The sequence below is a fragment of the Herpetosiphon llansteffanensis genome (genome assembly GCF_003205875.1).
GTDB lineage: Bacteria > Chloroflexota > Chloroflexia > Chloroflexales > Herpetosiphonaceae > Herpetosiphon > Herpetosiphon llansteffanensis.
This window is the reverse complement of record NZ_PUBZ01000085.1, coordinates 1-57,671: the sequence shown is the minus strand read 5'-3', so window position 1 is coordinate 57,671 and position 57,671 is coordinate 1. Positions and strand designations below refer to the sequence as shown.

Below are 57,671 nucleotides of genomic sequence, written 5' to 3'. Positions count from 1 at the left end.
CGTTGGCTGAACTTTTATTGCATGTTTCGCATCAAGCTGCTGGTGATCACAGCACAAGCATTAGCAACGTGGCCTATGATTCACGCAAGGTTACGCCAGGCGCGCTGTTTGTGGCAATCAACGGCGTACACGTCGATGGCCATCGTTATATTGCGGCGGCCTTGGAGCAAGGCGCGGTGGCGGTGGTCTATGATGATCCCAATCAAGCGCCACCAGCCAGCATTCCCTCGGCCTTGGTTGCCGATGCCAAAGTTGCGCTCTCGCCGATTGCCGCCGCATTCTACGATTACCCCGCCAATCAATTAGAAGTAATTGGCATTACTGGCTCGAAGGGCAAGACCACGACGACCTTTTTAACTGCGGCAGCCTTGGAAGCCAGCGGCGAGTTGGTTGGCTTTATGAGCACCGTCGATTTTAAAATTGGCCCACGCCAATGGGCCAACAAAACCCGCCAATCAACCCCCGAAGCTTTGGAAATTCAGGCTATGCTACGCGAAATGGTCACTGCTGGCTGTCGCTATGCAGTGGTGGAAAGCACCTCGCATGGCTTATCACAGCGTTGGAATCGACTTGGCGATTGTGCCTATGATGTGGCATTAATTACCAACGTAACCCACGAACACCTCGATTACCATGGCACGGTCGAGCAATATCGCGCCGATAAAGCCCAATTATTTCATTTGCTGAGCACCAGCCCCAGCCAAAAATCAATTCTTGGCCAAAACACAACCGTCGAAAAAGTGGCAATCGTCAATGCAGATGATCCGCATGCTGAGCAATATCAGCTGGCAGCAGGCAGCCAAGTGCGCCAACTGAGCTATGCGATTCATGCTGAGGCCGATTTACGCGCAACCGAAATTGTCTCAACCAGCAAGGGCCTGCGCTTCACGGCGCTAACGCCCCAAGGCACGTTCGAGCTGAATTTGCAATTAGTTGGCACGTTTTATGTCTACAATGTACTAGCGGCGCTGAGCGTGTGTGTGGCTCGCGGAGTCGATTTAGCGGCAGCAATTCAGCGGCTCGAAGCGATTGCTGGCATCAACGGGCGCATGGAGCAAGTTGAGCTTGGCCAGCCATTTAGCGTGCTGGTCGATTATGCCCACAATCCCGATTCATTTGAGCAAGTGATGAGCATGCTGCGCCCATTGACCCAAGGCAATTTGATTGCGGTCTTTGGTTCAGCAGGCGAGCGTGATCGCGCCAAGCGTCCGATTCAAGGCCAAATTGCCGCCAAATGGTGCGATTTGCTCTACCTGACCGATGAAGATCCGCGCGCCGAGGATTCGATGCAGATTTTGCAGGAAATTGCGGCGGGAGCACAAGCTGAGGGCAAAATTATCGATCATAATTGCTGGCTAATTCCTGATCGCCGCACAGCGATTGAGCAAGCGCTGGCCACGGCCAAAGCTGGCGATGTGGTGCTTTTGCTCGGTAAAGGCCACGAAGGCAATATCATTTACGCCAGCGGCGACATCGATTGGAACGAGCATCACGAGGCTGAACGGGCCTTGCAAGGCTTGGGCTATACCAAACGATAAATCCGTTTAAGCCGATCAAGCTCGGTATGGGTCACTTGGGTCAGGAAGGGCTTGAGATCATGAACTGGCAGGAGTGCCTGATAGCCACGGCGCAAAAAGCGATGCAATTCGCCCATGCCCATCAGTTTGGCAAAAGTTTTGGTATTGTTGAGCGCCGTGCCAAGCAGGCTAATCCGCGATAAGCGATGGACACGCCGCAGCGATTCGTTGATCAACTCGATTTGGCGTACCCGTGGCTCAAAGCTATTCACCCGATAATAGGCCTCTTCGTATTGAGCTTCGGTAAATGGCAAGGCTACGCCGTTGTGCTCAAGCCAATCGGCAACCTGCTGATCGAGCCGAACCGTGAGATTGAGCAAATCGAGCGTTACCTCAATATCTTCAATACTCAAGCCCGGAGCCAAGTGAATAAATTGGTGTAAACGCCGGGCTTGGGTATCGCGGGCATGAAAATCATACGGCCCATACATATCTTCAAGAAAAAACTGGGCTAAACCATGGTATTGCTGCTCGGCGAGGAGATGTTTGTAATCGCGTTCTAAGCGTTTGGCCTGAAAAATTTGGAGATAGTTGTAATACTTGGCTGATGGCATAAGGCGAAGCACCGTTGCTTGAATTCTGTCATAGCAACCATTGTAGCACGCTGTGTCATCGCATAGAAATGGATTTAACGCAGAGGGCGGATGGCTTTTGGCTAGCTGTAATGGTACATCAGGTTAACCACCACGTGATCCCCTCACCCCAATCCCTCTCCCGTGGCGCGGGTGAGGGGCTTTAATCCCGTGGTTTTGCCACAATGTGCCGGTGAACAATGGGTGCTCCCCTCGCCCGCGTTCAGTGGGAGAGGGGCTGGGGGTGAGGGCATGTTCTTGGTTGTCAATCCCATAGCCAATAGCCAAAAGTCACTAGCCTTTTCCCTTCTGCCTTTATTGACTGCGCCGCCAGCCAATTAATGCGCCAACCCCAGCCAAGACTGCGATGCCAACCAAAACCCAAGGCAAAACGCTTGCTTGCTCGGTTGCTTGAGGCTGATCAACCTGGAGCACAGGCTCTGGGGTTGCGGTTGGCATGCTCGGTGGTGCTTTTGGCTCGGCAGTTTGATCGACTGGCAACACAGTGACCGTAGGGCCGCCTGCCAAACTATAATTCGTCAGGGTGCTGATCAAATCAGCCAGTGGTTGGCGGATTTCTTGGTTTTGCTCGAAGTAGCGTACCTGATCCTCATCAACATCGAGTGAGCCAGCATTGCCAAAACTAATTGGTTGCCAAACCGCAGGGCCATCGAATTGATTTGGGCCAAGAAACAAAACCCATGTGCTGCCTTCTGCAAAGCGATTGCCAAGCCCTAAAATAGGCTTACACATTGCGTCATAATCGATTGTATGATCGAGGACGCTGAATGGCTCGCTGGCAATATTGCCTTTGATCAATGTATCGACCATGAATAAGGCATGATTACCTTCGCTTTGCGTGACCGTCGCCACCACAATCAGATCGGCTTGTTGGGCTAGACCATCAAGGGTTGGCACGGCCAGCGAGCAGGCAGCAACTGGAGTTGCAGACCACAAAACGACGACCAAACCAAGCAAACATCCCCATATCCAACGCATCCTAGCCTCCTTACAATCAACGACTCCCACAAAAAGCGCTTATTGTTGCGCTTTGCGGCTGCGTTGCCAGCCAATCAAGGCTCCGATTGCAGCAACGACGGCAACACCAACCAGCAGCCATGGCAACCAACTTGGGGCGCTACTGGGATTGGTTGCAGCTGGAGCAGCAGCAACAGGCGCAGCAGGGTTGGCATTGGTATTTGGCAATGGTTCGACCAAGGCTGGGTCTGGGGTTGGCATAATTGCTGGCTCGACCGCAGGATTGCCAATCATCGGCTCACCCAACTGATTAGGATTAAGCCCGCTGAAGTTGGTCAAGGTTGCGACCATATCAGGCAATGCCATTTGCTGGGGAGCGCCTTGCTCGGTATAGCTTACTTGATCTTGTTCAACTTTCAATGCACCATAATCGCCAAAGCTGGCGGTTTGCCAAGTAATATCGGGGTCGAGCGTGGTTGGCACAAGGAACAAAACCCAGCGGCTGCCTTCAATAAACCGATTGCCATCGCCTAAGTTTGGCTGACAATCAGGGCCGTTGTGAATCTGATGGTTGAGCACATCGAGATCATTTTGCGGCATGCTGCCTTTGATTGGCGTTTCAACGCTAAACGTTGCTTGGCTGCCTTCAACCTTAGTAACAGTTGCGACAACCACCAGCTCAGCTTGTTGGGTCACGCTATCAATCGTTGGTTCCATCATTTTACAGGCGGCAACTGGCGAAACGTGCCAAAGCGCGACACAAACTGCCACAAGGCCTAAAATTCGGCGCATTACGAAACTCCATCTTGCTACAATAGAAGTAAGGATTAGATTAAAGGCATAACGTTTGCTGGCCCTGAGAAGTTCCCAGCCTGCGCTCAACGCTAGGCGAGATCGAGGCAAATGCCACTGTGGATAGTTGGTCGCAAGCGTTGCGGCATGTGGTATCATTGATTACAGACGAATCAGCGCAGTGCTACTTTTGGAGGCAACCCGTGGCGGCGTTTCATGGCTTCTCAACTGAGAATCTCGTGCCGCTACCGGCAGAATTCTTTAGCGATGTTCTACCTTCGATCAGCAATTTGGCTGAGCTTAAAGTAACCCTGCACATCTTTTGGTTGGTAAGCCAGCAGCGCGGGCGGGCCAAACGGGTTTCATGGGATGCGTTATGCAGTGATCCTGTGTTGGCCCAAGCGTTACGCAGTGTTTCGCAATTGCGCCCAACCAGCGATGTTTTAGAAGAAGCCTTGGGCTTGGCAGTTGAACGCAGCACACTGCTGCACTTAATCAGCACAGAGCCTGGCCGCGTGGTTAGTTGGTATTTGGTCAACACCCAAGCCAACCGCCATTGGGTCGAGCGCCAAGCAGGTCAACGGGTGCTGGCCCCAGAAGCCAGCCCTGCCGCTCAACCAACCATTTTTGGCCTATACGAAAAAAATATTGGCCTGCTCACGCCATTGCTAATTGAGCAATTGCACGAGGCCAGCGCCAAATATCCCGCTGAATGGCTCGCAGAAGCCATCGCCAAAGCGGTTGAAGCCAATGTGCGCAATTGGCGCTACATTCGGCGCATACTAGAACGGTGGGAAACCGATGGAAAAGAATCTACGTCGCATCGATCCGAGCAGCTTTTCGATCTCAGCAAATATACCACGGGCAAATATGCCGCCCTCTTCGGAAGAAGCGGCGACTCCGATGGAGGAGACTTGTCCGATTTGTAAGGGTGCTGGCTATTTCTGCATGGATGTGCCGATTAGCGACCCAAACTTTGGACTATTAAACACGTGCCAATGTAAACAAGCAGAAAAAGAAGTTCGCCAACGTGATAAACTATGGCAACAAAGTAATTTGCAGGCCTTTGAAAGCAAAACCTTTGAGACCTTTAACGCGCATATCGTTGGGGTTAACGAATCCTTTGCACGAGCCAAGGCCTTTGCTCAAGCACCGAAAGGTTGGTTGCTTTTAGTTGGAGGGTATGGCTGTGGCAAAACCCATCTTGCAGCCGCCATCGCCAACGAAGCAGTGCGCCGCGAGTATCATACGATCTTTATGGTCGTGCCCGATTTGCTCGATTACCTGCGCTCGACCTTTGGTCCAAGCTCTGAAGTGGCTTATGACGAGCGTTTTGAGAAAATTCGCAATATTAAGCTTTTGGTCCTTGATGATTTGGGTGCAGAAAGTTCAACTGCGTGGGCGCGCGAAAAATTGTTCCAAATTATCAATCACCGTTATAATAATCACTTACCAACGGTTTTTACAACGAATGTCGATTTAGATAAGCTTGATCCACGGATTGCCTCTCGTTTATTAGATGTGGAACTCTGTAGACAAACCGTAATCCAAGCGAAAGACTATCGACAAACAACACGTAACAATAACATTCGATACAAGTAAGATCGCCAACGGGCCGAGTGTGCAACGTTATTCCAGGCAACTGGCTGTAACGCCAACACTCATCCAACGAAGTTCTTCATCCTTGTGTCTGTGGGGGTTCGGATGGCAGGGAACCAAGCAATTTTTGACCGTGCGTTAGAACAATATCAGCTTGCATCACGTGCTGGCGATTGGAACAAGGCCTTAACTGAAGCCGCTCGCGCCATGACCGAATTTCCAACTCACGAGCAGGCACGGATTGCTGTCGCCACAGCCTTGTTTCATACCAATAAGTTGCCACAATCGTTGCAATTGTGGCAGGAATTGCTCAAACGCAATCCTGATAATCCAATTTTCACCGAATATATCGCCAAGATTTATCGCGCCCAAGGCGACACCGATCAAGCGATTGATCTGTTTATGCAGTTGGCCGAACGCTTGATCGACCAAAAATTGCCGCTCAAGGCCGTACGCGCCTACCGCGATATTTTGGATATTCACCCCAGCCACGAAGAGGCACGGGTGCGTTTGGCCATGGTGCTGGCTGAATCAGGCGATAAACCTGGCGCGATTCGCGAATATTTGAACTTGGGCCAGCAGTTTTACGATGCTGAGCAATACGATGCCGCCGATGAAGCTGCGGTCGAAGCACTCAACGTCGACCCTGCCAGCCTCTCTGCCCAAGAATTCAAGAAAAAAGTCGATCTGGCGCGCCAAGCATTAATTACCGCAGCAACCGGCGATCAATTGCCCGACCAAGGCCGCTTGCAAACCAAAGAGCAAATCGAACGCGCAGTCAACGAGGCGATTGAATACCAAAATAATGGCTTGTTGGAGCAAGCAGCCCAAATGTATGAACGGGTGGTCGAAGTGCTGCCCGAACGCGCCGACATGCAATATAGCTTGGGCTTGATCTACGATGAGCTTGAGCGCCACCAAGATGCCTTGCGCGTGCTCGACATTGCCAGCCACAACGATGAATATGCGCTCTCGGCCCACTTCGCGATTGGCACAATCTACCAAAAAATTGGCCAAATGGAACGCGCCGCCCAAGAGTTCGAGCAAGCGATTCGCTACGTCGATTTGCAATCAATTGGCAAAGAAGAAGCCACCGATTTGATCGATATGTACGAAGCGACCTCGGCTATTTATCTTGAGCTTGGCGACGTAGCACGGGCCGCCTCGTTGTATTCAACCTTGGCGGGCTTTTTGCAGGGCAAGCGTTGGGGCACAGAACAGGCAGCCCAATACAATACCAAAGCCAAAGAGCTAACCGACCGCAGCATGATGTCGAAATTGCGCATGCTTGGTACGGGCATTTTGAACGCGCCACCCCCAGAAGAGGCTGTGCCCGAGCCACAGACCGAAACTTGGGGCAAGATGCCGTCAATCACCGATTTTCTTAGCCCCAAAAGCCGCGTCGAAGCCAACCCGATGGATGATATGGCTAGCCTTGAGGCCTTGATTAACAGCAATACCAACCATCTAGCTCAGTCGCCGCAAACCTTGCTAACCGACATCGACCCGCTTGATGTCTTGGCCGCCAATTTGCCCCCAGTCAGCGAAGTGCATTTTGCGCCGCTTACCCCAATCGATACTGAAGGTCGCAGCGAGCGGATTCAGCGCTTGGTCGAGGCCAGCGAATCGTTTACCGAGCAAAATTTCTTGTATGCTGCGCTCGATGCCTGCCACGAAATTATTCGCTACGATCTTGAGTTTTATGCCATTCACCTGCGCATGGCCGAAATTCTCGAACGCTTCGGGCGCATGGATCAAGCCTTATCAAAGCTCAATTTGTTGATCGAAACCTACAAAGCACGCGGCGAAACGCACAAAGCAATTGGGGTTTATCACAAATTAATTGATCTTTCAGCCGATAGCACGATTATTCGAGCTGAATTGGCCGAAGTGTTGCGCAAGCAAGGCCGCAACGACGAAGCTGCCGAACAATTGGCCTACGTTGCCAACCAACAATTCCGCCAAGGCCAAACCGTCAAGGCGCTTGAGCAGTTCCGCAAGTTGCTCGAATGGGCACCTGATAGCGTCAATTTACGCGCTCAATACGGCCAAGTGCTGCTCAAACTTGAACGCTGGGAAGCAGCTTTGGAAGAGTTCCGGCGCGTCATCGTGCAAAAGCCCGATGATTTGGTGGTGATGGCGCAAGCAAATATTGCCTTGGCGATGATGGGCGAGTTTCCCGATGCAATTTGGGATTCAGTGGCGAGCTTGATGCAAAAGTTGGCCAGCCATCCGCAACAGCTAAACGATGTGCAAGCAGAATATCGCTCGGTCACCTTGATCACCGATCGGGCAATTATTCAGTTTCTCTTGGGCCTGATTCAACAATCGACCAAGCAACATCAATCGGCAATGCACTCGTTCAATCAGGCCTTGGAATTGCTGGAAATTGACGCAGATCCCTTGGTTCCGCCAGTGTTGGTCTATCAAGCGATTGCCGATAGCTATATCGCCGAAGGCAACGCTGCTGGCTCGATTGAGCAGTTGCGCAAAATTGAGGCGATTCTGATTACCGGCACGGTGCCAGCGCTCAGCACCAAGCATGCCTTTGCCCAGCCCTTCAACGAGGGCGAGTTGCAACGCCGCTTGGCCGAAGCCTACGCCGCCAATGAAAACTTCGAAGGCGCGATTCAAGCCTTGCAACGGGTCAAGCAATTGCTGCCCTACGATCGCCAAGCCTATACTAAACTTGCCGACATTTACTTCCGCCAAGGCCGCTTGCCCGAAGCTCTAACGCAGCTTGACGAGTTGGCAAGCTACTACGAAAGCCAAAGCCAGCTTGATCGGGCTTTGGAGATTTTGGCAACAGGCTTGCAGCTCGCACCCAAGAATATCCCAATCAAATCGCGCCATGCCCAAATGCTGATGCGAAGAGGGTATCTTGACGAGGGCTTGGTAGGCTTGAATGAACTGGCCGAATTGCAACGCAAGCAAGGCTTAGTCAAGGATGCTGTTGCCAGTATTCAACAAGTTGCTGATGTGTATTGGACCTTGGGCAAAGTTGATAAGGCTGCCGAAATGTACAATAGAATTGTGCAAATTGCGCCCAACGATACCGAAGCCCGCCAACACTTGGTCAGCTTTAACATTCTCTCGTTGCGCACCAAAGATGCGGTTGTGCAATTGCGCGAAATTGCGCGGCTCTCGATTCAGCAACGCAATTACGAAGAAGCAATTGCTTCATTTCACCAAGTGATTGCGCTTGACCAAAAAGATGCAGATGCCTACGAGCAGCTAGCCGATGTGCTGATGCGCGTGCAAGAGTATGGTCAAGCAGTGCGAACCTACAAACAACTGGCCAAATTGTTGCCCGATGACGAGCGGGTAGAAGCGTTGCAAAGCGCCGCCCAACGTATGCTCGATCAGCAACAGGTTGCCAAGGGCTAAAATTCCCTCACTCACTCCCCAACCACCTCGCCCAATGCACGCGGGCGAGGGGCCGTTTCTTCCTAAAAATTGCAGCAGAACCACCATAGAAAAGCCCCGCTCCTGTGGAGCGGGGTTGAGGTGAGGGGAGCTTACTTTATTGATTAAACCGATATAAGCGTTCGGCAAATTCGACGATCAGATCGTGGCTGACAATCGGTGTGCGCCATTCGGCGGGAATGCCAGCCTCGCCATAGTAGGCTCCGGCGATTTGGCCATAAATTGCGGCAGTGGTATCTGCATCGTGGCCAAGATTGGCTGCCATCAAACAGCCCGCGCGAAACGAATCGCTATGGGCAAAAGCCCACAAAGCAGCTTCAAGCGAACGCACCACATAGCCCGTGCCCTGAATTTCTGGTGGTTGGCGCTGCCAAAATGAGCCAGCGGCAATCTCGGCAATATCTGCTTGCAATGGTTGTTGCTGCCAATAATCGGCAATTGGGCTATAGTGCGGGGCCAGCAACGTAGCCTTATCAACCCCATTCAGTGCGCCAATTAACAAGCCTGCGAAATAGCGACATGCATCAAGCACTGCCAACGCACCATGGGTTGTGCGCGAGCTATCGACCGCCAGCTGCATCGCCTGCTCTGGTTGGCTGGCGTAGGCCAAAACCACCGGAGCCAACCGCATCAACGAGCCATTGCCAGCTGTCGCAGGGTCGGTCGAGCCACTATAGGGTTCGCCAGTACGTTGAAAGCTACTGAGGGCGTTGCCAACCGTAATTCCGCAATCAAAGCACGAGCCAGTGCTGCTCATATAGCCATAATCACGCCAACGGCAATAGCGCTGCATCTGATCAACTGCATCGAAACCTTGGCGTTCAATCAAGCTTGCTGCCAGACATAAAGCCATCGATGTATCGTCTGTCCATGCGCCCAACGGCAAATTAAACGGCCCACCGCCAACCATATCAGTCAAGTGCTTAAACGAGCCTGGTGGGCTAAATTCCACCGTCGTTCCAACTGCATCGCCAACCGCCAACCCCAACAAACAGCCACGATAACGCTCAAGCATAGCTACCTCATCAACGTTGATGGATTCAATTGTAGTGCTGCAACGGCTTCTGTCTATCAGTTCTCGGTTGCAATCTTAGCAGCATTCATGCCAGATTCAAGCGGCTGCAACCAGGCCAAAAGCTGCTGATAGGCCGCTTGATTGGCCAAAATAGCAAAATGATGAGTGCGATACACAATTGCCTGCCGCTCAGCAGGAATTTGTAAATCCAAATCTGGCTGCTGCGCGGCCTGGCCCAAAGCACTAGCAACCGCCACCAAGCCATCGCCACGTAGGCTTGAATACGCGGCTTTTTTGGCCGAGCGCGTCGCTGCCAAGGCATAACAGGCAACATGCGCTGGCAACGCTACCCGATCAGGACGTTGGCTCGGTTGCGCAAAGCGATCAACGGCTGGCTGCTCGTGATCAATAATTGTGCCATAGCGCAAATCGGTAATGCCTGCGCTGCGCAATCGCGCAATTTGGCCAAATAAGGCGCTATAGCGATTGCGCTCAAGCAGGTAGTGCAGCCAAGCGCCATAGCGTTCGACCGCAGAACCATGGTGCGGCGTGGCCAGAAAGATCAGTTTGCCCAGTTTCTGGTGCCAAGTATGCCCCAGCTGTTGGGCATAATAACAAGCACTGCGGGCAACCAAACCACCCATGCTATAGCCAATGATCACTATTTCTGCAACGGGCACAGGCCAATTTGCAACCAGTTGTTCAAGCAATTCGCTTAATTGCTGGCCATTATTGGCAATCGGCAAGCCAGTGTTATAACGCCCATGGATTGGGCTATAACCTAAAGCTGCGGCGGCTGCCAAGCCATGATCATGGCCGTGCTGCTTGAGTTGTTGATCGTGCATACACACGCCATGCAGGTAGAGCAAAATCCGCGCTTGGGGCTGCTCAATAGCTGTATGCATGTCATCAAACTCAAGCACTTTTCCTGCTATCCGCAGGCTCATGCTGGTTTGTAGCGGGTTGTTGCTGGCCACAAGGTAATCGCCCAAAACGCCATTTAACGCTGCAAGCAGGTCATCGCGTTGGCGTGATGAGTCGGTTTGCTTAGCCGCAGCGCCAAATGCAGCCAAAAGTGCCTCAATGCTATCGCCAACCAAGCGCGTAATCGTATGGATTTGGCGATAGACCAAGCCAGGAATCCCGCCAATGCGGCGGGTTGGGCGGCGCATAATCGTGGCAAACAAGCCTTCGCTGATGTTGGTAATTTGGGTTGTCGCCTCGATTGCCAGGCGACTAATGCCTTGGAGATCGCTGCGCTGCAGATGAGCCTTGGGCATAACGCCTCCCCGCCTATGATTAGGCTGTGATGAATAGATATGGAGTAGCAAAAGAGCTAAACTGGGAGCCAATCCAATCAAGCATTACAGGTATTGTATAGCAGATAAGCGAGCGCTGACGGCTTCTATGCTATACTAGGTTAAGCTTCTTCGATCAATGTTGCGACTGTTGCCTATGTTTGGGATGGTGCTGTTTGCCAGCAAGCATATCAGCAATGCAAGCTTCCTCGCTTAATCAACAACTCATGAGTGCTTAAATTGAGCTTCGTGAGCCACAGCCAATTGATTTTTTGCTTCAGCGATACCCCACAATCCTATGAAATGAGGCCAATCAATGCCCCCGAAAACCTATCTCCATAGCCGCAGCCAGCGTTTGGCTGAGAATGCTGCTGCCAACGAGCGGATGCTTGATGAACGCATTGCCCGGGTCGTATCCGCCGCCCATGCTGCCGAATCGGCACGGCTTGCCGAGATTTGCCCAAGTTGCCAGCGTGCCCCATGCCAAACTCCACGGAGTTGTATGATTCGGTTTCGAGCCATCACCCAACATCGGCTGCGCCAAGAAGCTGAAGTAGCCGCACTTCGGCCTGAAAGCCAAGATTTTCTGTACTAAACTATGCTTCAACCATCCTTCCATGATGGCGGCCATTCCTGCCATCATGAAGGATTAGCGGCTACTTCAGCTTAACCTCGCTGCAACACTTCATCAAGCTGGTCAATCAATGCAGGAAGTTCGATGAGCCGATTCGGGCGCACGGTACAGGGGAATTGCAGCGTCATAGTTGTACCGCTATCCACCTCACTGCTCACGCTAATACTTCCCTCATGCTGATGCACTAAATCTTGCACGACGGCCAAGCCAATTCCATCACCAGTCCCAAGTTGGCTCTGAGCATTTTGCGCACGAAAAAAGGGATTGAAAATTTTTGGTAAGGCATTGTCGGGAATGCCAATTCCATAATCTCGCACCGATATTTGGCCATTAGCCAACAGGGTTAGGGTAATTTCGCTATGAATATCGCTATATTTTAGGGCATTCAGCAGCAAATTATGAAAGATCTGCATTAATCGCCCATAATCACCATCAATCCAAACTGCACTCTCTGGCAGGCGTAGCACCAACAAATGTGATGCGCGCATCCCTTGAATCGAGGCTACCACAGCCCGTAATACTGCTCCAAGCTCAAGCGGGCGACGTTGCAGCTGCCCATAATTCGTCGCCATCTGGTTTGTATCAAGCAACGTCTTAACCAAGCGGCTAATATGAATTGCTTGCAAACGCATTGTATTTAACATTTTGCGCTCACGCAGCGGAATCCCACCCCAACTGGCAACCCGCCGCTCAAAAAGCTGAATATAGCCGAGGAGAATCGTCATTGGAGTTTGAATTTCGTGAATCGCTACATCGAGTTGTTGCTCAACTTGTTGGGCGGCGCTCATTGCGGTAGCCAACGCAAATGTCAAGGCCTGAACCTGTTGCTCTGCCAAGCCTTGGGCAACCATGGCACGGGCATAACGAATTGTGCGTTGAAATACACTTGGAGTTAGATCATCGTTTAACACATAATCATGAGCGCCAGTGTGCAACGCATGCAGCGCAATTGGCTCATCAATAGTTTCGGCAAACACAATGACCGGATAAATTGGGGCTTGCTCACGAATCGTTTGAATCCAATTAAGCTCACTGGTTTGGGCTGTCAGCGCCACAATAACGACATCGATCCGTTGGGTAGTCAATATGGTCAGTGCTTGCGGCAATGCGACGGCTACAATAAGTTGATAGCGCACCGCCTGAATTGCACTAATCAGTTCGGCAATCGACCGAGTTGTCACCCCAGTTTGATCAAGCAATAAAATCCGAACATGGTGAAGATCCATAGCGTTCCTGTCTCGTGGCATTGCCAACGATGTGGTTATTGGAACAGTAGCGATCACCAACGCTTGAGATGCGTGCCTAGCAAAGCACAATCAGCAATCTGTTCTAGCTAGTAGTTGGTTTCGGTGGGCAATGCTGATCAATCTCAGGGATTGATACAATACACGTGAATAGCGCTGCGGCTATAGTGGAAAAACTCGGAGTATAGGATAACCAACGATTATCGATTGCGGGGTATGGCCGAGTTAAATCGGAATCAGTGCGTTTTTCCAGTATACCACCGCATAACACGCACCACAAATCTGCGGTTGGTTGGGTTCAACGTTTAGCTAGGTTTAGCAGGGTATGCTGAACGAGATCCAAAGCAGCCTCAACAACGCTTGAATCTCCACCAAAGCCAAGCCGCACATGGTCTTGATAGGCTGAGCCAAAGAATGCTCCAAGCACACAGCCAGTTACGGCAGCTAGCTGCTGGATCTGGGCAATAGGCAGATGGATGCTGGGGAAATAGGTACAACCAGCGTCAGGCAGCGCGCCACGCAGCAATTCGCGCTCAATTAATGGCTGGAGTGCAGCATGCAGCAGTTGGCGATTGGCGGCAACATGGCGTTGAGCCTGTGCTTGATAGGTCGCCAATTCTTCAATCACTGTTGCGGCCACATATTCGGTCAGCGGCGAGCCAATGTTAATCAAATCAAGATAGGCGGGGCGCAATTGGTCGAGCATTGGTGGCGCAGCCATAATCCAGCCACAGCGCAGCATACTTAGCCCATACACCTTCGAAAGGCTATTGATGCTAATCCATTGTTCGCCAAGTTCAGCAACGCTGCCAAATTCAGGCTGCGCCAGCAAATGCCAATAAATTTCATCAACCACGATTGGCAGCGGCGCAAGGCCAAGTGTAGCAGTCGTTTGATTGAGTGTTTGTTGCAAAGCCAACAGTTGGCTTTTAGTGCTTAAGGTACTGCTTGGGTTATGTAAATTACTGATGAGCACAAGCTTGGTGCGTGGCGTAATACTGGTTGCTAGCTGCGCTAATTCAAATTCGAAGCTGTTGGGATGGCGTGGGCAGGCGCTCCAGTTTGCGCCGCGAGCCAAAACACACCGCCGAAATGGCTCGTAGTGCGGAGTTTCGATTAAGGCATGGTCGCCTGGATGCAACAAAGCTTGGCAGACGACCGCCAAGGCACTCGAAGCTCCAGCCACAATTAAAGGAGCGTGGTTGCTTTTATGCCAAGCCTGCAAGGCCTGTTGCAGCCGTGGATGGCCCCAAGGATTGGCCTGTTGGGCAGCCTCGAACCAAGCAGGATCAGCTAATTGCTGTTGAATACATTGGCGCACGCTCGGCAAATATACGCTGCTATTGCTTAATATTGCGCTTGTTGGTTGCTGTTTAGCCCATTCAAGGTAGAGTGCTTGGGACATACTACTTTTTGCTCTGAAGTGTGGTCAAATCTTCAATTGCATCGGCGATGGTGGCATAGGTTTCGGGCAAGGCGGTATGCAAATCAAAATCAACAAACATATGCGCAGTTTTTGGCTGAATCCCTGTCAGAAACACTTTTGCGCCCAACACATAAATTGCTTGCACCAAACGCTGTAAGCCTTGAGCGAAATTTTGGTCAACGCTGGTCACACCAGTAATATCAACTAACACCGTTTGAATACGCTCACGATAAATATGTTCAAGCACGAGCTTTTGAATTTTAGTTAAACGTTCATCGGAAACATAGCCCAAAATCGGAATAACTACCGTATCAGCCAGAATTGGAATTGCTGGAGTTTCCAGTATATCAATCACATCAAGCAATTTTTGCTTTTCAAGGTTATCCTGGTGCAGTTGATCGTTGAGTGCAATTTGATCCATACGGGCTTCTTCTGCATCGCGCGCACGGAGAAACGCTTCGTCTGCACTCTCTTCTAACCGCTTAACTGCCATATTGATGATAATTGCGGTTACAATCAACATACTCAATGCTGCAATAGTATGAACAATGAATGTAATAGTTGCACTATTATCAAATTGATAGGCTGTAAACCATTGATTATAGTCGGCGATTGCTAAGAATATTAAAATAATAACTGATACCACTAAAGGGTAAATTGTATAACGAAAACCTATCAAGAATGCACTAACCATAATCAATATAATTGAAACAAATCCCATAAATGAGGGAAGATTAAACACAACCGCCAAGATTGCGCCTAATAAAATACAACCCATAATGAAAAAAAATGCACCACGTTGTTGATGGCCTTGGCGAATCCAATATAAACTGGTGGCAATAACCGCGACTCCACTGATAGCAACCAACGTCATAATCACATATGGAATAGTACGAGCCTGGGGAAAGGCTAACCCAATCAACATCACAACGCTGACTACACTGGTCGACACGACCATCGTACTAAGAATTTGATTAAGTAGGGTTTGTTGAATTTGGCGATACGATTGACCAATTGTTTTATCTGTTGCCATACATACTCCCAAGACCCTAGCAATGTTGATTGATGCTTGGGGCCTATTATACTCTAGGGCTGGCGGCAATGTATAGTTAGCAATCTGGCAGCTTGATGACAACAGCAGTCAGCGCATAAACCAACATTTATGCGCTGAACGATTTCTTTAGCTACTGCGCTTGCCCGCTCGATAGGCCGACCAGCCGCGCCATGCCAACAGCAAAATCATGTTAAAAATAAAGGTGGTAATTGCAAAGCCAGGCTTGAAATCGTGCTTCCACACCAGCGAGCGCAACACGAGGCCAATTGGCGCAGCCACACACCACGCCAAGGCTGTGCGTTGCAAGGCGGTTTTGGTATGCTCGCTGACCGCTGGCGTGTAAAGTTTCATCAGCGGTGCTGCAATGCCCCAGCCAATCACAAATGGCGCAGCAACATTGATTACCGCATCTGCATTCACACCTTCTTCGTGCGAAAGCCGCCCAATTATCACAAATAAGGCAAAAATCGCCACATCGCCAACAATCAGGCCAATCACGCGGGCTGCATTGTCGGGTGCGGTCGTAAGTTCTTGATTTGTCGTCATGGTCAAATCCTTTGTAAAGCAATTCGCTATGCTGGATTGTAGCATAGCCGCTCACTCCCAGTAAGCTTCCCAATGCTCGGCAAAGGCTTGTTTAAGCAGCGCTTGATAGTGGCGGGTTTTGATTTTGACCATCCAAAGGTCGCTGCCACCAGTGCCACCTTTACAAACTACGCCTTCGGACACACCAAATGTGCCATTGCGCACATCTTCGAAAAATTGGCCAGTTAACTTGCCTTCGTAGACCACACGCGCACTGTTGGCGTGGCCAAAATCGGCGCTAAATTGCTGTGGCCCGACAAAGCCATAGCTTTCGAGCCACACATCAAACAAGCATAATTGCTTGGGGTCGCTGGTTTTGTGCAAGCCTGCAAACGAGTTGGGACCAAAAAATTCAGTAAAAACCCGAATTGCGTTGTAGGCTTGATAATTCGCATGGCTCTGCAAAATTTCGGCTAATGGCTCGGCCAGGGTTGCATGAAACAGGTTTGGCGCTGTTTGAATATGGGCATGAGCTTGGCTAAATTGTGCGATGCCATGGCTGGTTAATTCAAAAGCCTCGCGACGTGTGCCAAAACGATGCCAACCGATCTCGCGATCCCAATCCCAGTGTAAATTGGTGCCATCGTATTTTTCAAAGGCCCAGCAACGGGTCAAGGGTGCGTTGCGGCTATCAGGCATTTTGGGGTAGTAGAGCATGATCATTCCTCATCTTCAGATCATGCTCGGTCGTTTTAGGGCACAATCTGGGGCAAATCGCCATTAATTAAATGGATTTTCCAGCTTATTTCGGCTTTTGTGCTTGGTAAATATTGATGATTGACCCGCACTTGCTGAACCACAACCTTATCTACAAGCTGGCGTTGTTGGCCGAATTGATCGGTTATTGTGCTGGTCATGACCGCTGTTTTATAAAATTGATTAGCTGTATCGTGAAAAGCCACAGCTTGCAGCTCAACCGTGTGATTGGCATAGATCGCCGTAGCCTGCTGCAATTGGCTGCGTTGTTGCTCAATCTCATCAACAAACACTTCCTCTTCACTCAAAGTTGCTGGTTGTTGCATATAGTGTACATAAGCTTCAATTGCTGCTTGAGGCTGCGCATGTAGCCGGACTGAATCGTTATGCAACAGGATTAGGGCTATAGCCAACAAACATCCAGCCACGAGGCCGCCAATCAGCCATTTTTGTATTAACTTCTCCCCATTAAAACTAAAGCCACAAGTGGTTGCTTGTGGCGCGTTGCTCGTTTGCAGTTTTGATTCACGGTTTACTTAATCCGTTTGGCCAAGGCTTCAAGGTTGTGCAAACTGATGTGATAGTGCTGATCGACGCTAAGATAGCGGCGTTGTTTGAAATAGCCAATCACTTGGTTAACTCGTTCGCGTGATGCGCCGACCAAGCCCGCCAAATCGCTCTGGGTAAGCCGAATTGGAATTTGCACCGTGCCAGCTTCATCGGGATGGCCATATTTTTGGGCGAAGGCTAAGAGCTGACGGGCCACTCGCCCATGGACATCGAGCGTCGCCAAGGCCTGAATCTGCTCATTGGCAAGGCGTAAACGGCTCGAAAGCATGCGCACAAGGTTCAAGGTAATTACCGGAGCATTTTGCAACGCTTCTAAAAACGCTGTGCGATTCATCCAAAGCAAGGTGGATTCTTCTTGGGTGACGACAGTCGCCGAGCGGCCAGCGCTATCGATCAAGCTCATTTCGCCGACGGTATCGCCAGCACCGAGCATGGCGATGATCACATCGGTGCCATCTGCTTGCTCGACATGAATTTTCACCGTGCCACTCAGAATGATATAGACAACCTCGCCAGGTTGCTCGACCGACATCAAATTGGTTCCAGCAGGGAAGGTACGCCGCACCAAGCGTCGGCTAATGTGGGCAGCCTGCTCTGGGGCAAGGCCGTCAAATAGCTCAACATCGCGGAGTAACGCCAGTTCTGCATCGCTCAACATTGGGTTATCTCCTAGCATGCGCCAGCCAAAACTCTGATTAATCGTTGTTATGGTTGGATTCATGAGCGTCTTCCTCCACCTGCTACCGTTAATCAAGCACTTAATGGCTCAGTCACAGCGGAGCTTGGATCATCGCTGCTGACAGCTTCTGGTTGGGGCTTGTTGAGCACCAATTCCAAGCCTTCGCGGGCGGCAAGCGTGCCAGCAAACATCGACTGGGCATGCTGTTCAATTGCTTCGATCACATCGTCGCCATAATTTGGCTCGTGATGGAACAATACCAAGGTGCCAACTTTGGCCGATTTGGCAACATCACAGGCCATGGTGGCGGTTGAGTGGCCCCAGCCTTGGGTTGAGCCAAAACCTGGTGCTTTGCCCAAGTAGTGATCCTCGGTGTATTGCGCATCGTGAATCAGCACATCAGCACCTTGGGCAAATTGGGCTAGCCGTTGATCACCATTAATATAGCCTTCTGTGTCAGTGGCGTAGACAACGCTCATGCCTTGCCATTCAATGCGATAGACCAACACGCCATCGGGGTGTGCATATGAGCGCAGGGATTTGATCACGATCATATTCTCGTCAATATCGCTGAGATTATCGTGAAACCGATTGCGCAGCATCGCCTCGCCGCGTTCCTCAGAGAGCAATAATACATCAGTTTCGCGAATGCTCGACACCATTTTTTGGGCGGGCAATTCGGCCATTGAAACCGGAAAAACCGGCGGCAACATAGTTTTGGCCAAGGTTTCTTCTAAATCGCGCTCAAAAATGCCAGGCCCAAAGATATGCATATTGGTATCGCCACGATAGGCAGGGGTGAAAAACGGAAAGCCCTGGGTATGATCGTGGTGCATATGGCTGAACAAAATCGTCACATCAATGGGCTTACCACTGGCTTTGGCGCGAGCATTGAGGCTTTTGCCAAGGTTAATAATGCCAGTCCCAGCATCGAGAATAATCGTGTGGCCATTGGCCTCGACCTCGACGCATAAGGTATTACCACCATATTTCAAATATTCTGGGCCGGAAACTGGGTGGCTGCCACGCACACCCCAAAAACGCACTGTCATGGTTGTCATTGGCTATCTCCTTGTGGGTTGACGTGGGTTTGATGTATCGTGGTTCTATTATGCCCAATTCGGAAACAAGCGGCTGTTAGCTAGCTCACACTTGCCCAACGAACTATAGCACAGGTTAATTGTGGATTAAAGCAACCATACAGGGGATAATCGGTGAGGATGTCTGAGCCACCTATGGCCTATAGGTGGCTCACTAAATAGCTAGTTAGCCAATAAACGATCAACCGCCGAGGTGAGTTCGGCCAGATTCGTCACGAGGTGAACGCGGTCGCAAAGCGGTGCGTAGAGCTGCATATCGCTGTCGCCAGTGCCCCATTGATAGGTATCTTCGGGGGTAAACCAGATTAAGCGTTTGGCATGGCGACGGATGGTTTGCAACGATTCCAAGCGAGGATTGTTGAAGTTGTTGCGCCCATCGCCCACAATAATCACGGTTGTGCGCCAATCGACCGTGCTGAGGTGGCTATGCAAAAAGGTATCGAGGCTGCGGCCAAGGTCGGTGTTGTAGTAGCCGGGCGGGATACTTTCAAGAATATCGTTGACGCTAATATCGGCGCGACTATCGTTGAGTTGATCAGTAATATCGTGCAGGTTGGCGATAAACGCAAACGAATGAGTTTTGCTCACTTGATCTTGTAATTCATAAATCATGCGCAGCATAAACTCAGCCACAGGCCGCATTGAGGTTGAAATATCGCAAATAATCACCAGCTTGGGTTTTTGTTGCTTTTTGCGGTGTTCCAACTTCATGGGCACGCCATCGTAGCGCATATTGTTGCGCATGGTGCGTTTAATGTCGATTTGGCCTGCTTTATCACGCTTTTGGCGTAATGATGCTCGCGAACGCAACAAAGCTGCCAAACGCCGCACTTCTTGGCGCATCCGCTGAATATCTGCATCGGAGAGCGAGCCAAATGGCCGATGTTGCAGATCATCGCCATATTGCGGATTATAATCGTCGCTCATGCGCTCGGCCAAGCCCGAACCAACAAATTGGCTAATTTGGTCGCGCATCGATTGAGCATTGCCCTGCATTTGCTGCATAATTTCGGCCAGTGCCGCCGCATCCATGCCATCTGCTTCCAATTGTTTGAGCAAATCCTCAAGCGCTTGTTTAAACTCGGTCAAGCCCATTTGCTGTTCCATGCGCCGTTCGACCCAGCGGCGTTGGTTGAGCGATTGAATATGATTAATTCCTGAGCTACGAGCCAGCGCCGCCAATTCCTCTGGCGTGAGATTTTGGCCATCCATCAGGCGTTGCATCAATTCGCGAATGCGTTCGCGGAGTTGGGCAATTTCTTGGCGCAACTGCTGCAATTCCTCGGAATCGAGGCCGCTCAAGCCATTGACTTCGCTGATCATCGGGGCATCGCCATGGCCAAAAAAGAGCGGAAACAGCTCCTCGAATTGGGTTTGATGGGTTGCATCTTTGACCAACGTTGCCAACAGCGCATCGTGAAACAGCTGGCGATCGGTGATGCCCAGCTGTTCTAAGGCATTAAAACTATCAAGGCTTTCGGCGAGCGACACACGAACTCCGCCTGCTCGCAGCGCCTTCACAAATGCCACAATCCGTTCATGCATCGTAATCCCCTTGCAAAGGATGAAGGATGAGGGATGAGGGATGAAATACCTTTGAATAAGAAGGAATTCTAAAGCAAGATTTCACAATTCATCCTTCATAATTCATCCTTTATTTCTGCGTCCTTCGTCGTTGCGGTTGCGGCCTGTTTGCATGGCGCGTTGGGTGCGTTGCAAATCGCTTTCATGTTTCAACAGCACGGTCATAGTTTGATCGAGGGTTGTTTGATCGAGTTGCTTGGCGTTGAGCAACACCAAAGCCCGCGCCCAATCGAGCGTTTCAGAGATCGATGGCGATTTTTTGAGATCAAGGTTGCGCAAACGTTGCACAAATTCAACCACTTGGCGCGCCATTTTGGCTCCCAACGACGGCACTTTCAACTCAACGATTCGCAATTCTTCTTCGAGCGATGGATAACCAACGAACAGATACATACAACGCCGTTTGAGTGCTTCGGAAAGCTCGCGAGTATTGTTGCTAGTCAAAATCACGATTGGGCGATGGATCGCTTTGAGTGTGCCAAGCTCAGGCACGGTAATTTGAAAATCCGACAATACTTCAAGCAAAAAAGCCTCAAACTCAGCATCGGCACGATCGATTTCGTCGATCAGCAGCAAGGTGGGCTTGGGGTTGAGAATCGCCTTGAGCAACGGGCGTTGCAACAAAAAGCGCTGCGAGAAAAAGACTTCTTCTTCGGCGGCTAGGCGATCGGCGGCAGAGCGCAACGAATCGGCATCGGAAAGCAAATTGTTGAGCTTATCGCGCAAGAGCTGGGTATACAACATCTGTTTGGCATATTCCCACTCGTAGAGCGCCTTGGTTTCATCAAGCCCTTCGTAGCATTGCAAACGAATCAATTCGCGACCACTTGCTGCGGCCCAAGCCTTGGCAAGCTCGGTTTTGCCCACTCCGGCAGGTCCTTCGGCCAAAAGCGGTTTTTCCAAACGATCAGCCAAGTATAAAACTGTGGCAATCTGATCGGTTGGAATATAATTTTGGGCGATCAGCCCATCCTTAACAGGCTGAATTGGTTGCTCTTCCATAGAATGCTGCTCCTGTAGGCTTGGCGGAAAACTTGGGTTGGTGAGGGAGAGTTTGGGGTAATTGTCACACAAGTTAAGTGTAGCACTTTTTTGATCAAATGCATGGGTATTGAATATCCCCTCACCCCCAACCCCTCTCCCACGCGGCGGGCGAGGGGCTTTCACCTCGTGGTTCTGCCGCAATGCGTTGTCGGCTCCCCCTCGCCCGCGTTGTCGTGGGAGAGGGGGTTGGCTTAAAAGGGTCGGTGTTAAGATCCCCTCACCCCAACCCCTCTCCCGTGCGCGGGCGAGGGGCTTTCACCTCGTGGTTCTCCCTCAATTCCTTTATAAAAAAAGGGTTTCCCCTCGCCCGCGTTCAGTGGGCGAGGGGGTTGGGGGGTGAGGGCATGTGCCACAGCCGATCAATCGCTCAAAACCTACCCTTGAAAGAGAGGAAGCTGGGGGGTGAGGGAACGCTCAATCATTTAGCGCTTAACATTGACATTGGGTAGATACAGTTCGTAATCAATATTGAACCGCCCGCCATAGGTTTCGACCCCAACGTTGCCGGCCTCGTCTTCAACCTGAATCATGAGTTGCAGTGGTTGGGCGGCGATGGTTGGCAGGCTGGCTGAAATTTGCCAGCGCTCGGTCGGGCCCACTTGAAAGGTATCCATATCGATGCTTTGCCAAGCGCCAGTGCTGGTTTTGACCAACATCTCAGCTTCAATTTCATCGCCTGGGCCGTCGTTATCGCGCTCGATCACCATTGCGCGAATCTTGCCATCGCTGGTGCGTTGGGTATCGCGCACAATTGGGTCGAAGTTATCATTGAGCAAATCGTCATCAGCGCCATCGCTCAAATATTTAAGCCGCAACGTAATCGTGTTGAATTGGCGTAATTCGCCGCCGCTGGCCGTGCCTTTGAATTGGGTTGGAGTCAATAAAAGCTGCGAGAAACGCCGATCTTGGTTGAATGGGCCATTATCTTCGAGATTATCGCTCTCGAAGACACTATAGCTAAATGGCTGGTCGGGATACCAGCGATCAGCAAAATCGAAGCTTGGCTCGTGCGGCAGATAAATTTCATCGGTAATCAAACGGGTAACAATCGGATTAAAAGTCACCGTGGTTGCGGTTGTGCCGCCAAGCAACTGAATGCCTTGCAAACGCTGCTCGCCAAAGCTATCGGCCAACGAAAGTGGAATGTTAAAGTTGGGTAATGATGGCAAACCTGCAGCATTGACCATGGTGCTATTAAAGGTGCGGCCTGTCAGCAAGCCTTCCGTATCATTGACCACCGTAGCTTGGGCCGCAATAATTTTGCCGCGGCTCGTATTTTGGGCGGTTGTATAGCTAATGTTGAAGGTAAGATCGCGATCAATCGCATCATCAGTGACGGTTGCCCGCTGCGCCACATTCGGCGGACAGGTCAAACAGCCGTGATCTTGGCGATCGTTTGGTGGGAAGGGAATTGGATTGAGCACATTAACTAAGACCATTGGCATGCCATATAAGGTTGATTGCAACAGCACTTTTTCATCATAGACGCTGAATGTACCAGGCGTGCCTTCGCGCAAATAGGCTCGTTTAGCCCGCACTAAACCATAGCCAACTGGGATACCTTCATAGTCGTTCGATTGATTCATCCATTCGCGGCCAAGTTCGAGGGTAAATTGGGCCATGAGTTTTTCGCTATAACCAACCAAATCGCTATCACCATAGCCAAAACCAGTGTTGCCAACCCATGTGCCATGCTGCTTAAGATAGGCTTGGGGAAAGTCGATTGCCGCGCCACTGCCGCTAACCACATCGCTATCAGCGACACTAAAGCCCGAGTGACAACCAACGCTATAGCCTAAGCGCCGAATTTGATAGGCACTTTCAAGCGTTGCATACTGATGATTGTAGAGAATCGAGGCGCTCACAACATCGCTCGAGGTAGCAAAGTTGGCAGGAATTGCCTGATAGTGGGTAAAGTGAGCATTAATCGATTGGGCTGGATACGGCGACTTCGAAATATTATTATCAATATTTGGTAGCCACGTTTGCGCGAGGTTGGTTGCATTCCACGTGTCATTAATTAAGCCAATTGGCCGCAACCCAGTCAACAGAGTCAAGGTGCTTGAAACCAGCTTCGCTTGATCGGTCAAGAAATCATAACCTGTCACCAAACTGCTATCTTGGGAACTTAAATAAATTTTGCTATCCTCCTCAAAGATAGAATACATATTCAGTTTTTTCAAATAAATATGAATCGAAGCTGGGCTTTCGACCAAGCGTCCAACACTCAATTCAGGCACCCACAATTGGCGACCACGATAGGGAATTGGCTTGATCGCGCCATAAATATTGTCAGTCAGAATCGTTTTGTATTTAAGGCTGCTGGCGGTAAAGCTAGTAGGGTTGATTTTTGAGCTAGCCAAATAATCGCTCTCATTGGCAATCACTGTTTCGTCGGGTACGCGATAGAAGGGCACAACCGAATCGCCGCCAACAATCGTGATATAGCGCAACATAGGACACCGCCGCGCATATTGGGTGATGAGATGATGCACACCCTCAGCAAGCCGATTGGCATAAAATGGATTGGTGCGATGTGCATTCCACCCGGTTGAGGCATCACTAAATGCGTTGCTTGGCTGAATCCACGGAATATTTGCCAAATCGACCACTAAGCCATTGGTATTCGGATCGTTGATATTATCGGAAAAACCAATCAATTCGTCATTAATACTGGTATTGTAGGGCGCAAAGGTTTGGTGAATATCGAGATAGTCGCTATGGGTAATGTACAATGCGCCCTTACAATCTGGTGGCTCATTTTGCACAATATTAAACGGGATTGGTGCAGGTTTGGTCAAACTTGGGTCAAAAGCTGCTTCGATCGAAAGTTTGTAATCGCCTGATTGATCGTCGTCCAGCGGATAGACGAGCAGATAATAAAAGCCTGGTGTCCAAACAAAACTGTTGATACTGGCATCTGCATAGCCATTTGCGCCAATCGCGTTCAGGTTGCCGATTGCATTCAGATTGCCGATGGCATTCAGATTGCCAATGGCGTTCAGATTGCCGATTGCATTCAGGTTGCCGATGGCGTTCAGGTTGCCAATCGCATTCAGATTGCCGATGGCGTTCAGGTTGCCAAGGGAAACATGGCCAGTTTGGGTAATTGGCTGGCCCAAATCATAAAAGAGCGCCACCTGATAATCGCCAAACGTATCAGTTAGGCTAATTGCCAAGGTTGTAGCTGGCTGAACAGTAATTTTATACCAATCAAGATCGCTGCCAGTGCTCAAATCGCCAGCAACATCGCAGACGCTAATAGTTGGCCATAAACAATCATCGGATAGATCGTGGGCGTTTTGCCAAACGTCGTTCCATTCAACTTCAGGCACTGGCATCGGCAGCAGGGCTGGCTTGGCCAAACTATTCGATGTAGGCTGCTGGGCCAATAAACTTAGGAGCAGAACAACGACTCCTAATAAACGAACGTAACGGAAACGGCGCATAAACCCTCCATTGCGAAAATCTGGGCTAAGCCTTGGTTAAACGAGCCAGTTGATCCTGATATTGAGCCATGCGTTTTGGATCGGTAGTTTTGGTCAAGCTGATCAATTGCTCCAAACAGCGTTCAACATCTGCTTGGTTATCGCATTCTAACAAGAGGCTAAGTGCCTGTTCGGCTGCATTTAAGGCTGGATCATAATGGTCTAAGGCCAGCAAAATCTTACTTTGGGTCAATTGGGCCATGCCTTCATCTGCTTTTGCCGAATGTTGGCGGGCCTGAGCCAGCGCAAAATCACAATAATCTAAGGCTTTGGCGTAGTTTTGGCGGCTATAAAACAATTCAGCATAGATGCGATACAACTCAGGTAAAAATGAATCGACATGAATTTCATCGAAAATCGCGCGGCTACGATCGAGCATAGCTTCAGCGTTGGTGCTTTGGCCTTGCGCAAACAGCGTATTACCCATATTCATGTGGGTTACGGCAGCTCCCAACTTGGAGTTGAGCTTGTTCCACAGCACTAGGCTTTGGTTAAAGGTCTCTAATGCTTGGGTATATTGCTGAGTTTTGCGATACAGCTCACCGAGGTTGAGGCTCACCAGCGCTTGGCCATAGCTATCGTTGATCGTCTTTTTGATGTTGAAGGCAGCTTGATAGAGCGCGATCGATTGATCCCATTGATCGAGATCGCTAAAGTTGATCGCGGCGTTGTTGTAGGCATCGGCCAAGCGCGAAATATCGTTGACGCTTTGATACAGCTCGATTGATTTGGCCAGTGCGCCAACTGCCTGCTCGCGAGAGCCAAGCACGCGGTAGGTTCCGCCGATCAGCAAATAGGCGCGGGCTTGCTCGGCTTGCAATGCTAGCTCTTCGGCCAGCGTCAAGGCTTGTTCGGCCCAAGCAATTGTTTCGTGATAGCGGCCTTGGCGTTGATGCAGGCCTGCCCCAAGCAACAACGCCCGTACCCGCTCAACCGATTGCTGCTCGCCCAACAACACGAGCGCTTGTTGCAATTGCTCAAAGGCTAGCTCGTATTCATCTTGGCGCTCGTGAATGGTGGTGATATGGCGCAAAATGCGAGCTTCGCGGCTGTTGCTATACACGCTGCTTTGGCGCAATTGGCTTTGGGCTTGGGCCAAGGTTGGCAAGGCTTCGGCATAATCGCCAGCTTGCAACAGCACATAGCCCAAGCGCTCGGTCAATTCTTGCTCCAACGAAGAATCAGGTTTGCCCAAGTTGGGCAGTAACTCCAAGGCATCGCGATAATGAGCGCAAGCCTCTGCATTAAAATAGCGTTTTTGGGCGGTGATGCCAGCTTCGCGATAATAGCGCACAGCTTCGTGCCAATCTTCGGCGCGGGCATAGTGGCGGGCCAAAATTGGCAACACATCACCCAGATTTTGGCGATAAACTTCTTGGATGCGAGCCGCCACCCGCCGATGCAACTCACGCCGCCGCGCATATAAAATGCCTTCGTAGGCCACGTCGCGGGTTAGCGTATGCTTGAATAAATAGGCCAAATCGGCGGCAATATGGTCGGGCAACACCACATCGGCATTGGTCAGGCGATCCATTTGATTGACCAAATCGTCATCGTTGGTGATGCCACGCAGAATCGTCAATTCGAAGCGGCGGCCAACTACCGAGGCAACTTGCACAGTTTCACGAATCCGTGTATCAAGCCGATCTAAGCGCGCAGTAATCACGCCTTCAATCGTGGTTGGCAGGCTATCAAGCTCGCCGCGCAAATCCCAGCCGTTGCTGGTTTCGACGATTACGCCTTGCTGAATCAGGCTGCGCATCATTTCTTCGATAAAAAATGGATTGCCCTGCGGATTGAAAAAGCGTTCGTCGCTGCGTCGCCAGCGTTCGAGCAAGGCTGCTGGCAATGGCGCGTTGCCAATAATGCCACTGGCGAGGGCTTCGCTTTCGGGCATGCTCAATTCACTCAACTCAAGTGTAATCGTCTGCTCAGGCCAATTCATAGCTAATAGGCCTTTGGTACGCGAGCCAACCAACAAGGCAATCGGCGCTTGATCGGCAGATTTGGCTAAACGTTCGAGCAACTGGCGCGATGAAGCATCGATCCAATGCGCATCATCCCATAAAATTACCAGCGGCGTGGTATTGGCGCTGGCCAAAATCAAGGCCACTACCAACTCAATCGTTTGATCGTGACGTTGTTCTGGTGCAAGGGCTTGGGTTAATTCATTTTCAGCCAAGCTTACATGCAAAATATCGCTTAGCAAGGGCAAAAATCGCTCAAGCTCAGGAGCCAACGTGCTCACCCGTTGGCTGATAATCTGAATCAAACGCTCGCTGGTCAAGCTGCTATTGAGGCGCAGCACTTGGCGCAACATCTCGCTAGCAGAAGCAAATGGTGTGGTTTGCTCATACAATTGGCATTCAATCGTAATCGGCATAAATTCGGGTACGTTGAGGTTTGGGTCGAACGAAGCCAACGATAAACGGCTGAGCAGTTCTTCGAGCAAGCGCGATTTGCCAATGCCAGCCTCGCCAAAGATATTGATAATTTGGCCTTGGCCTTGCAACGCTTGCATACTAATCGCGGCTAATTGATCAAGCTCCTGCACGCGACCAACCAAATCGGCACGCATTGTTTCGCGGCGCACATTGTAGGCGCGATCAACCCGTGCTGGCTCGATTGGCTCGCTTTTGCCTTTGAGCGGTAGGGCTGGCAGGGTTTCGTAGGCAAAGGCATGGCTGGTAAGCCGCTTGACCGCAGGGCTAGCCAACACCTCGCCATAACGGCAAACGCTCATCAAACGCACAGCAGTATTGACCGGATCGCCCATGACGGTGTATTCGCGGCGAGTTTCGCTGCCCACAATTCCAGCAAATACGTGGCCTTGGTTGATGCCAATTTGTTGGTCAAGCAAAGGCAAACGCACATCGTGCTGCTGAATCAAGGCATTAATTTCGTTCATGGCTGATTGCATATCGAGGCCAGCTCGCACCGCTAGCTCGGTATCATTTTCGTTGGCCAGCGGCGCACCAAAAATCGCCAACAATTTATCGCCATCGGCGGCCATATCGAGCTTGTTAACCACGCCGCCATAGTGATTGACGATCTGTTGCATGCGCTGGTAGTAGTGGTTGAGCAACACCGTGGCGCTAGCAGCATCGCATAATTCAACAATCGTGCTAAATGGCGCAATATGGGCAAAAACAATCGTTACCAAGCGAATTTCGCCACTTTTGCTGGCCGCGTTGCTCAGCAATTGCTCTTCGCTCATGCGTTGCGGCAAGAGACCTTGCAAGCCGTGATAGATCGTCGCAAGGGCTTGCAAGCTTGCTAAAGTAACTGGCTGAGCCATGGCCGTAGCATTAGATTCAGCTTGATAGGGCGGATGCTCAAGCGTCGTCGTGAGGGCCGTAAATGGCGTATTGGGATCGGCGGGCAAGCCAAGCAAGCGCATGGTATCTTTGGAGCAGACCACCTCGCCAGGCCGCGCCAACTCTTGAGCACGCGCAACCAAGTTGACCGCAATCCCTGTCAGCATCAACTCTGCATGCTGCTGATCGCCAAGCAAGGCTGCAAACGCTTCACCGCTGTGGACCCCAATTCGCAAGGTAAGGTTAAATTGATCAGCCCGAATTTGAATCTTGCCAAGGCTGGCCATTGATGTTTGCATTGCTTGGGCCGCGTGAGCAGCAAACAGCGCGTGCTGCGTACCAAGTTTGGTTTGATCAAAAAAAGCGGTAACTGCATCGCCACCAAATTTAATTAATGCCCCGCCATGGGCCTCAATATCAGCCACTAGCTGATCAAACAAGCGATTGATAATGCTCGTCACCTGTTCCGCGCCCTCTTTGCCCAGGCGGGTCAGGCTTTCGGAAAGTGCCGTAAAGCCCGAAAGATCGGCAAAGAGCAACGAGCCAGTCCAACGTTCGCCATAGGGAATCGTCAGCGAGCCTTGTTTGAGGCGCTGCACAATTGGGTCGGGCACATAACGCTGCAATTGCTGAATCCGATGGTTCAGCTGATGATCCAAATCATCAAGCTGCGGTTGGGTGAGCGAAACCTCGGCCTGTTGAACTTGGCGCAACAATGAGGCAAATTCTGACGAAGAAGGCGAAATCGACATGGTTTAAACCTTCGCAAAGTAGCAAGCATCAATCACGATATCCTGCATTATAGAAGCTTCTGGCAACAAAACAACGGTCTAGCGGCAGGAATTTCTGATCGGCGTGGTATATTAATCGCAGACTGATTTGGCTAGTTGGATGGACAATCTGTGAGCGAAATTCCCCAAATTGCCGTGGTTATTCCGGCCTTGAATGGCGAAATTAGCGCCTTGCGAGCCTCGCTGGCCCGCCAAACGTGGCAACCAAGCCAAATCGAGGTTGCGGTTGGGGTACGGCCCAACGGCAAAGCACGCAATACAGCAACGGTGCGCACCAACGCGCCCTACGTGGTGTTTATCGATGATGATGCGGTTTTGGCCAATGATGATGCGCTTGAGCAGTTGGTCAAGCCGTTGCTCAACGACCAAACGATTGGCGTAACTGGCGCAGCCAAGCTCTTGCCGCCCGATGCTTCGACGTTTCAGCGTTGGGTCGCCCGCGAAGTGCCCAGAATTGAGCATGCCGTCGTACAAACGCCGCTGGAGAGCAATCCCGACCCACCTTCGTTTTATTGCGAACTAACCACAACCTGCTGTGCGATGCGTCGCGAGGTATACGACGAAGTTGGCGGCTTCAACAACGAATTAATTCGCGGCGTAGATACCGAGTTTTTTACGCGAGTGCGGCGGGCGGGCTATCGCTTTATCTTGGTGCCAAATACCTGGACATGGCATCCGGCTCCGGCCAATCTTTGGGCTTTGTTGCGCAAACATTGGTTGTATGGGCTTGGCCATGCTCAAGAAGTGCGCCGTGATCCTGCGCGTGGACGTGGACGCGTGCTCAAAACACCGTTGCATGCACTGGCCTATTGGCTACTGCGCACGCTCATTTTGCCAATTAATATCTTCTTGCCCTACTCGTTTGCAGCGCCATCGTGGCGGCCAAGTTTCAAGCCACTAAAAGCATTAACCAGCTATGTCGGGGCCTTAGGCTACATTTGGGGATGGTATCGGGCATGAAGCAAGCAACGATTGCGCTTGATTTACGGGTCTTGGATGATCATTTTCCAGGGATTGGGCGTTTTACCTATGATCTGACCTTGGCATTGTTGCAAACGCCAATCGCCAAGCAACTGCATCTCATCCTGCCGCAGCAACCACAAACTCAGTTTGATCTGCAACCAATCTTGCGGCACGCGGCTATTTCGCGGGTGCAGCATGGCTTGTTTGGCTTGGGCCAGCATGGCGAGTGGCGCAAATTGCTTGCTGAAATTAATGCAGAGTTGGCGATTTTCCCCTATTATATTCGCCCGTTATTCCAGCCGTGCCCCAGCATCACGTTAATTTACGATACGATTTCGTGGCGCGTGCCAGCAAGTTTTAGCCGCAGCAAGCGTTGGCAAATCGCTGCGTTGCATCATGTGGCAATTCAGCAATCGGCGGCGATTGGCACAATTTCGCATTCAGCAGCCAGCGATATTGCCCAATTTTATAACGTTAATCCGCAGCGTTTGGCCTATTTGGGCGTGGGTATTTCCGAGCAATTTCAGCCTCAGCCAGCAGAAAATATTGCTGCATTGCGGGCAAAATATGGCTTACCAGAGCGCTATATCGTCTATGTTGCTTCCGACAAACCGCATAAGCAAATCGACTTTTTGTTGCAGGCATGGCAAGCTGCCCAAACCGGCGAGGTTGGTTTGGTGCTTGGTGGGCGTTGGCGCAACCCAGCGAGCGAGCAATTGCTGGCGAATCCCAGCTTGCACGGGCGGGTTTGGCGCATTGCCGATGTGCCAGAGGCTGATTTAGCGGCGTTGTATAGCGGTGCGTTGGCCTTGGCCTTTCCGTCGTTGTATGAAGGATTTGGCTTGCCTGCACTCGAAGCGATTGCCTGTGGCACACCAGTGTTGGCCCAAAACAGCTCATCGTTGCCTGAAGCGGTTGGCGCGGCAGGTTGTTTATTGCCAAATGAGCAAGCGGCGTGGGTCGCAGCATTGGAGCGAATCTGCCATGATGCGGCGTGGCAAGCCAATTTGGCGGCTCAAGCCAACGCTCAAGCCGCCAAATTTAGCTGGTCACATGTTGCCCAACGCTTGGTTAAGCTGTTAGATACTCTCTAACTCGGAGATACCTGCATTCTCGGTGCTACGGCGCACAATGCGCCAACCGCCATGGCGTTGCAGATAGCGCAGCGTCATCCAGATAAAGGCGCGATGGGCAACCACAACCGCGCGCGTGCTTGGCGACCATTGCTCAAGCATCGTATTCCACGCTTTGATCACGCGGCGCTGCGCCACCCACCAGGTTTCGCCCCACAGCGGACGATGCGGAATAAGCTGCGAAAGATAGCCACGAATATACATCGTGCGCAACAGCCGCACGCGCTCGCGGCGCAGCAAAAATGGCACAATCGCGCTAATTTCGTGCAGCTCGTTGATAGTTTGAATTGGCAGCCCAACCCGTGCCGCAATAATTTGCGCCGTATCCAAGGCCCGAATATACGGGCTGCTATACAAACGGGTGGGATTGAATGCGGCTATTTCTTCTGCGACCGTTGCCGCCTGCTCGCGACCCAAGGCAGTTAATGGTGAATGCTGGGCATGCTCCAATAACTGCCGAAAATCTTCTAGCCCAATTAAGCGTTTTAAATCAGCGGCATTTTCTTCCGATTGACCATGGCGCACCAGATAGACCCGCATGGTTCCCCCACAGGCTAAGCAACTATTCGCCAGTCGTTAATGGCGTGTATTGTTTATACATGAATGGGTCGGGAAATGCTAGTACATGAATATTGGGATCGATCATGCGCACGGTGCTGCTATTGGTTGGATAGCCATCAAAATTAAAGACATTCAAGCCGCTGGCAAAATCGCTCATGCCAACCGAGGTCATGGTTTTGTCGTCGCCTTGGCCACCAACCATACGGAACAAGGTCAGATCGCTGGTGCGGGTGCTGCCCAAAAGCACGTTGGTGTTGGCCCGCAAACGCGTGCGCACTTGGGGCTCGCCATTTTGTTGGCCAACCGTCACATTGCCCACCACAATCCCACGCGTTAAGCCAGCGGTAGTCAAGAGACAATTGGCCCACGAGCCAAATTCGCCATTGCTAACGAAGCTGCTTGAATCGTTCATGCTGGTACAGGTGCGGAAGTTGCTGCCGCTAGGGAAGGCCAAAACCACCAAACTTGAGCGCGAAAGATAGGCTTGATCGCTGCCGCTGCCATTGCCGAGGAAATTGATTGTATGGTTGCCAGCGGTCAAATTGAAGGTTGCGGCAATTGAGGTTGAAATATCGTTGCCATCGATTTGCTCATTGTTTGGCTCTAAACTATCAACATCAACATAGCGATCGGTGCGCACATCGCCGGTTGTCGCCTCGTCAACGCCTAAGCGAAATTGCAAGGCTACCTCGTTGCCAGGAATTGGCAAGGCCGAGCCATCGGCGCTGACAAACACGGTGCTATTGCTTGGCAAATTGAAGCTACAGGCCCGAACCACGCTTGATGTAGGCGTTGCGCGCCAAACCCCAAGCCCAGTATCAGTAGCACAAACTTGAATATTGGCCGAGTTGGTTGGGAAGGCCAAAACCGTTAATTGGGCATTATTCAAGGTAAGTGGGCCATAGCCAACAAAGCCGCCAACCAAACTCAGCGTATGCACCCCAGCGCTGGCAGTAAACACGGTAGTGCTGGCAAAAATGCTGGTTTCGCCAGTGTTGAGTTGGCCCAGCGCATACACATTGCCCCAGCGATTGCTACTTTCGCGCAACACGCCATCGAGGGTGAGGCCAATGCGGCCTTCGTAGGTGTTGGTTACGGCATTGGTTTGCATGCTGAAACTACCAGTTGCCATCACAAAAATCATAGCCGATTCGGGGACGTAAATTTCACAATTGAGTGCAGGAGTATCATCGCGGACGGTGCTTTGCCAATTTTCGGCGCTCGCAGCACAGGGAACGAGCCATTCATTGCCACCTTGTGGGGCTTGGCTGCGCAAGGGTTCGCGATTGCTGAGGCTTGGTTCGGGCCTAATTTTTGGCGATAGCGGTTGTTGTGCTTGGCTGGGCTGCACTGCCGTAACCAACAACAATGCCAACAAACCCAAGAGTCCTAGTGTACGAACCTGTAGCAAATGATGCACATGTTCCTCCCTTCCAAAAAAGCTAACACTGGCATCACATTGTAGATTGACCGATCAGCGCAAGGATGGTAAAGCGTACGATTTTACCAGCGCAGCAGGCCAGCAAAAATTTATATACTGGCATGCGGGTGATCCCTGCGGCTATGCCTGCAAAATCCATCAGTGGATTGGGGAGGGCTGCTAGCGCAAAAATTGCGAGTGCTCCCCAGCGTTCAACGTAGCCTTGAATACGGGTAAACCGTTGTTGTTGATCAAAAACGCTGCGACCTGCACGCCCAGCAATATAGCCAGTCAACTCGCCGATGCCTGCCCCCAACCCGCTGATAACTCCTACCAACCAGGGATTGAGGGTGCGCCCAGCGGCCAAGGCGGTCATAAAGGCTGGCGCTGGCACAACCACGGTCGCATTGCCCAACAAGACCAGCACAAAAACTCCCAGATAGCCATATTGGCCAAAATGGCGAAAATCGACCAGCAACAAGCCAATGCTGATGGCGATCATCAATCCAATTGTTAAGCTGGCGCGCAAACGGCTTGGTCGGGGCGATGTTGGCGTTGTCATTGGTTGGCTCTTTCAATTCTAGCATTCATTGCGACGATTAAGCATAGTACTATCCATTGATCAACTGCTAGTTCTTAGGTGTATTAGGCGCTTTGAATTGGCTTCTACGATCAAGAACTCATTCGCGGAGCAGTTGCTTGCAGGATGTAGACCTTTAGGACGATGACACAAATGCTTTACAATAGTTAAATTTTGTTAATAGATACGCCGAGCGTATTGATTATACGAGCGAAGTGCGGCTAAGGAGTAAGGCAGGTTTGGCAAATGCTGTTTCTGGAGGTTTGGATGGTTCGTTTAATCCGTTGGTTTGGAATCGGGTTGGCAGGACTTTTGATCAGTAGTTTGTATGCGCAACCACTGGCTCGCGGGCCAATGTATGCTGGCCAAGAATTGGATTATCAGCCGTCGATTATGCGGCTTGGCGACTCGAATCAGCTGGTGATTGTGTTGGAGCGTTTGAATCCGGCCAATCTTAGCGGCGATTTATTGCTGAGCAGCTCGAATGATAATGGGGCAACGTGGAGCACTCCGCAGCCAATCATTGCCACCAATAGCAACGAGCGCCACCCAGCGTTGGTGCAGCATGGTGCGGAAGCCTATAGTCTTTTTTATCTTTCGAATGCAACTGGCGGCTTTCGGATTCATCGGGCAACCTCAAGCGATGGCTTAACCTGGACAGCCCAAGGCCCGCTTGAGCTTGGCTGGGCTAGCGCTGGCGAGATCAATCCAACCGTAATTGTGGCAAATGGCAAGTTGACCATGACCTATCAGCGGCTGGGCAGCCCTTCGACGGTGCATATTGCTCAATCAAGTGATAATGGAGTAACCTGGGATACCCAACGCACTCAAATTGCCCAAGGCCAATTGCCGCGCTTGGCATGGCGGGCCGCAGATAACCAATATGTTGTGGCCTATCAAACTGGCAATACCATGCTCCAAATGTATAGCAAAACCTCAAATGATGTTTACAACTGGAGCAATCCGGCGCATCCGCTTTCAATCGATGCCAATAGCCACGATGCAATGCCAATTGTGCTTGAAGATGGCACGTTTTTTGTGAGTTATGTCAAAGCGAGCAATGCAACAGGCTTTGATGTGATGTATCGTACCAGCAGCGATGGCGAAACTTGGTCACCAGAAGTTGCGGTTACGAATGAGCATGCTGGCGATGTCGAGCCGCATGGCTTGCTAACTGAGCAGGCAGGTCGTTTGCTGTTGGCGTGGGGCCGTCCAGCCAGCGCCAGCGATTATAATATCTGGCTCGAACACGATTTGGTTATTCCCGCTGATCTGAGCAATGCCCACCTCAGCGTTGATCAAACCAATTTCGACCCCGGAACAGACCTCAACTACACGCTACAATTTACCAATACGGGCCTCGCGCCGAACACTGGCCAGCTTACGATAACCATGCCAACGTCAGTTACCCTTTATCTTGGAGGCGAAAGTGCCAGCCATGGAACTCTCATCTATCATTCTCCAAACCAATACATATGGAAGCATCTGCTGGCAGTCGGTGAGCCAATAAGCATGAATGTGAGAGTTTTAGTTGGTGATCTCAGTATGGCACCTGGTACCGTGCTAACCACCAGCGTAATCATTCAAACTAATGATCAACGATGGCCCTTGAGCGTAAGCAGCACCGCCAATGGCGAACAGCGCATCTATCTGCCATTCGTTGGCAACTAACTGAGCTGTCGCGTATGGCTATTGGCGATTGGCTTTGTGGGTATTGAGATTGATTGCCCAATCGGATCTCCGATAGCCCAAAGCCAATCGCCTCATTCCTCTTCGTGGTTAAGGTATAGAATTTCCTCGTTAATTCATCCTTCATAATTTCAGCCTGGGCTTTCAAAAAACGATAAAATATAGTAGGATTAGCATAACAGCGCAACGCGTCAAAACGGGCAACTTTTTAAGCTTTTGACAGCCTGCCTAGGCTCCTCTATCATAAGCATATTAATTTTTTTAGCCATTGGGCATGTGGTGTGGATGGGGTATCATGGATTCGCAGCAACAGTTCACCGCTGCCTCGCATTTGACTGCTGATAACTTGCGGAGTATTGCACGTTCAATCTCAATCAGTCAGGTGTCGCGGTTGTCGTTGCCGGAGATCGATGCCGTTGTTGACCAAATCTCGCGGGTCGTGCCAGCTGGCAATGTGCCCGGGGTAATTTTAAGTGGTTTAGCCAAATTAACAGGCCGTCGACCAGCAGGCAATGTCATTAAACGTGATGTAAATCTCATGTTTCGCGGGGTTGAGCAAGCACTCGATAAAGCGGTGTTTAGCACCTTCTTTGCTGGGCCTGCTGCGGTTATTTGGGGCTATCAAAAGCTGCTTGAGCTAGCAGGCAAAGATCCGCAAGATGCGTTTCCCGAAGGCACATGGCAATTTTATGTTGGCTATGCCTTGCGCGAAGATACCGCCCGCCACGCTAACGAAACCATCGGCTTCGATGAAACGCTCAACGATCATAAAATCAATTTGCCACCGATCGACCGCATGACAGCTTGGGTCATGGCGGCAATTCATATTCTCCACAGCTACCCTGAATTGCTTGAAAATGAATGGCGCGAACGCGTTTCGTTGGCTTTGCTGCGCGATTTAACCAAGGTCAATCCTGAAACGCGCCAATTTGCCGATCTCTATAGCCAATGGGAACGCCAACGACCCTATGGCCGTGGCCCCGATGTGCAATCGCAAGAAACCTACGCCAGCTATCGCAAACGTAAATTCGATGAATTTATGGCCGAATCAACCCGCGATTTGCCTAAAGAGCTGCGCGAACGCTGGGGCAAGCAGTTTCAACGCGCCCGCGAAATTGCCCTGCCTGCCTATCAACGCCAAATGTCGTTGGCAGCGTATCTTGACCCCACGCCGTATAACGAAAATATGGTGGCCTTGCCGCGCCAAAGTTGGCATATTGGCTTGATCTGGCGTGGTCATTATTATTTGATTCCTGCGTGTGCGCCCAATAGCACGCGCCCAAACGATGTGAGCAATGTGCGCAGTCAGATTGCCGCGCTGCTGGCCAGCCCCGCCAATCATGCGCCAACCTCATTGATTCCTTTGGCAACCACCAAGCGCGCAAGTTTACCAAGCATTTTGGGCAAGCTGCGGCCTGAAACCAGCCAACAACTCGAAGCCCTGCGTTGTGCGCCAATTTGGTTTAATGCCGATGGCCGCCCGCGCCATTTACCGTTGGCCGAAGTGCGCCTAACCGAACGCGCACTTGGCGACCACGGCTTGACCTTGATCGATACTGGCTCAAGTATGGTTTTTGATCAATCGCATATTTTCTTCGATGGCGCTTGGGGTTCAGCAGTCGCCGAAATTATGACCCTCGAAGCCTTGGCTTGGGCGGTCTATTTGCGCGGCCAACCAGCTCCAGTAGCAGGATCGGTGCGGCCATATGCTCCAAATATCGAACTCAACGAAGAAGAAAAACAGATTTTAGCTGATAGCCCTAAGATTGTGGCCGAAGCGAGCGCCGAATCAATCGGGCTGGACCTGAAGAAAATTTTGGATTTGCGCAAACTCTTCAAGCAGCGCAACGATCAAATTCGAATCACAGTTAATGATATTTTGGTGCTCTATCGCGCCATCCATGCTGTTTCCTACAAGCCAAATCCTGAGTTGCAAGCCTCGTTACAAGAAGCTGCCAACGATCCACAGCTCAAGGCAGCGGTTGAAGCAACAATCACGGCGTTTGAGGAATCGCTCACAAATCCAGCGATTTTAATTCCGGTTGATGGCAGCATTCCCAATCCCAGCGATCGCCTGCATCCCATGACCTTTGAGGTTCCACTCGAAGAGCTTGAGATCACCAAGTTGCACGAACGAGCGTTGAGCTTGCTTGATCAGGCACGGCAAGAGTGGCGGGCCGAAGTTTGGGATACATTTGAAGCTACCCAAAAGCATTATTTGGCCACGATTGCTGGTTTTGGCGAGGTTTCAGCCCGTGCCAAAGATATTGCGCAATCGGGCGAAAGCACCTCATCGGGAGCGTTGCGCTTGTTGGCACACGTGCCAATGGCCTTGCAACGCTTGCTCGATGCCATTCCTGGCAAGTTCGATGTGCTCAACGATTTGATCAAAGGCCGCGAAGTGCTTTCCAATGTTGGGGCGGTCGCCGATACCAGCTCACTCGCGCGCTTTATCACCGCCAAAGACGATAACGAAAAGAAAACCTTGGCTTGGGGCGTAATTACCGATGCCAATGGCGTGATGCACGTTTCGTTGCGCGATTTCCGCCCGCATGTTGGCATGTTTATCAATGTTGGGCGACGCGATTTGGCTCGCCGGATCGCCAACGATTATCTTGAAAGCTATGTCAATGGCCTCAATCGCTTTATCAGCGAATTGACCAAAATTACCCAAGGCCGCCATAGTCGCCAGTAATGAGAGCATAGAACATAGAGCATAGAACATAGGATTTGGGGGCAGAGAGAAAATTATGAAGGATGAAGGATGAGGGATGAAGAACATAGAACATAGAGCATAGAGCATAGATTTTGGGATCAGGGGCCGGGGCAGAGAGAAAATTATGAAGGATGAGGGATGAAGAACATAGGATTTGGGGATCAATATTTTTAACGCAGGGACGCAGAGAAGCGAAGGATCAAGTTAAAGCCCAAAGCCAACAGCCAATAGCCCAATCCCAATAATCTGTGCAATCTGTGGCTAAAAACTTAACCTTCGTGCAATTCGTGGCTCAACGAGAAACAACTCTATCACACGCTCGATCAAATCGTTCTGACTTTTGATTTTAAGCTTGGCACACTATGACTGATGATCTGCTTGGAAAACAACTCGCCAACTTTCGCATCGACCGAGTTCTAGGCCGTGGTGGCATGGGCTTGATCTACGTCGGCCACGATGTCAAACTTGATCGGCCTGTGGCAATCAAGGTGATCGATGGGCGCTATCGTCAAGTGCCAAGCTATGCCGAGCGCTTTGTACGCGAAGCCCGCGCCATCGCCACTTGGCGGCACGAAAATATCGTGCAAATCTACTACGCCGACGATACCGATAATCTCTATTATTTTGTAATGGAGTATATCGATGGCGTTGATCTTTCCAAAGTGCTTGCCCAATACACCAGTACCAGTAGCCTCTTGCCGCATAGCGCCGTGATCCACATCGCTCGCAGTTTGGCCAGCGCACTCGATTATGCCCACAAAAAGGGCGTAATTCACCGCGACATCAAGCCCTCAAACGTGATGGTCGCCCACGACCAGCGGGTAGTGTTGATGGATTTTGGCTTGGCGCTTGATACCCAGCTCGGTTCGCAGGGCGAAGTCTTTGGCACTGCCCACTATATCGCGCCCGAACAAGCACGCCGCTCGTCCGATGCAATTCCGCAATCGGATCTGTATGCCTTGGGCGTGATTTTGTATGAATTGTTGACTGGCTCGGTGCCATTTGATGATCCGTCGGCAACCAGCGTGGCCTTGCAACACCTGACCCAAGCTCCACCATCACCGCAAGAGAAAAATCCCAAGCTCAACGATGCAACATCAGCGGTCTTGCTCAAAGCTTTGGCCAAAGCACCAGCTGAACGCTATCAAACTGGCGCAGATCTGATTGCGGCGCTAGAACAAGCCTTGGGCATCACGGGCAGTCATCAAATTACGGCGGCAGCAAATGTTGCGCCTGGCGTGCGCCCACCATCACAGCCAGGAGCCTTGGGCTTTGCTACCTTCGACCCAGAAAAACCGTTGGAAGGCCAATATCTCGACGGCTATCGGGTTGAGGCGTTGCTTGGGCGCGGTGGCATGGCCAACATTTTCCGTGGGGTCGATGTGCGGCTCAATCGCACGGTGGCAATCAAAGTTATCGATACGCCTTTCCGCAACGATCAAAGCTATGCAGAGCGCTTCAATCGCGAAGCGCAAGCCATTGCCCAGCTCGAACACCCCAACATTGTGCGGCTCTATCACTATGGCGATTCCTATGGCCTGTTGTATATGGTAATGGAGTATATCGAAGGCCAAAATCTGCACAAGGTAATTGAGCAGGTGCGGACCAGCGCCCAAGAATGGACTCCACGCACGCTGTGTCGTATGATTCGCGAAATCTGCGCGGCGTTGGATTATGCGCATAGCAAAGGCGTAATCCATCGTGATGTCAAGCCATCGAACATTATGATCAACAAAGATGGACGGGCAATTTTGGCCGACTTTGGCTTGGCCTTGTTGACCGAAGTTGGCACACGCGGCGAGATTTTCGGCTCGCCACATTATGTCGCGCCAGAGCAAGCAATTTCATCGGCCAAAGTTGTACCGCAAACCGACCTCTACAGTTTGGGTGTGATTTTGTATGAGCTGTGGACGGGTCAAGTGCCGTTTGACGATGCCGATCCGCTGGCGATTGCCATGCTGCATATGGCCGAGCCGCCCAAAGCGCCGCGCTCGATCAATCCGGCAATTTCGAGCCAACTAGAGGCGGTGATTCTCAAAATGTTGGCCAAAGATCCCAGCGAGCGCTTTCCAACTGGTTTGGATTTGGCAGAAGCGTTGGAAGCAGCTTTGGGCATTTCATCAACCGGCACAGGCGAATATGTGCGCAGCAAAATTACACCCGTGCTTGACCAAGCAGTGAATAGCCCAAGCCAGCCAGCGATTTCAACCCCAACGCCTGTGGTAGTGGCAAGTGAGCCAACTGCACCCAAAACGGCCAGCCAGCCCGTTGCCAACGTGGTGCCAGCAGAATCGTTGCCAACGCCGCCAACGCCTAGCAATAAATATGAAAAAGCGCCATCAGAGCCGACTAAGCGGCGGGTTCAGCCTTTGCCACCAACGCCAGCTGCGGTAGCCAAAGCACCAGAACCAACCAGCGCACCAACGCTGCCCATGCCGCCAGCAGATAATACTATTCGCGAAGCGCCAGCCCCGCGTTTATACACCAACCGCCAACAACGCAGCCGTTGGTTGTTTATGTTGATTGGCGCAATTGTTTTAATCACGTTTCTGGTTATTCTCTGGCAATTAGTCAGTATGATCTAGGCAGTATGGGCATTGGTGCTACTATTTGAGCAGAATCGCAACTAGCTGGAGTGCTCAATGTATACCAATGCCCATACCCATTTAGAACTTAGCGCCTTGGCCGAGCTTTGCCCAACTGGCCAAGAATTTGGCGCATGGCTGCAAACCATGTTGGCGCGGCGCATGCAGCTCGATAATGCAACCCTCGAACGCGGCATCCACAGCGCAATCGAACAGCTTCACCACAATCAAACCACCACGGTTGGCGATATTTCGGCCACCAGATTAAGCATCGAACCCTTGCTGAACAGTGGATTGGCGGGCGTGGTCTACCTCGAAGTGCTTGGCTTTGATCCAAAAGTGGCAAGCGAGCGATTTCGCGCCGCCCAACGCGAAATCGACAGCTGGCGCAAACGCGAAAATGCCATGAAAATTGGCCTCAGCATTCACGCACCGTATAGTTGCGCGCCGTCACTATTTGAGGCAGCGGCTCGTTGGTGTCAGGATGAAGCCTTGCCTTTGGCCATCCACATTGCTGAATCACCAGCAGAAGTGGCCTTTTTGCAGCAAGGAATTGGCGGGCTACGCGAGCTTAATCGCCGCATCACGCCACATATTGAGTGGCAAGCTCCGCAATGCTCACCAATTGCCTATCTCGAACAGCTTGGGGTTTTGGAAGCCCAACCAGTGTTGGTGCATGCCGTCCAAGTCTATGCCGATGATCTGGCGTTAATTGCCAAATATGATTGTGCTGTGGTGCATTGCCCGCGTTCCAACCACAATCTCTTATGTGGGCGCATGCCGCTTGAACAGATGCTTGCGCACGGAATTCGGGTTGGTTTAGGCACCGATAGCCTAACCTCAGCGCAATCGTTGGATATGCGTGATGAAGTGGCCTTTGCTCAGCAATTGCACGCCTATAAAGTCGAGCCTGCCCTAATCGAGCAATTGGCAACGCAAGCAAGTATTTTGGCCTAGGCAGAGCAATTTTTGCACTTGCTAGCCCATGAAGCCATGCGGTAGAATGCAGCTACGCAATGCCTCAGCATTCAATTTCTCCCAGCAGCTGCGATGTTCAAAGCCTGCCAGCCAAGCGGTTGGCATACGTGGAGGGTTATCGACCATGAGTTGGAATGACCAAGAAGATACTACGATTTATAAGGTGGTCATTAATCACGAAGAACAATATTCGATTTGGCCAGCTGATCGCGAAAATCCACTGGGCTGGAACGATGCAGGCAAATCTGGCACCAAAGCCGAATGTTTGGACTATATCAGAGAAGTCTGGACCGATATGCGGCCCTTGAGCTTGCGCAAAATAATGGATGAGCAAACAAGCGAAGGCTAAACAGCTGCAAAAAGTCACTGCCTGACACAGCAAGCGACTATCCTCCAAGGGTAGTCGTTTTTTGCTGCAAGGAGCCTGTGATGAGCCATACGTTGCCAGCTTGGCACACCGAACTGCGCCGCAACCAAACCCTGCATCAATGGGGCTTTCGCTGGCATTCGCACCGCCGATTAAGCCGCACGCCAGCCCGCAGCGATGGTTCGATCAGCTTGGGTTCATGTCCGTCGCTCACCACCCGCCATGGCCGTTCCTGCCTCGTATTTGATCCAAGCCAACCACACGATCTATGGCTTGATTTCTGTAACGATCCTGAGCAGCCACGTTTGCGCTGCGAGCCGACGTTCGCGGCATTGAGCCAACTTTATCAACGCTATTTTCAGCGCTTCAGCGGCCAACCAGGCAACAATGGCATGAGTATGGTGGCCCAAGTGGTGCAATTGCGCTCGCAGCTCAATACGCTTGGGCTTGACAGCTTTTTGGGTGCTGGGTATCAACAATTTCAGCTCTTCTTGGGCTTCATTGATGAGGATGGGATTGTTGGCTTGGAAAATTCGCTGGTGTTTAATCCGTGGCTGGCCTTGCATGCCTTGGCCATGGATTCAGCCAGCGGCTGTGGCTATTCGCAATATCGCACGGCCTATTCTGGTTCGATTTTGACCATGGAATTTAATCGCAATTACACCGCTGATGATGTTGCGCTGTGTCTGGCGCGCATTGCCTATCAGCCAGTTGCTGAACAGGCGAATTTGCAACGCTGGCAAATGCAAAATCCCGAATCAATTGCTGCCTGCTTGCCGCTTGATGTGCCGTTTGATGTCTTGGGCACGTTTCAGCAAGGCGCTTGGGGTTGGTGGCAAACTGCCGAAGAAGCCCAAGCTTTGGCCGCCGAAGGTGATTCGAACGCGACGATCATCGCGCATGTATTGACCTAAAAAAAGCCAGCGGTCGAGAAACAGTTTCTCGACCGCTGGCGTGCAGTTCGTTTGGTTTAGGCCGAAAGTGGCTCAACCGGTTTGCTGCTGGTCATTTGCAATTGTTCGCCTTTGTTGAAAATAATCACACCATTTTCAACATCGACCTCGACCACATCGCCAGCGCTGAATTCGCCTTTGAGCAACGCCCGTGAGAGCGGCGTTTCGACCAAGCGTTGCAAGGTGCGGCGCAGTGGGCGGGCCCCATAAACGGGATTATAGCCTTCTTGCACCAACAATTCCTTGGCTGCGCTGGTCAAATGCAAGCTAATTTGCAATTCGCTCAAGCGTGCGACAACTTCATCGGCTAAGACATCGATAATCCCAGTCAATTCGGCCATTTCCAATGGCTTGAACAGAATGATCTCATCGATCCGGTTCAAGAATTCAGGGCGGAAGGTGCGTTTCAAGGCATCATCAACCCGTTTGCGCACTTCGCCAAGGTCAATTTTGTTCTCGCGGCGGAAGCCAATCGAGCCAGCCCGAATCTCATCAGTCCCAACATTCGAGGTCATAATGATCACGGTGTTGCGGAAATCAACAGTTCGGCCTTGCGCATCAGTCAGGCGACCATCATCAAGCACTTGCAACAAGGCGTTGAACACATCGCCGTGGGCTTTTTCAATCTCATCAAACAAAATGACTTGATATGGACGACGACGAATCGATTCGGTCAATTGACCGCCTTCATCGTAGCCAACGTAGCCTGGAGGTGCGCCAACCAAGCGCGAGACGGTATGCCGTTCTTGGTATTCCGACATATCGACACGGGTCATGGCATCTTCATCATCAAACAGGAAGGCTGCCAAGGCTTTGGCCAATTCGGTTTTACCAACCCCAGTTGGCCCCACAAAGATGAACGAGCCGATTGGGCGACGTGGATCTTTGAGGCCCGAACGAGCGCGCCGAATCGCGTCGGAAACCGCAGTGACGGCCTCGTGTTGACCAACAACCCGGGCATGCAAGCGTTCTTCCATCTCGACCAGCTTGAGTTTTTCGGTTTCGAGCATGCGCTGCACCGGAATCCCCGTCCACGTCGCGACGATGGTTGCAACATCTTCTTCGTCGACCACATCATCGAGTTGGTTGGTTTCGAGCCATTGCTGGCGTTCGAGCTGAAATTCGCTTTCCAAGGCCAAGGCTTCAGCTTTGAGAATCGCGGCGCGTTCGTAATCGCGCTGATTGCCAGCATCTTCCTCGCCACGGTGCAGATCGCGAATGGCTTGTTGCTTTTCGCGCAGCTCTTTGGGCATCGAATAAATATCAATCCGCAGCTTGGCCGAGGCTTCGTCGATCAAGTCGATCGCTTTGTCGGGCAAGAAGCGGTCGTTGATGTAGCGGTGTGAAAGATTGGCGGCGGCCTTCAAGGCTGCATCGCTAATCGTCAAATTGTGATGTTCTTCGTAGCGGCGACGCAAGCCGCGCAACATCTCGATGGTGGTTTCAACATCTGGCTCTTCAACATAGACTGGCGAGAAACGGCGTTCGAGCGCTGCATCTTTTTCGATGTGTTTGCGATATTCGTCGGTGGTTGTTGCGCCAACGGCTTGCATCTCGCCACGCGCCAAGGCTGGCTTGAGCATATTCGAGGCATCGATTGAGCCAGCAGCTGAGCCAGCGCCAACCACGGTGTGCAATTCATCGATAAAGACAATCACTTTGCCTTTGGCCGAGCGCACTTCGTCCATCACCGCTTTGAGCCGTTCTTCGAACTCGCCACGGAACTTTGAGCCAGCGACCATGCCAGCCAAATCGAGGGCCAAAACGCGGCGATTGCGCAACAGTTCTGGTACATCGCCATTGGCAATGCGTTGGGCGAGGCCTTCAGCGATGGCAGTTTTACCAACGCCAGTTTCGCCCACTAGCACCGGATTATTCTTGCTACGGCGGCTCAAAATCCGAATGACGCGGGTAATTTCGCCATCGCGGCCAACCACCGGATCAAGCAAACCTTGGGCGGCGAGGGCGGTCAGGTCGGTGCTGTATTTTTCCAGCACTTCGTAGCGGCTTTCAGCAGTTGGATCATCGGCGCGTTGCGAGCCACGAATCTCCATCAGAATTGCCAGCAAGCGCTCGGTATCGATGCCAAAGCTGGCAAGGATGCGGGCCGAAGCACCTTCGCGTTCGCCAGCGATTGCAATCAACAAATGCTCAGTTGAGACATATTGATCGCCCATGCGCTCGGCTTCTTGCTCGGCGCGTTTGACCAAGCGTTGGGTGCGCGGCGTAACGTAGACGCTTTGCTGAGGATAGCCATAATTATAAACTTTGGGCGATTTATCAAGCTCGCGTTCGACGCGGGCAATCACCGATTCAACATTGACACTAAGGCGACCCAAAACCCGCCCGGCAATCCCATCTGATTGGCGCAACAAAGCCAAGAAAATATGCTCAACATCGAGCTGCGAGTGATGCTGTTCGTGCATCAACTCTTGGGCATGTTGAAACGCTTCTTGCGCTTTTTCGGTAAATCGTTCTAACTTCATATAAAAACCCTTTGAAGGGATGAAGGATGAAGGATGAGGGATGAAACAGCTTCATCCTTTATCCTTCGTCCTTCAGCCTTTCGGTTAATCGCTATCCCGTAGAGCCATCACCAATTCGCGCTGTTTGGGAGTCAGGCTAGTTGGTAGCACTGCCTGAACTTTGACCAGCAAATCGCCGCGAGTATTTTGGTCGCGCAGGTTGGGCAAGCCCTGGCCGCGCAAACGAAACACCTTGGCATTTTGGGTCTGTTCGGGCACCGTCAATGTTAATTGCTTCCCATCAGGTAATGGGACTTTTATTTTGCCACCAAGGATGAGGGTATGCCAATCGACTGCGAGATCGGTATGTAAATCGTTGCCTTTGCGCTCGAAGCGGCTATCGGGCACGAGATTGACCACCAACATCAAATCGCCACGTTTACCTTGGTCGATGCCAGGGCTACCTTCGCCAGCAACGCGAATGCGCGACCCTTGATCGACTCCGGCGGGAATGCGCACGTTGATGGTGCGGGTGCTTGTGCCGCTTACGCCAGTACCGCCACAGGTTGGGCAAATACTGCCACGGCTGGCCCCACTGCCACCGCAACTGCTACACATTTCGGGCGCTTGTAATTGAATTGTGCGTTGGGTTCCACTGAGCACTTCAGCTAAAGTGACATCAATGGTTTGCTCAACATTTTGGCCGCGTTGTGGCCGGCGATTGCCATAGACCCCGCTGGTTTGGCGGCGGCTGGCATTGCCGAACAACATCTCGAAAAAATCGGAGAACTCACCGTTGGCGAAATCGCCGCCAAAGTTGCTACCAAAACCACCTGGTTGCGAGGCGTATTGATTCCAATTAAACCCCGAACCTGTACTTTGGGCGCGTCCCCAATCGGCACCGAAGCGATCGTACTTCTCTCGCTTATCTTTGTCCGATACAACCTCATAGGCTTCGTTGATTTCTTTGAATTTACGTTCAGCTTCAGAATCGCCGGGATTGAGGTCTGGGTGATATTGACGCGCCAATTTCCGATAGGCTTTTTTGATTTCAGCTTCGGTTGCAGTTTTCGTTACGCCAAGAATTGTATAGTAATCCTTGTAATCCATTACAACCCCTTCTAGTGCGAACTTCTGAACGTGAATTGATCATACGCCGCCCACCATGGCATGTCAAGATAATGCAACGTTAACGGCTAATTTCTAATATGCTGTTAGCAGTTCGCAGAGAAGTACAGCTCGATCGCTCATTCCAATAGTACCAAGCCATGCCCTGCTTCGTCTAGCGTTTTCAGCCCACAATCGCCCTAGTTCTTTCGGCATAAACCGCCTAGGCCCAAATAGCCATCACAAGCAGGGTTTGGGCCGCTAGAATACTCAGTAGTTAACCTATCTACATACGCGGGAGGTCATTATGATGGCGCAATTATTTTCGCTGAGCAGTTTGTTTGTCATGCCATTCTGGTTTTTGATGGTCGTGCTGCCCTTTTGGAAGTGGACGCAGCGGATCATTCAATCGCCATGGCTTATTCTTGGCCCAGCCTTGATTTATGTAATTGTCTTGGTGCCAGTTTTTGGCACTGTTTGGACAGGCGTGAGCAACCCAACCTTGCCCGGCATCATTGAATTGATCGGCAATGAGACCGGTGCCACGCTCAGCTGGGTGCACTTTTTGGCCTTTGATCTCTTCGTTGGGCGTTGGATCTATTTAGATAGCCGCGAACGCAACATTTTTGCGCCAATCACCAGTCTTATCCTCATCAGCGTTCTTATGATCGGCCCAGCAGGATTCTTGATCTATATGGTCGTGCGCACGATCCACGGTCTTGTTCGTTCAGCAAAAACTACACCTGTTATTCAAACTGTAGCTAAATAAAGGAACAGCCATGACAACGACTGCTCAATTCCCAGAGGCTCGGCAGACGATGCCAGGAGCGGGAGCGATTTTGCGCCAATTTTGGGCCACCAGCAAAGGCATGACCAGCTTTTTTATCATTAGTTGCTTTTTCTTGGTGCTTGCCTTGGCCGGAGTGATTGTTGACCCGCGCGAGGTGCTTGGCCAACCTGTTTGGATGAAAAGCCTGAAATTTGCCTTCTCGTTTGTGGTGTATGCGCCCACAGTGCTGTGGATGTTCAGTTATGTCAAAGTTCGCCCACGTTTGATGCGCTTTGTGCTGGATGCTTGTGCAGCAGCACTTTCAATCGAAATTGTACTTTTTATTATTCAAGCGGTGCGCGGCCAACCAATGCACTTTAATATTGCGACTCCCATTGATGAAACCTTATGGAGCATCATGGGCACGACAATCGCAGTATTCTACATGATCAATATCATCGGATTTGTGGTCTTCTTGCGCCAAAAACCAGTTGCCGATCGCGCTTTCATCCTCAGTTTGAAACTTGGAATGGCCTTGATGTTAATTGGCTTTGGCCTTGGCTTCTTGATGACCAGCCCAAGCCCTGACCAGATGAACATCTTAGAAGCAGGTGGGTCGGTTCCTGCAATCGGTGCCCATACGGTTGGCGCTGCTGATGGTGGTCGTGGAATTGCGGTGCTAGGCTGGAGCACAGAACATGGCGATTTGCGCATTGCCCACTTCATTGGAATTCACGGCGCACAAGTGCTGGCCTTGATTGGCTGGTTGCTCTACACCGCTAAGCAACGTTTCAGCGATAAGCAACGTTTGGCCTTGATTTGGGGCGCGGCAGTTGCCTATCTCGGCCTCGTCGCCAGCGTAACGGTTCAAGCGCTACGTGGTCAAGCACTGCTCCAACCAGATGCCATCACGCTCACCAGTTGGATTGGGCTGGCAGTCGTAAGTATATTATTTACGAGTATTGTTATGAATAAAAAGAACATAGAACAGAGAGCATAGAACATATGGCTCCTAGGCTGAAGGCTGGCGAAAATAAAATATGAAGGATGAAAAAGTTAGAGCAAAGAACAGAGAGCATAGAACATATGGCTCTAGGCTGAAGGCTATGGGCTATCGGAACAATAATCAAAAAAATCTGTGCAATCTGTGGCAAAAATAAAATATGAAGGATGAGGTATGAAAATCAGAGCAAAGAACATAGAACAGAGAGCATAGAACATATGGCTCTAGTCTGAAGGCTATGGGACTATCGGAACAATAATCAAAAAAATCTGTGCAATCTGTGGCTAAAAAGTGTTCTTCGCGGTTTCAGCTCTTCGTGCTCTTCGTGTCCTTCGTGGATCAATAAAAAGGCTCTTGGCTTGGTAGCTTTGCCGCTACTTCAGCCAAGAGCCTCAATCTTTAATCTGCTGCATTACAAAGGTGCGAGCTGTTCATCCTTCATAATTCAGCCTTCATCCTTCGAAATTAAGCTTCGAGACTGCTGATGTCGAGGCCCAAGGCTGCGGCAACACCGCGACCATAGGCTGGGTCGGCTTTCAAGAAGTGGCCGATTTGGCGCAATTGAATAAATTCTGGCACGCCTTGCATTGCAGCTGCAATGTTGTTAAACAATTGTTGTTGTTGATCAGCATTCATCAAGCGGAACAGATTGCCTGGCTGAGTGTAATCGTCGTTGCCATCGCGATGGTTGTAGCGATCGGCATCGCCGCTGATTTTCAGTGCTGGCTCGGCGTAGCGTTGGTTTTCAACTGGGCCGCCAAAGCTGTTTGGCTCGTAATTAACCGCACCGCCACCATTATTATCGAAGCGCATTTGGCCATCGCGATGGTAGGTGTTGACTGGTGAATGGGGCTTGTTGACTGGCAACGCAGCATAATTCACGCCAATTCGATAGCGATGGGCATCAGCATACGACATAATTCGCGCTTGCAACATCTTATCAGGTGAGAAGCCAATGCCGGGCACGATATTTGATGGCTCAAAAGCGGCTTGTTCGATTTCGGCAAAGTAGTTTTCTGGGTTGCGATTCAACTCCAAGGTGCCAACTTCGATCAATGGATAATCGGCGTGTGGCCAAACTTTGGTCAAATCGAATGGGTTAATGTGGTAGGTTTCAGCTTCGGCTTCGGGCATAATTTGCACACACAGCTTCCAGCTGGGGAATTCACTGCGTTCGATCGCTTCAAACAAATCGCGTTGTGAGCTTTCGCGATCAACACCAACGACTTCGGCTGCTTCGGCGTTCGTCCAATTCTTGATGCCTTGTTGGCAGCGGAAGTGGAATTTGACCCAGAAGCGTTCGTTTTGGGCGTTGAGGAAGCTATAGGTGTGGCTGCCGAAGCCATGCACAAAGCGATAGCTAATTGGCAAACCGCGATCGCTAAACAAGATGGTTACTTGGTGCAAGCTTTCGGGCGAGAGCGACCAGAAATCCCACATTGCTTGAGGCGTGCGCATATTGGTTTTGGGGTTGCGCTTTTGGGTATGAATAAAATCGCTGAATTTCATTGGGTCGCGCACAAAGAACACTGGCGTGTTATTGCCAACCACGTCCCAGTTGCCTTCGTCGGTGTAGAATTTAACCGCAAAACCGCGCACGTCGCGTTCGGCATCGGCAGCGCCGTGTTCGCCAGCAACGGTCGAGAAGCGCAGCAAGACTGGAGTTTGCTTGCCAACTTCACCAAAGATCGCAGCCTTGGAATATGCCGTTACATCGTTGGTAACGGTAAACGTCCCAAATGCGCCCGAACCTTTAGCGTGGACGACCCGTTCTGGCACCCGTTCGCGGTTGAAGGTAGCCATTTTTTCCAACAGTTGAAAATCTTGCATCAACAGTGGGCCACGGGGGCCAGCCGTCAATGAATTTTGATTGTCGGCAATCGGCGCACCATGGGCGGTCGTCAGTTGTTCTTGCTCATCCATTCGAACAAATCTCCTAAGGTAATCTGAGAAAACGGGGTGCTCGCCTATTTTGGCACAAAGCGAGCGAACGAACAGGTGCAGTAGTTGGCCGAAGCCAAGCATGCCCCCATACTGTATGCTATTATAGCTATAGTTGCAAGATCTTATTAACTATACAAACTATAGGCAACAACTATGGAAATTCATCAATTGCTCTATTTTGTGGCGGTAGCCGAAACTGGTGGTTTCAGCAAAGCAGCTCAACGCTGTGCAGTCAGCCAGCCCTCGCTCAGCCAGCAAATTATCAAATTGGAGCATGAGCTTGGCCAAAGCCTGTTTGAACGCTTGGGTCGCACGATTCGGCTCACAACTGCTGGCCAAGCCTTGCTGCCTCAAGCTCAACAATTGCTGGCCCAATGGCGTTCGATCAAGCACCATGTGAGCGATAGCGTTGAACAGCATGCCTATCGTTTGGCGCTGGGCATTATCCCAACCATCGCGCAGCACTTTTTTCCTCATGTTAGCGCTGCCTTTCAACACCATTATCCGCGCACAACATTAACAATAGTTGAACACACGACGAGCAAATTATTAATGCAGCTGATCGACTACAGCTTAGATTTGATCATTGCTAGTGCGCCGATTGAGCATCAGTTACTGCAGATTGAGCCATTATTTGATGAACCATTGTTGGTTGCCTTGCCCGCTACGCACGCTTATGCGCAACGTTCAGCCTTGCAATTAAATGATTTATATCACATGCCGCTGCTGGCGTTACACGATGATCATTGTTTGAGCAACCAAGTCGATGCCTTTTGCTACGAACAACATTTGGAGCCACAAATTGTTGGTAGGGTCACCAATTTAGCGACCATCCAACGTTGTGTCGCTGCTGGTTTGGGAATGGCGTTTGTGCCGCAATCCTTGGCCCAAGCAGAACCCCAGCCAAACATAGTTTATCGGCGCTTAGTCGAAGCCCAGCCGCAGCGCAGAATCGTCGCCGCATGGCATCATCAACGCCCACCAAGCAGGAGTGTGCTTACTTTGCTGAAAACAAACCTTTTAGGAAGAACATAGAGCAAAGAACATAGAACATATGGCTTGGGCTATAGGCTATGAGCGTTTGGCTATGGGCTATAGGAACATAATCTCAAAAATCTGTGCAATCTGTGGCTAAAAAACTCAGCCTTCGCGATCTTCGCGCTCTTCGTGGTTTCAACCCTTCGTGTCCTTCGTGGATCAACAAAGGAGATTCTTGATGGAACTGAATCTACTCAATGTCAGCAGCAACTATCACCAAATGATCGATGCCAATCGCGCCGAAATCAGCGTCAGAATCAAAGGCTCATCGGTGATTAGCAATGCTACAGCCTTGGAAAAAGCCAAAGAAGTGCGCCAGCTGGTCGAAGCCTTGACCAACTATGGCTTGGCCAAAACCGCCATCCAACTACAAAGCGTGGTTGCTGAGGTCAATAATGGCATGTTGTTGCGCAGTTCCAGCGCCACCTATAGCCTATTAATTCGCTGCGACGATTTGGAGCAACTGCCTGATCTGTTAGGCATTATCACCAGCCAAAAACAAGTCAGCCTCGAAAACGTCACCTGGGGCTTTCCCGATGATCAAGCAATGATCAATACGTGGTTACAAGCTGCGCTGGAATTAGCCAAAGCCAAGGCCAAAGCGATGGCCCAAACCCTTGGCGTGCAGATTATTGGTGTGCATCGAGTTGATGATCACTATCATAGCGAGCAACAAACCTATGCTCCTCAAGCCTTGTTTCGCAAATCGGCGGCTGCACCACGAGCTGCTGCGCCCAGTTTTACCAAAGACGATCTTGGTTTGGCAATGGTGCATCGCAAACGGATTGAGGTGCAGGTTCAGGTGGCATTTATCATCAACCAAAATGAGAATTTTTCGATTTAGCGAATATTCGCTAAAAAGTACTTGATAATGCAGTGCGTCATGCTATAATAGCCAACAATCGAACCTCGGCCAAACCTCAGAAATGCAAAGGAGCATGGCAATGACTGCTCAATTAACCGTTGGCGATACCATGAACGCAGCCGTAATCTCCTGTCGTACCGAAACCAGCCTGCGTGAGGCGATCACGCTGCTGCAAAGCAACCGCATTCAAGCCCTCGTTGTGGTTGATGGCCCAGGTTCTTTAGCTGGTGTTTTTTCGCAAACTGATGCGCTGGGCGCGTGGAGTCGAGGCCTCGATTATGAGCGCTCGATGGATAGCCCAGTTGGTGAGTTTATGACCCGCGATGTGATTACGTGTATGCCCCATGTTGATCTGAGCCGCGCCGCCAATCTGCTGACCAACAACCGAATTCATCGGTTGGTCGTGGTCGAGGAGCGCAATGATGGCCGCGTTTGGCCAATCGGCGTGCTTTCGCAAACCGATATTGTGCGCAAATTGGGCCAAGAAGGGCAGTAATTGAAGGATGAATTATGAGGGATGAGGGATGAAAGGGTCAGGTTTTTAACCACGAAGAGCGCGAAGGATCACTAAGATCAATTAATTCGCGCTCTTCAGTTTCTTCATAGATCAGATTTTTAACGCAGCGGCGCAGAGGAATTGTGGCTATTGGCTATGAGGCTTTTGGCTATTGGGAATTCAATCTGTGGAATCTGTGTCAATCTGTGGCTAAAAAACCTTCGTGTTGCTTCGTGGCCTTCGCGGTTGCAACCCTGCGTGGATCAGCTTTTTAACGCAGAGGCGCAGAGGAATCATGGCACTAGGCTATTGGCTTTTGGCTATTGGAACAATTATTCGTGGAATTCGTGCAATTCGTGGCTAAAAATTTTTGGCTATAGGCTTTTAGCTAGCGGAATATAATCCCAATCATCTGTGCCAATCTGTGGCTAAAAAACCTTCGTGTTGCTTCGTGGCCTTCGCGGTTGCAACCCTGCGTGGATCAGCTTTTTAACGCAGAGGCGCAAAATTAAATTTCTTATCCCCAATCCCCAACAACCGATCCCCTTTCCCTATGTTCTATGTTCTATGCTCTATGTTCTATCATTCCTCCCTCATAATTCATCCTTCATCCCTTCGCAAACTGCTACTTGACAAACCAACCAATCTTGGATACACTACGCCCATCAATAAAAACTGATTTATCCGATAAAACAGTTTTTATTATGACGCAGTTCTGAAGCACTGGACATGCATCATTGGCAAAGCGTCAGCATTGATACGAGGTCGTAGCGGCAACTACGCATCTCGGTGCTCCTCTCTCCCCTCTCCAGTTGGCACACCAGCCGCTCATGGCACAGAGCGGCTGGTTCTTCTTTTAGTGCTAAAATACAAAATTGTGCTGAAAACTGACTAAAACCCCTGTTCTCATAGACGCGCTCTATGGATATAATAGATAGAACACATCGCAGCTAAAGCAATCACGGCGTACAATTATGGTTTAGAGACCGGCTTTGGTTGGTTGACGAACCATTAGGTTCGCAGTATCTTTAGAGGCTATAACCTGGCAAAGAAGCCAATTAAGGAGAATACGTTCATGGCAGTCGTAGATTATCAGACGGAGCAACAGCCCGCTGAAATCGCCCGTGAGGACGTGAATATTAACGACTTCGCGATTATTGTGGCTACTCCCAATGGTTCTGGGAGCCAAACCGCCAATAATACCATCCTCCGTGCTTGTTTCAACATGGGTATTCCGGTAACAGGCAAAAACCTGTTTCCATCAAACATCAAAGGTTTACCCACGTGGTATTCAATTCGCTTGAGCAAGGATGGCTATCAAGCTCGCCGTCATAAACGCGATGTTTTGGTGGCCATGAATCCAGCCAGCTTTGGCGATGACCTTCAATCGCTTGAGCCAGGTGGGATTTGTCTGTATCCTGATGATTCGCGCCAAGAGCTTTCCCGCAGCGACGTGACCTACTTCCCAATGCCAGTCAAGGAATTGGTGAAGAACTCAGGGGTCGATGCCAGCTTGCGCGATTATATTGCCAACATGGTGTATGTTGGGGTCTTAGCCCACTTGGTCGGCATTGAAGTTGCCGAAATCGAAAGTGCCTTAAACAAGCACTTCAAGGGCAAGCAAAAAGCCATTGCCTCGAATATGAATGTGGTCAATGCGGCTGTGGCTTGGGCTGCTGCCAACATCACCACCCAATCACCATTCCGCGTTGAGCGCATGGACAAAACCAAGGGCATGATTATGCTCGATGGTAATGCAGCTGGTGCGATTGGCTCGGTCTTCGGTGGCGTTTCATTCGTCGCTTGGTACCCAATTACGCCTTCAACCAGCTTGGTCGATGCCCTCAACGACTACTTGCCAGAACTGCGCATCGATAAAGCAACCAACAAGCCAACCTACGCCGTTGTGCAAGCAGAAGATGAATTGGCAGCCATCGGGATGATTATTGGCGCTGGTTGGGCTGGCGCTCGCTCAATGACCGCAACCTCCGGCCCTGGGCTTTCGTTGATGGCTGAGTTTACCGGCTTGGCCTATTTTACCGAAGTTCCATGTGTGGTTTGGGATGTTATGCGCATGGGGCCAAGTACTGGTATGCCAACCCGCACCGGTCAAACCGATTTGATCTCAGCCTATTTCTTGAGCCACGGGGATACCCAACACGTTTGTTTGCTGCCTTCAAGCATCAAAGAATGCTTTGAGTTTGGCTGGCGCTCATTCGATTTGGCCGAACGCTTGCAAACAATTGTGTTTGTGCTGAGCGACCTCGACTTGGGCATGAACCAATGGATCTCTGAGCCTTTCGAATACCCAACCGAGCCAATGGATCGCGGCAAGGTGCTCGATGCCGATGCCTTGACCGCAGTTGGCGATTGGGGCCGCTATCGCGATGTTGATGGCGATGGCATTCCATATCGCACGCTGCCTGGCACTAATCATCCTAAAGCAGCCTACTTCACGCGTGGTTCAGGCCACAACCAAGATGCCAAGTATACCGAACGCTCAGACGAGTGGGTCGCCAACTTGGACCGCTTGGCTCGTAAGTTTGAAACTGCACGGACGATCGTGCCAACACCAATCACGGTCAACGAAGAAAACGCCACGATTGGCATTCTCTCGTATGGCTCGAACGATCCAGCCATTATCGAAGCCTTGGATCGCTTGCGCGAAGCCAACATCAACGCCGCCTACCAACGGGTGCGGGCATTGCCATTCACCAAAGAAGTTGGCGAATTTGTGGCCAAGTACGAACGCATCTATGTGGTTGACAACAACTACAACGGCCAAATGGCACAATTGTTGCGGATGGAATACCCAGAATTAGCTGGCCGGATTATTGCTGTTGCAAGCTGCGATGGCTTGCCATTAACCGCCCGCTGGGTTACCGAATCAGTACAAAAAGGGGAAGCATAGGCCATGGCAACGACCAAAGCGACTCCCAAGCCAAAAATTAACCTGCTTGGGTTTGAACAAGGTGAATACAAAGGCGCACCTTCGACGCTGTGTCCAGGGTGTGGCCACGACTCAATCTCATCACGGATTGTGTCGGTCTGTTTCGAATTAGGTGTTCAGCCCTACCAAGTTGCTAAATTCAGCGGCATTGGCTGTTCATCGAAAACTCCGGCCTATTTCTTAGGTCGCTCACACGGTTTCAATAGCGTTCACGGGCGCATGCCCTCAGTTGCAACTGGTGCGATCATCACCAACCGCAACTTGGTCGGCTTGGCTGTGAGCGGCGACGGCGATACTGGCTCGATCGGGATGGGCCAATTCAAGCACTTGGTGCGCCGTAACGTACCAATGGTGTATATCGTCGAAAATAACGGCGTATATGGCTTGACCAAGGGCCAATTCTCAGCAACCGCCGACATCGGTCAAAAGCTGAAATATGCTGGCTTGAACGAACTTCCCCCAATTGATCTCTGTGCAGAAGCGATCATTGGTGGCGCAACCTTTGTTGCACGCTCGTTCGCTGGCGACCCACGCCAAGTTGAAGCCTTGCTCAAGGCAGCCTTGAGCCACCGTGGTTTGGCGATTCTCGACATCATCAGCCCATGTGTGACCTTCAACAACCACGAAGATTCAACCAAGAGCTATGCGTATGGCAAGGAACATGAAGAACGTCTGCACGACATGACCTTCATCCGCGCCCAAGAAGAAATCACGGTTGATTACGAAGAAGGCGAAGCAATTCCCGTCAAGATGCACGACGGCTCGACAATTGTGCTCAAAAAACTTGAGACCGATTACGACCCAACCAATCGGGTTGCCGCCTTGTCACGCTTGGATGCCGCTCGCGAAAACCAAGAGTTTATCACTGGCTTGCTCTATGTCAACCAAACTAACAATCGCACGATTCACGATTTGTTGCACATGGACGAACAGCCATTGAGCCATCTCTCAGCAGAACAACTCCGCCCAACCAAAGAAGCCCTCGATTCAGTCTTGGCTGACTTGTACTAATTTGGTTTTGGCGCATCACCCCAGTTCTGGCTTTTGCTCAGGGCTGGGGTGGTCTTTTTTAAGGATGAAGGATATAAAAGCCAGAACATAGAGCAAAGAGCATAGAACATAAAGCATAAAGATAAAATCAAAAGTCAAAAATCAAAAGCCCCAAAGCCTACAGCCAACAGCCCATAGCCATACCTTCTCTGCGCCGCTGCGTTAAAAATCTAATCCACGAAGCGCACGAAGGCTTTTAGCCACGAATTCCACGAATTTCACCAATTCGCCGTTAGCCTATAGCTGTACTGGTTCATTGGGTTAACCACGGCTTGATCCCCTCACCCCAACCCCTCTCCCGTGGCGCGGGAGAGGGGCTTTAAATTCATTGTTCTGCCGCAATTCCTTGGTGAAAAATGCATGCTCCCCCTCGCCCGCGTTCAGTGGGCGAGGGGGTTGGGGGTGAGGGAACATGGCTGCGCATCCAATGTACCAGTACATATAGCCCATAGCCAACAGCCCATAGCCATACCTTCTCTGCGCCGCTGCGTTAAGCACAGCATTGATTATATTCCTATAGCCAAAAGCCCATAGCCTAGAGCCTGACCCCTGACCCCTGACCCCCAATCC

Annotated in this window: 43 protein-coding genes (1 of these 43 running past the window's edge); 20 read left to right on the top strand and 23 right to left on the bottom strand. The window is 50.9% G+C overall.

The features are described 5' to 3' along the window. Window positions 1-1,538: the 3' portion of a UDP-N-acetylmuramoyl-L-alanyl-D-glutamate--2,6-diaminopimelate ligase gene (locus tag C5S61_RS09600; protein WP_110514840.1), read on the top strand. Its footprint begins 7 nt before the window's first position; only the last 1,538 of its 1,545 coding nucleotides appear in the window; its start codon lies beyond the left edge, outside the window; it ends in the stop codon at window positions 1,536-1,538. Here the strand turns inward: C5S61_RS09600 and C5S61_RS09595 are convergent. The 3 genes from C5S61_RS09595 to C5S61_RS09585 form a co-directional block, all read right to left on the bottom strand. After that, the gene (locus tag C5S61_RS09595; RefSeq protein WP_110514839.1) at window positions 1,523-2,131 is read right to left on the bottom strand and encodes an FFLEELY motif protein; all 609 of its coding nucleotides are present in this window, start codon (window positions 2,129-2,131) and stop codon (window positions 1,523-1,525) included. The genes C5S61_RS09600 and C5S61_RS09595 overlap by 16 nt on opposite strands. A gap of 333 nt (window positions 2,132-2,464) precedes the next feature. Continuing rightward, window positions 2,465-3,148 carry a hypothetical protein gene (locus C5S61_RS09590; RefSeq protein WP_110514838.1) on the bottom strand — a complete coding sequence of 228 codons (684 nt, stop codon included), beginning with the start codon at window positions 3,146-3,148 and terminating at the stop codon, window positions 2,465-2,467. A gap of 39 nt (window positions 3,149-3,187) precedes the next feature. Then, the gene (locus C5S61_RS09585) at window positions 3,188-3,919 is read right to left on the bottom strand and encodes a YdgA family protein (protein ID WP_110514837.1); all 732 of its coding nucleotides are present in this window, start codon (window positions 3,917-3,919) and stop codon (window positions 3,188-3,190) included. 203 nt (window positions 3,920-4,122) lie between these two features. On the opposite strand from C5S61_RS09585, the gene C5S61_RS27245 reads away from it, so the two are divergent. The 3 genes from C5S61_RS27245 (at window position 4,123) to C5S61_RS09570 (ending at window position 8,905) form a co-directional block, all read left to right on the top strand. Beyond that, entirely contained in the window at window positions 4,123-4,848 is a 726-nt protein-coding gene (locus tag C5S61_RS27245) for a DnaD domain-containing protein (RefSeq protein WP_164689319.1), read from the top strand. Window positions 4,849-4,867: 19 nt separating this feature from the next. Further along, window positions 4,868-5,521 (top strand): ATP-binding protein, encoded by a 654-nt coding sequence (locus tag C5S61_RS09575; protein ID WP_240614486.1) that lies wholly within the window; start codon window positions 4,868-4,870, stop codon window positions 5,519-5,521. 102 nt (window positions 5,522-5,623) lie between these two features. Further along, window positions 5,624-8,905 (top strand): tetratricopeptide repeat protein, encoded by a 3,282-nt coding sequence (locus C5S61_RS09570; protein WP_110514835.1) that lies wholly within the window; start codon window positions 5,624-5,626, stop codon window positions 8,903-8,905. Between the two features lie 136 nt (window positions 8,906-9,041). Here C5S61_RS09570 and C5S61_RS09565 read toward each other — a convergent pair whose 3' ends face one another. Together C5S61_RS09565 and C5S61_RS09560 are read right to left on the bottom strand one after the other, a co-directional pair. Next, complete coding sequence (locus tag C5S61_RS09565) at window positions 9,042-9,959, bottom strand: ADP-ribosylglycohydrolase family protein (protein WP_110514834.1); 918 nt, start codon at window positions 9,957-9,959, stop codon at window positions 9,042-9,044. Window positions 9,960-10,015: 56 nt separating this feature from the next. Next, a complete protein-coding gene (locus C5S61_RS09560) occupies window positions 10,016-11,239 on the bottom strand; it encodes an esterase/lipase family protein (RefSeq protein WP_110514833.1) in 1,224 nt (407 codons plus the stop codon). Window positions 11,240-11,573: 334 nt separating this feature from the next. Here C5S61_RS09560 and C5S61_RS09555 point away from each other — a divergent pair, with 334 nt between their 5' ends. Further along, the gene (locus C5S61_RS09555) at window positions 11,574-11,852 is read left to right on the top strand and encodes a hypothetical protein (protein WP_110514832.1); all 279 of its coding nucleotides are present in this window, start codon (window positions 11,574-11,576) and stop codon (window positions 11,850-11,852) included. 71 nt (window positions 11,853-11,923) lie between these two features. On the opposite strand, the gene C5S61_RS09550 is transcribed toward C5S61_RS09555, so the two are convergent. The 12 genes from C5S61_RS09550 to C5S61_RS09495 form a co-directional block, all read right to left on the bottom strand. Then, window positions 11,924-13,117, bottom strand: a complete 1,194-nt coding sequence (locus C5S61_RS09550) for a hybrid sensor histidine kinase/response regulator (RefSeq protein WP_110514831.1) — start codon at window positions 13,115-13,117, stop codon at window positions 11,924-11,926. Window positions 13,118-13,433: 316 nt separating this feature from the next. Beyond that, a complete protein-coding gene (locus tag C5S61_RS09545) occupies window positions 13,434-14,540 on the bottom strand; it encodes a pyridoxal phosphate-dependent aminotransferase (protein WP_110514830.1) in 1,107 nt (368 codons plus the stop codon). A gap of 1 nt (window position 14,541) precedes the next feature. Next, the gene (locus C5S61_RS09540; protein WP_110514829.1) at window positions 14,542-15,594 is read right to left on the bottom strand and encodes an STAS domain-containing protein; all 1,053 of its coding nucleotides are present in this window, start codon (window positions 15,592-15,594) and stop codon (window positions 14,542-14,544) included. 147 nt (window positions 15,595-15,741) lie between these two features. Further along, window positions 15,742-16,161, bottom strand: a complete 420-nt coding sequence (locus C5S61_RS09535) for a DUF3054 domain-containing protein (protein ID WP_164689318.1) — start codon at window positions 16,159-16,161, stop codon at window positions 15,742-15,744. 51 nt (window positions 16,162-16,212) lie between these two features. Beyond that, window positions 16,213-16,857, bottom strand: coding sequence for an RNA ligase family protein (locus C5S61_RS09530; RefSeq protein WP_110514827.1), 645 nt, complete (start codon window positions 16,855-16,857; stop codon window positions 16,213-16,215). A gap of 35 nt (window positions 16,858-16,892) precedes the next feature. Continuing rightward, complete coding sequence (locus C5S61_RS09525; protein ID WP_110514826.1) at window positions 16,893-17,222, bottom strand: hypothetical protein; 330 nt, start codon at window positions 17,220-17,222, stop codon at window positions 16,893-16,895. A gap of 206 nt (window positions 17,223-17,428) precedes the next feature. Beyond that, complete coding sequence (locus C5S61_RS09520; protein WP_110514825.1) at window positions 17,429-18,187, bottom strand: Crp/Fnr family transcriptional regulator; 759 nt, start codon at window positions 18,185-18,187, stop codon at window positions 17,429-17,431. Between the two features lie 29 nt (window positions 18,188-18,216). Continuing rightward, window positions 18,217-19,206: an MBL fold metallo-hydrolase gene (locus tag C5S61_RS09515; protein WP_110514824.1), complete on the bottom strand. Its 990-nt coding sequence runs from the start codon at window positions 19,204-19,206 to the stop codon at window positions 18,217-18,219. Between the two features lie 201 nt (window positions 19,207-19,407). Next, a complete protein-coding gene (locus C5S61_RS09510) occupies window positions 19,408-20,790 on the bottom strand; it encodes a vWA domain-containing protein (RefSeq protein WP_110514823.1) in 1,383 nt (460 codons plus the stop codon). Between the two features lie 102 nt (window positions 20,791-20,892). Next, window positions 20,893-21,831 carry an AAA family ATPase gene (locus C5S61_RS09505; RefSeq protein ID WP_164689317.1) on the bottom strand — a complete coding sequence of 313 codons (939 nt, stop codon included), beginning with the start codon at window positions 21,829-21,831 and terminating at the stop codon, window positions 20,893-20,895. A gap of 464 nt (window positions 21,832-22,295) precedes the next feature. Next, the gene (locus C5S61_RS09500) at window positions 22,296-25,322 is read right to left on the bottom strand and encodes a hypothetical protein (protein WP_110514822.1); all 3,027 of its coding nucleotides are present in this window, start codon (window positions 25,320-25,322) and stop codon (window positions 22,296-22,298) included. Window positions 25,323-25,347: 25 nt separating this feature from the next. Next, a complete protein-coding gene (locus C5S61_RS09495) occupies window positions 25,348-29,430 on the bottom strand; it encodes an adenylate/guanylate cyclase domain-containing protein (RefSeq protein WP_110514821.1) in 4,083 nt (1,360 codons plus the stop codon). Between the two features lie 150 nt (window positions 29,431-29,580). Here C5S61_RS09495 and C5S61_RS09490 point away from each other — a divergent pair, with 150 nt between their 5' ends. Then, window positions 29,581-30,429 (top strand): glycosyltransferase family 2 protein, encoded by an 849-nt coding sequence (locus tag C5S61_RS09490; protein ID WP_164689316.1) that lies wholly within the window; start codon window positions 29,581-29,583, stop codon window positions 30,427-30,429. Continuing rightward, on the top strand, window positions 30,426-31,526 hold the full coding sequence (locus C5S61_RS09485) for a glycosyltransferase family 4 protein (protein WP_164689315.1): 1,101 nt from the start codon (window positions 30,426-30,428) through the stop codon (window positions 31,524-31,526). The genes C5S61_RS09490 and C5S61_RS09485 overlap by 4 nt, the downstream gene beginning before the upstream one ends. Here C5S61_RS09485 and C5S61_RS09480 read toward each other — a convergent pair. The 3 genes from C5S61_RS09480 to C5S61_RS09470 are packed head-to-tail and all read right to left on the bottom strand — an operon-like array spanning window position 31,512 to window position 34,108. Then, a complete protein-coding gene (locus C5S61_RS09480; RefSeq protein ID WP_110514818.1) occupies window positions 31,512-32,105 on the bottom strand; it encodes a histidine phosphatase family protein in 594 nt (197 codons plus the stop codon). The genes C5S61_RS09485 and C5S61_RS09480 overlap by 15 nt on opposite strands. A gap of 22 nt (window positions 32,106-32,127) precedes the next feature. Next, window positions 32,128-33,546 (bottom strand): hypothetical protein, encoded by a 1,419-nt coding sequence (locus tag C5S61_RS09475; protein ID WP_110514817.1) that lies wholly within the window; start codon window positions 33,544-33,546, stop codon window positions 32,128-32,130. Window positions 33,547-33,580: 34 nt separating this feature from the next. Then, complete coding sequence (locus tag C5S61_RS09470) at window positions 33,581-34,108, bottom strand: VTT domain-containing protein (RefSeq protein WP_110514816.1); 528 nt, start codon at window positions 34,106-34,108, stop codon at window positions 33,581-33,583. A 285-nt stretch (window positions 34,109-34,393) separates the two neighbouring features. On the opposite strand from C5S61_RS09470, the gene C5S61_RS09465 reads away from it, so the two are divergent. The 6 genes from C5S61_RS09465 (at window position 34,394) to C5S61_RS09440 (ending at window position 43,375) form a co-directional block, all read left to right on the top strand. Then, entirely contained in the window at window positions 34,394-35,797 is a 1,404-nt protein-coding gene (locus C5S61_RS09465; protein WP_164689314.1) for an exo-alpha-sialidase, read from the top strand. A 313-nt stretch (window positions 35,798-36,110) separates the two neighbouring features. Further along, window positions 36,111-38,510 (top strand): hypothetical protein, encoded by a 2,400-nt coding sequence (locus C5S61_RS09460; RefSeq protein WP_110514814.1) that lies wholly within the window; start codon window positions 36,111-36,113, stop codon window positions 38,508-38,510. 383 nt (window positions 38,511-38,893) lie between these two features. Further along, window positions 38,894-41,116: a protein kinase domain-containing protein gene (locus C5S61_RS09455; RefSeq protein WP_110514813.1), complete on the top strand. Its 2,223-nt coding sequence runs from the start codon at window positions 38,894-38,896 to the stop codon at window positions 41,114-41,116. A 57-nt stretch (window positions 41,117-41,173) separates the two neighbouring features. After that, entirely contained in the window at window positions 41,174-42,073 is a 900-nt protein-coding gene (locus C5S61_RS09450) for an amidohydrolase family protein (protein ID WP_110514812.1), read from the top strand. Between the two features lie 145 nt (window positions 42,074-42,218). Further along, window positions 42,219-42,443: an MbtH family protein gene (locus C5S61_RS09445; RefSeq protein WP_110514811.1), complete on the top strand. Its 225-nt coding sequence runs from the start codon at window positions 42,219-42,221 to the stop codon at window positions 42,441-42,443. A gap of 80 nt (window positions 42,444-42,523) precedes the next feature. Continuing rightward, window positions 42,524-43,375, top strand: a complete 852-nt coding sequence (locus tag C5S61_RS09440) for a hypothetical protein (RefSeq protein WP_110514810.1) — start codon at window positions 42,524-42,526, stop codon at window positions 43,373-43,375. A 56-nt stretch (window positions 43,376-43,431) separates the two neighbouring features. Here the strand turns inward: C5S61_RS09440 and C5S61_RS09435 are convergent, their stop codons facing one another. Then, window positions 43,432-45,900, bottom strand: coding sequence for an ATP-dependent Clp protease ATP-binding subunit (locus C5S61_RS09435; RefSeq protein ID WP_110514809.1), 2,469 nt, complete (start codon window positions 45,898-45,900; stop codon window positions 43,432-43,434). An 84-nt stretch (window positions 45,901-45,984) separates the two neighbouring features. Then, window positions 45,985-46,989, bottom strand: coding sequence for a DnaJ C-terminal domain-containing protein (locus tag C5S61_RS09430; protein WP_110514808.1), 1,005 nt, complete (start codon window positions 46,987-46,989; stop codon window positions 45,985-45,987). 304 nt (window positions 46,990-47,293) lie between these two features. Between C5S61_RS09430 and C5S61_RS09425 the strand changes: the two genes are divergently transcribed. Next, window positions 47,294-47,755, top strand: a complete 462-nt coding sequence (locus tag C5S61_RS09425) for an ABA4-like family protein (protein ID WP_110514807.1) — start codon at window positions 47,294-47,296, stop codon at window positions 47,753-47,755. 10 nt (window positions 47,756-47,765) lie between these two features. Further along, window positions 47,766-48,755, top strand: coding sequence for a hypothetical protein (locus C5S61_RS09420; protein ID WP_110514806.1), 990 nt, complete (start codon window positions 47,766-47,768; stop codon window positions 48,753-48,755). A gap of 468 nt (window positions 48,756-49,223) precedes the next feature. Here C5S61_RS09420 and C5S61_RS09415 read toward each other — a convergent pair whose 3' ends face one another. Then, window positions 49,224-50,681, bottom strand: a complete 1,458-nt coding sequence (locus C5S61_RS09415) for a catalase (RefSeq protein ID WP_110514805.1) — start codon at window positions 50,679-50,681, stop codon at window positions 49,224-49,226. A 174-nt stretch (window positions 50,682-50,855) separates the two neighbouring features. Between C5S61_RS09415 and C5S61_RS09410 the strand changes: the two genes are divergently transcribed. The 5 genes from C5S61_RS09410 to C5S61_RS09390 all read left to right on the top strand — a co-directional run bounded on the left by C5S61_RS09410 (window position 50,856) and on the right by C5S61_RS09390 (window position 57,062). Next, a complete protein-coding gene (locus C5S61_RS09410) occupies window positions 50,856-51,737 on the top strand; it encodes a LysR family transcriptional regulator (protein ID WP_110514804.1) in 882 nt (293 codons plus the stop codon). Between the two features lie 181 nt (window positions 51,738-51,918). Further along, complete coding sequence (locus tag C5S61_RS09405) at window positions 51,919-52,584, top strand: SIMPL domain-containing protein (RefSeq protein ID WP_110514803.1); 666 nt, start codon at window positions 51,919-51,921, stop codon at window positions 52,582-52,584. 100 nt (window positions 52,585-52,684) lie between these two features. After that, window positions 52,685-53,101, top strand: coding sequence for a CBS domain-containing protein (locus tag C5S61_RS09400; RefSeq protein ID WP_110514802.1), 417 nt, complete (start codon window positions 52,685-52,687; stop codon window positions 53,099-53,101). Window positions 53,102-54,176: 1,075 nt separating this feature from the next. Next, window positions 54,177-56,012: a 2-oxoacid:acceptor oxidoreductase subunit alpha gene (locus C5S61_RS09395; protein ID WP_110514801.1), complete on the top strand. Its 1,836-nt coding sequence runs from the start codon at window positions 54,177-54,179 to the stop codon at window positions 56,010-56,012. Window positions 56,013-56,015: 3 nt separating this feature from the next. Then, a complete protein-coding gene (locus C5S61_RS09390) occupies window positions 56,016-57,062 on the top strand; it encodes a 2-oxoacid:ferredoxin oxidoreductase subunit beta (RefSeq protein WP_110514800.1) in 1,047 nt (348 codons plus the stop codon). Window positions 57,063-57,671 lie beyond the last annotated feature (609 nt).

Excerpts from the sequence above, each read along its gene's own strand:
- C5S61_RS09595 (WP_110514839.1), bottom strand. The coding sequence starts at position 2,131 with ATGCCATCAGCCAAGTATTACAACTATCTCCAAATTTTTCAGGCCAAA.
- C5S61_RS09590 (WP_110514838.1), bottom strand. The coding sequence starts at position 3,148 with ATGCGTTGGATATGGGGATGTTTGCTTGGTTTGGTCGTCGTTTTGTGG.
- C5S61_RS09585 (WP_110514837.1), bottom strand. The coding sequence starts at position 3,919 with ATGCGCCGAATTTTAGGCCTTGTGGCAGTTTGTGTCGCGCTTTGGCAC.
- C5S61_RS09575 (WP_240614486.1), top strand. The coding sequence starts at position 4,868 with ATGGATGTGCCGATTAGCGACCCAAACTTTGGACTATTAAACACGTGC.
- C5S61_RS09570 (WP_110514835.1), top strand. The coding sequence starts at position 5,624 with ATGGCAGGGAACCAAGCAATTTTTGACCGTGCGTTAGAACAATATCAG.
- C5S61_RS09565 (WP_110514834.1), bottom strand. The coding sequence starts at position 9,959 with ATGCTTGAGCGTTATCGTGGCTGTTTGTTGGGGTTGGCGGTTGGCGAT.
- C5S61_RS09560 (WP_110514833.1), bottom strand. The coding sequence starts at position 11,239 with ATGCCCAAGGCTCATCTGCAGCGCAGCGATCTCCAAGGCATTAGTCGC.
- C5S61_RS09555 (WP_110514832.1), top strand. The coding sequence starts at position 11,574 with ATGCCCCCGAAAACCTATCTCCATAGCCGCAGCCAGCGTTTGGCTGAG.
- C5S61_RS09550 (WP_110514831.1), bottom strand. The coding sequence starts at position 13,117 with ATGGATCTTCACCATGTTCGGATTTTATTGCTTGATCAAACTGGGGTG.
- C5S61_RS09545 (WP_110514830.1), bottom strand. The coding sequence starts at position 14,540 with ATGTCCCAAGCACTCTACCTTGAATGGGCTAAACAGCAACCAACAAGC.
- C5S61_RS09540 (WP_110514829.1), bottom strand. The coding sequence starts at position 15,594 with ATGGCAACAGATAAAACAATTGGTCAATCGTATCGCCAAATTCAACAA.
- C5S61_RS09535 (WP_164689318.1), bottom strand. The coding sequence starts at position 16,161 with ATGACGACAAATCAAGAACTTACGACCGCACCCGACAATGCAGCCCGC.
- C5S61_RS09530 (WP_110514827.1), bottom strand. The coding sequence starts at position 16,857 with ATGCTCTACTACCCCAAAATGCCTGATAGCCGCAACGCACCCTTGACC.
- C5S61_RS09525 (WP_110514826.1), bottom strand. The coding sequence starts at position 17,222 with ATGCAACAACCAGCAACTTTGAGTGAAGAGGAAGTGTTTGTTGATGAG.
- C5S61_RS09520 (WP_110514825.1), bottom strand. The coding sequence starts at position 18,187 with ATGAATCCAACCATAACAACGATTAATCAGAGTTTTGGCTGGCGCATG.
- C5S61_RS09515 (WP_110514824.1), bottom strand. The coding sequence starts at position 19,206 with ATGACAACCATGACAGTGCGTTTTTGGGGTGTGCGTGGCAGCCACCCA.
- C5S61_RS09510 (WP_110514823.1), bottom strand. The coding sequence starts at position 20,790 with ATGCATGAACGGATTGTGGCATTTGTGAAGGCGCTGCGAGCAGGCGGA.
- C5S61_RS09505 (WP_164689317.1), bottom strand. The coding sequence starts at position 21,831 with ATGGAAGAGCAACCAATTCAGCCTGTTAAGGATGGGCTGATCGCCCAA.
- C5S61_RS09500 (WP_110514822.1), bottom strand. The coding sequence starts at position 25,322 with ATGCGCCGTTTCCGTTACGTTCGTTTATTAGGAGTCGTTGTTCTGCTC.
- C5S61_RS09495 (WP_110514821.1), bottom strand. The coding sequence starts at position 29,430 with ATGTCGATTTCGCCTTCTTCGTCAGAATTTGCCTCATTGTTGCGCCAA.
- C5S61_RS09485 (WP_164689315.1), top strand. The coding sequence starts at position 30,426 with ATGAAGCAAGCAACGATTGCGCTTGATTTACGGGTCTTGGATGATCAT.
- C5S61_RS09480 (WP_110514818.1), bottom strand. The coding sequence starts at position 32,105 with ATGCGGGTCTATCTGGTGCGCCATGGTCAATCGGAAGAAAATGCCGCT.
- C5S61_RS09470 (WP_110514816.1), bottom strand. The coding sequence starts at position 34,108 with ATGACAACGCCAACATCGCCCCGACCAAGCCGTTTGCGCGCCAGCTTA.
- C5S61_RS09465 (WP_164689314.1), top strand. The coding sequence starts at position 34,394 with ATGGTTCGTTTAATCCGTTGGTTTGGAATCGGGTTGGCAGGACTTTTG.
- C5S61_RS09460 (WP_110514814.1), top strand. The coding sequence starts at position 36,111 with ATGGATTCGCAGCAACAGTTCACCGCTGCCTCGCATTTGACTGCTGAT.
- C5S61_RS09455 (WP_110514813.1), top strand. The coding sequence starts at position 38,894 with ATGACTGATGATCTGCTTGGAAAACAACTCGCCAACTTTCGCATCGAC.
- C5S61_RS09450 (WP_110514812.1), top strand. The coding sequence starts at position 41,174 with ATGTATACCAATGCCCATACCCATTTAGAACTTAGCGCCTTGGCCGAG.
- C5S61_RS09445 (WP_110514811.1), top strand. The coding sequence starts at position 42,219 with ATGAGTTGGAATGACCAAGAAGATACTACGATTTATAAGGTGGTCATT.
- C5S61_RS09440 (WP_110514810.1), top strand. The coding sequence starts at position 42,524 with ATGAGCCATACGTTGCCAGCTTGGCACACCGAACTGCGCCGCAACCAA.
- C5S61_RS09435 (WP_110514809.1), bottom strand. The coding sequence starts at position 45,900 with ATGAAGTTAGAACGATTTACCGAAAAAGCGCAAGAAGCGTTTCAACAT.
- C5S61_RS09430 (WP_110514808.1), bottom strand. The coding sequence starts at position 46,989 with ATGGATTACAAGGATTACTATACAATTCTTGGCGTAACGAAAACTGCA.
- C5S61_RS09425 (WP_110514807.1), top strand. The coding sequence starts at position 47,294 with ATGATGGCGCAATTATTTTCGCTGAGCAGTTTGTTTGTCATGCCATTC.
- C5S61_RS09420 (WP_110514806.1), top strand. The coding sequence starts at position 47,766 with ATGACAACGACTGCTCAATTCCCAGAGGCTCGGCAGACGATGCCAGGA.
- C5S61_RS09415 (WP_110514805.1), bottom strand. The coding sequence starts at position 50,681 with ATGGATGAGCAAGAACAACTGACGACCGCCCATGGTGCGCCGATTGCC.
- C5S61_RS09410 (WP_110514804.1), top strand. The coding sequence starts at position 50,856 with ATGGAAATTCATCAATTGCTCTATTTTGTGGCGGTAGCCGAAACTGGT.
- C5S61_RS09405 (WP_110514803.1), top strand. The coding sequence starts at position 51,919 with ATGGAACTGAATCTACTCAATGTCAGCAGCAACTATCACCAAATGATC.
- C5S61_RS09400 (WP_110514802.1), top strand. The coding sequence starts at position 52,685 with ATGACTGCTCAATTAACCGTTGGCGATACCATGAACGCAGCCGTAATC.
- C5S61_RS09395 (WP_110514801.1), top strand. The coding sequence starts at position 54,177 with ATGGCAGTCGTAGATTATCAGACGGAGCAACAGCCCGCTGAAATCGCC.
- C5S61_RS09390 (WP_110514800.1), top strand. The coding sequence starts at position 56,016 with ATGGCAACGACCAAAGCGACTCCCAAGCCAAAAATTAACCTGCTTGGG.